The organism is Corynebacterium silvaticum, from assembly GCF_004382825.2.
Taxonomy (GTDB): Bacteria; Actinomycetota; Actinomycetes; order Mycobacteriales; family Mycobacteriaceae; genus Corynebacterium; species Corynebacterium silvaticum.
Genome location: NZ_SDQO02000001.1, coordinates 1 through 56171 on the forward strand (window position 1 = coordinate 1; position 56171 = coordinate 56171).

Genomic DNA, 56171 nt, shown 5'->3' on the forward strand with positions numbered 1-56171 from the left:
GGTGGTTATAGTGTCGGGGGTACGCCCGGTCCCTTTCCGAACCCGGAAGCTAAGCCCGATTGCGCTGATGGTACTGCACCTGGGAGGGTGTGGGAGAGTAGGTCGCCGCCAACCAAAAAATTTGATATGTAGGAAGAGAGTCTAGGTATGATGCCTTACCCCCTTGGGGGTGGGTGTGGTGCCTAGACTCTCTTCCCTTTTTTTACGCGTAAACAACCCCCAACAAACCAGGGGGCAAGGAAAGAAAGCGTAGGGAACACGTTACGGGGGTGGAAAAGAGAGAAAAAAAAGGGGGTAGCCGTGTGATGGGTGCGCACACTAGAGCTTCAAGGTTGAATAGACTTGTTACGCTTCTACGGATTTGATGTAGCAGCTTGGAAACAACCCAGATAGGAACTAGTTCTATATGTTTATCACCGACTCCAAGAGGCCAGCAGCTCGTGCAGTTGCTCTCACCAAGAGCTATGGGCAGGGGGAGACCATGGTCCGGGCCCTTGATGGCATCGACGTGGAATTCGCCACCAATGAATTCACCGCGATTATGGGGCCTTCTGGTTCCGGCAAATCTACGTTGATGCATTGCATGGCAGGCTTGGATTCTGTTACCTCGGGGTCGACATTCATTGGAGACACGGATCTTTCGCAGTTGAAAGATAAACAGATGACTGCGCTAAGGCGCGATCGCCTTGGATTTATCTTCCAATCTTTCAATCTGGTTCCTACGCTGACAGCAGCGGAAAATATTACGCTTCCGAGGGACATAGCGGGGCGTAAGGTCGACAAAGAGTGGTTTGAAGAGGTGACGCAGCGCCTTGGCTTGAACCAACGTCTCAACCACCGTCCGGCAGAATTATCAGGCGGTCAGCAGCAGCGCGTTGCGTGTGCTCGTGCCTTGGTGGTACAGTCAGAGATCATCTTTGGCGATGAGCCAACCGGAAACTTGGATTCCAATTCTTCAGCGGAAGTTTTGTCGATTCTACGTACTGCAGTAGATCAGGATGGACAGACAGTAGTCATAGTTACTCACGATCCGCGTGCTGCCTCTTACGCAGATCGGGTGGTTTTCCTTGCAGACGGTCGAATCGTGAAAGAACTGCGTGCCCCCTCGGCGGAGGAGATCTTGCAGACTATGGCTTCCATCGAGGAGCTGGCATAGATGGGACAGCATTCTGCTAAAGGCAGAGAGCCTTCATACTCGACTAGTACTCCTAGCAAAGACAGCTCTACTGCGATGCTTCGCGTGAGCATACGATCTGTTTTGGCTCATAAGGTTCGTCTGGCCCTGACACTGTTGGCTGTCGTTTTGGGTACCGCTTTTGTCTCCGGCTCTTTGATGTTTACTGCATCCTTGAGCAAATCATTTGATGCGGTGGTCGACGATAGCCTTGCTGGTATTGATGCTGTTGTCTCAGGTAAAGAAAAGCCGATTACTGTTGCGGAGATCGAACAGCTTCGAGCAGACAAAAATGTGAAAGCTGTAGACGTCAACGGATCTACCAACGTTGTTGTGGCGACGTCGGATCGCAAGGCTATTCAGACAGGAGCCGGGCGAGCTAGCGTCTCCATTTTCCATGGAGAAGGCAGCGCAAGTAACCGCCCGGTGAAAATCGCGGAGGGGACAGCCCCCAAGGACAACGCTGATGTAGTCATTGCGACAGGAACGGCTTCTGCACACAACATCAAGATCGGTGACTCCCTTCTGGTCATTGACGCGATGGGACAGCGTGAAGTCAAGGTTGTGGGAACGTATGAACCGGCTTCCTCCAATGCGCCTGGGCTAACCTTGTTGACGTCTGAAAACGGCTACCTTGCTAATTACACGCAAGGATCCGTGGGATCAGTGATTGCTAAAAGCGCCGGTATGTCTTCTGAAGACTTAGTGAAGTATCTGTCAGAGACCTATCCGCAGTACAAAGTGGATACTGGAAATGCCATAGCCGAACAAATTACCGGAGTCATTAAAAAGGCCCTGAGCTTTGTCAACTACTTCTTGGTGGCGTTTGGCCTTATTGCTCTTCTGGTAGGCACTTTTATCATCGCTAACACGTTCTCCATGATCGTTGCCCAGCGTTTAAAGGAATTTGCTCTTCTCCGAGCTTTGGGCGTGTCCAGAAAACAACTTACCCGCTCGGTTGTGTTTGAAGCCGTCATCATTGGTCTCGTGGGATCCATAATCGGAATCTTTGGAGGCATGGGGCTGGTCAAACTCATTCAGTTTGTGATGGCTAAGTTTGGCATGGAAATTCCCGCAGCCGGTTTGGGCCTTACCGTTACCTCGGTGCTCCTTCCATTGGCGCTGGGCACAATTGTCACTGTGGTGAGCGCCTGGGCGCCAGCTCGTCGCGCCGGTGCTGTACGGCCCGTGGAAGCCATGCGTTCTACAGAAACCGCCTCCGAGAGCTCTTTGAAAGTCCGCACTATTTTTGGCCTGGTCGGGATTATGCTGGGTATCGCTGCTGCTTTGGTGGGGATTTTCGCAGAAGATGCAGCCACTAAGACTCGGGCGATTTCCGTGGGCGTTGGCGCATTGTTTGTAATCGTTGGTGTGTTTGCTGCATCACCTGCGATGAGTATCCCCATCGTCGGGGCACTGGGACGTGTGCTGGGAGCCCTGTTCGGGGCCGTCGGCAAGCTATCGGCTACGAACGCTCGACGTAACCTTAAGCGGACTGCAACGACTGCGTTTGCGCTCACCTTGGGCGTTGCTCTTGTGACAACGATCGGCATGCTGTCGGCGACGATGAAGAGCAGCATTAGCGATCTCGTGGACAGCGAGGTCAAGGTAGAATTTATCTTGTCGGGGCCTCAGGGCGGACATTTCCCCGTGCCAGCTGAAGCGGAACAGAAAGTCCGTGAGGTCGAGGGTGTGGGCTCTGTGACATCGATGGGATTTGCGCCAGTCACATTGGGAACCGCGAAACTAGAAGCAGCCTCGCACCCGAGCGGAACGGCGTTGGTGAACGGAAAGATCGACGATGTGGTCAATGCCGAAGGGGTAGAGGGAAGCCTTGACCTTACAGCTGCTGATCGAGTGGTCGCTAAGAAGAGCTACTTGGAGGCTCAGAACTTAAAGGTTGGCGACCAAGTGCCGCTGCGCCTGGAAGACGGGACGGAGATCGCGCGTGTCACAATCGTGGGCAGTTTCTCCGAGAGCAAGATTTTGAATGACGTTATAGCTTCGAGCAAAACTATCGAGGGCAAGAACGTGCTCTCGACGACCTCAGTTTTGTTTGTGAACGGCAACGGAACCAAGACCACCGATGAGCTCCGCGACGGGCTTAATAAAGCCGTTGAGGATTTCCTTGTAGTACGTGTGCAAACGTCAAAAGAGTATGCGGGTGAGCAATCCTCGGCGGTCAGCCAGATGATGAATATCCTGTATGCGCTCCTCGGGCTTGCCGTGGTGATTGCGATCATCGGAATCATCAATACTCTTGCGCTGAACGTTATTGAACGCCGCCAGGAGATCGGCATGCTGCGGGCAGTGGGCACACAGCGTAGGCAGATTCGCACAATGATTTCTATTGAATCCGTGCAGATTGCTCTTTATGGTGCCGTGGTGGGTATCGTGATCGGCCTTGGACTGGGGTGGGCGTTCCTCAAGGTTCTCTCTTCCCAAGGACTAGACACAATCAGTATTCCTATCGCAGAGATCCTGTGGCTGCTTGTCGGCTCGGCAGTTGTCGGCGTGGTTGCCGCGCTGTGGCCAGCACGGCGTGCCGCCAAGACTCCGCCGTTGGACGCCATAGCGGACTAACTGTTCGCGTATAAAACCTCGGGTTCACTATCACGTGGGCCCGAGTTTTTTATAGGTGCATGATGAGGCTAGCGCTGCCAACACCAAGCGCACAGGTCACCGCCAGATATCCAAGAGCGGCTGCCCAGCGGCCTTGGACAATATCCGTTCCCAACTCTTTTGCCAGGGTCGACCATGTAACAGAGCGCCTGCGAGCCCGGTCCCCGCAAACACCATAAGTTCTTGGGGTAGTGTGCTCCGCCATAGCCAAGCGATCAATACACAAGCAGCAAGGTTGGCCGCCAAGGTTCCTCGGTAGGGCCCCAGTTTTCCTAACCAGAAACGGCAGAGACCCCGCCGCAAAATCCGCCGAGGACCACGGCTCCTAGCGCGTAGAGCGTCATGGGGCGAGTGGCCTTCTGCGCGTAAGGGTGTTGCCCAGGAGCCATCCCGCGATGCACCCGAAGACAGTAGCGAGGAAGACACCAGCCGCAGAAAATCCGCTGAGCTGAGGCGTTGCTAGGTAGAGCGCGAAGGCGGAGAAGCTAGTAAAGCCCCGAGAAATCCGGTTCCCCAGAAAGGGCGTGGGTGGAAATAACCCATGAGAGTTGCTCCCACGATATTGATGAGAACGATGGTGGCGGGGGCGTCGATAAGCGATACCTGACTGGTGATGAGGAAACGCGCAGCGGCTCCGAGAGCTGCGCCGCTTCCAACGACCACCGAGAGAGGGACTCTATCCATGAGTGCAAAGCCTACTCCGTCGATGGGAGGATTGATGTGTCACAAAAACTCACAAATCAGATGCGTCGGGCATCGAAAACCGCGAAGATAGAAGTGATACACACCGAGCGGACACTAAGGAGCATCATGGCGCATGAACGTGCAGGTCAGTTGGCCCAGCCCGAGGATCTTATTGATATTGCAGAAGTGGTGACTGCGTATTACACGCGTCATCCCGATGCAGATAACCCCGATCAGCAGGTATCTTTTGGAACGTCCGGCCATCGTGGTTCCTCTTTGGATACCGCGTTTAATGAGCAGCATATCCTCGCGATTACGCAGGCTATCGTGGAATATCGGCGGAGCAATAACATTGATGGCCCGCTCTTTATCGGACGTGACCCGCATGCGCTCAGCGAGCCGGCGATGACCTCCGCCCTTGAAATATTACTGGCCAACGATGTGACTGTGCTTGTCGATGACCGTGGCCGCTACACACCAACGCCCGCAGTGTCGCATGCGATTCTTACCTATAACGCGGGCGCCCAGGCACAGCGTGCCGAGACACAGCGTGCCGACGGAATCGTGATTACACCCTCCCATAATCCTCCACGAGACGGTGGTTTTAAGTACAACCCTCCTAACGGCGGACCTGCGGACACAGACGCCACAGATTGGATTGCTAACCGAGCGAATCAACTGCTCCGCGATGGCTTACGTGGAGTTCAGCGGACCTCAGTACAGGGTGTCCTCGATCCGCGAGCCCACGCATACAATTTCCTAGATTCTTATGTTGCAGATCTGCCAAACGTGGTCAATATCGCAGCCATAAGAGACTCCGGGTTGCATATCGGCGCGGACCCTATGGGCGGGGCATCCGTGGACTATTGGGGCGCGATAGCGGAGTACCACAAGCTCAATATGACAGTTACTAACCCGCTTGTTGATGCGACCTGGCGTTTTATGACCCTAGACACCGACGGAAAAATCCGAATGGACTGCTCCTCGCCCGACTCTATGGCCTCGCTGGTGAGCAACCGAGACAGGTTTGACATATCTACCGGCAACGACGCCGATGCAGACAGACACGGGATAGTCACCCCAGACGCCGGCCTGATGAACCCCAATCACTATCTGGCGGTAGCTATTGATTATCTGTTTACGCATCGCCCTCAGTGGTCTACCAACATTGCCGTGGGCAAGACGCTGGTCTCGTCTTCGATGATCGACCGAGTAGTCAACGGCCTGGATCGCAAGCTCATCGAGGTGCCCGTAGGCTTCAAGTGGTTTGTGCCTGGCCTTGTGGACGGCTCCGTGGGGTTCAGCGGCGAGGAATCCGCGGGGGCATCCTTTTTGCGTCACGACGCAACCGTGTGGTCTACAGACAAAGACGGACTTATCCTCAACCTCCTCGCCGCGGAAATAGCTGCGGTGACCGGGAAGAGCCCGTCGCAACGCTGTGCGGAACTGGCACAGACCTACGGTGCCCCTGTCTACGCGCGTATCGACGCTCCCGCCAACCGCGAACAAAAAGCAACGTTGAAAGGGCTTTCTCCAGAGGCCGTCGTGGCTACCGAGCTAGCGGGCGAAGCCATTACCGCGAAACTTACCCATGCACCCGGCAATGGCGCGGCACTTGGTGGGCTTAAAGTGACTACCGACAACGCCTGGTTTGCTGCGCGACCTTCAGGAACGGAACAGAAGTACAAAATTTATGCTGAGTCTTTCCTCGGAGAAGCGCACCTACAGCAGGTGCAAAGGGAGGCACAAGAGCTTGTAGATGGGATACTCCAAGCGTAAGGAACATGCTCGGGAGGCCTAGTGCTGGTGGCACAATGAACTCTTCCAGCACTTCCCTCCACCCTAAAGCTGCATTAGAGTTTAGGTTTGTGTCTGAAAATACGATGAGGCGTTCCAGAAAGACTATGGCGTTAGATGCCATGAGCTTCTTCGCGCGCTTCTTTATGGCTTATATCTGGATCTCGGCGGGTATCTCTAAAACAGGGTCGCATCTAGAGACAGCGCAATCGGTAAAAGCGTATGAAATTTTTAGCGATACGTGGGCTAACTGGATTTCCATGATCATCGGCCCGTTGGAGATCGCCGGCGGTGTGTTGCTGCTGCTAGGAATATTCCTACGCAAGGCAAGCTGGGTCTCCACCTTTGTCATGGTGTTGTTCATTGTTGGACTTTCCCAAGCGTGGGCCCGAGGACTCAGCATCGACTGTGGTTGTTTTGGTCCGCAGGCAATCACAGAAAACACCGCTGCTGATTACGCAAAAGTGATCGCTAGAGACATCGTCTTTGTCGTGCTGTCTCTTTGGACAGTGTACCGCCCCTTTAAAAAGTGGGCTCTATACGCATAAAAACATGATGTGTTGCGGGGAGTCTTCTCTACCTCCCCGAGACCACGTATTATGGCATCAATTGAGCCTGAAAGCTCATCACCCATGTTTCTTCCGTCTGCAAAGTACGTAGCTCGTGGGTGAGAACAACGACAAGAAACAAGGTTGTAAAAATAGTGAGTGGTGCATCCTCCGTGAAAAAGGTTAAAAACCCTACTGAGAAGTCCAATGGGTTCCTCTGGGCTATCCTGGCACTTCTGGTAGTGGTCATCGCTGTGGTCGCTTTTATTGTGATCCAAGGTCGAGGCGCTCAGGAAGATAAAATTGCAGATCGCGAACGTGAGTCAATCTCTTTCGGCGGTGCAGTAACGGACAACGCAATCCAGCTGAAAGCGGCAAACGCAAAGTCTGATGCCAAGAAGATTGATCTCTACGAGGATTACTCTTGCTCCCATTGCGCTGAGCTAGGAAAAGCAACAGACAAGCCGATGAAGGAAGCCATTGAAAAAGGCGAAATCGTGGTTAACCTGCGATTCCTTAACTTCCTCGATCGCGGAAACGAAGACGGCAGCTCCAGCAAAGGCGGAGCAGCTGCTCTAGCCATTGCTAACGCTGGTGAGTGGGAAGCCTACTGGAACTACCGCACGCTGCTCATGGAAGAGCAGAACAGCATCTACGGGCAGTGGAGCAACGACGACTTTGCCAACGCAGCCAAGAACGTCGGCGCATCCGATGGGGTAGTGCAGAAGATTCGTGAGGGCGCTGAAAAGCAGCACTTCCTTGACGCTGCTAAAGCCAATACCGACAAGCTAGAGAAGGACAGCGGAAAAGTTTCCTCACCGCGCGTCTTTATCGACGGCAAGGAAGTCACCGAAAGCATCAATACCTGGGTTACCAAGGCTACTTCCTAAGTACAGCTGAACGCATAAGACAGCGACGCCACCTTGTAGGGTCGCTGTCTTTTTATGGTATTTGTGCTGGTTGATGTGCGTGTACATCGGTGTTCGGTCCAGAATTTGGTAAATCCATCATCGATGACTACCATCTTGAACAGAAGAACGACGCGTACGCGCGAAGTTCACATCTGGGGCTATGGCGCAGCTGGTAGCGCACCACACTGGCAGTGTGGGGGTCACGGGTTCGAATCCCGTTAGCTCCACCAATAGGACGCTCATTTTGATACAAGATGGGCGTCCTTTTGTTTTCCTCGAATGGGCGGCGTTTTGGCTGGTATTTCTCAGTCCAACTAATGGGGAGCAGTTCAGTAAGCGGGGTTTTCGCGTATCAGAAGCGTTAACGCACGCAAAGCATGCAATAGGTGCGATTATCCAGAAAACGTCGTCTTTGACTAATCATTGGGTATGAATTAGGGCACGACTTAGAGTGTAAAGTATAGATAAGCAGCGTACGCAAATTCCCCAGTGGAAAATGCTAAGCCTTTTGCATGGGGTCTGACGGGTTGCTGCTCAGTACGAAATTAAGAGGAAAGAACAGGCGACATTGAAAAGTTCTTGGTGGGCAATCTTGTGACTAAGCTCATTTTCTATCAGAAGATCCCCGTTTTTTGATTTCGAAAAGTCGTAGCGGTTCAGGATGCTGATGATGGTCAGCGAAAGCGAACCTCGCTCGGTTATGTCGATGGTATATCACTCGCAAGAGGGGCAATGAAACAATTCTAATAACCAAGGTAAGGCTGACGGCTGACCTAATTTCGGGTATGATTCTGGTATGGTCCAAATTAGTCCAGTACCGCAAAGTGAACGTCCCACAGAAACGGCGGCCGGCCATTGGGTGTTAGCCCGTGCTGGCAAGAAAGTTCTACGTCCCGGTGGTTTGAAACTCACCACGCGCCTGCTCTCGCAAGCAGATATCCACGGAAGTAGGATTATCGAGTTTGCTCCAGGCTTGGGGCGAACCGCAAAGATTATCGTCGAGAGTGGAGTTGCGTCATATCTAGGCGTGGAGCAAGATCCCGATGCGGCTGCCAACGTTAAACAGGTCGTTACTCCGTATGGTGGAAAAGTAATTGATGCGCGAGCACAAGATACAGGCTTGCCTGCGGCTTCGGCTGATGTAGTGGTTGGTGAAGCTATGTTGACCATGCAGGGCGAGAAAGGCAAGAATGAAATCGTTGCCGAAGCATTCCGATTGATTTCTCCGGGCGGGTGCTACGCAATTCATGAGCTCGGCCTCGTTCCAAATAATATTGACTTGCAACTGGCTGACGCGCTGCGAAAGAACCTTGCCAAGTCAATTCGCGTCAATGCGCGTCCCTTAACCGAAAACGAATGGTGCGAGGTGCTTAAACGAGCCGGGTTTGCTATTGAGTGGGTAGGCTTCGAGCCGATGGCTTTGCTGTCGTTGCGCCGCAATCTCGCTGATGAGGGACTACTTGGGGTGGTTAGGATACTCAAAAATGTTATCCTCGATAAAGACTTGCGTCAGCGCGTTTTAGCGATGCGCTCCACCTTCAGCGAATACCAGAAGCAACTTACGGGCATCGCGATTATTGCGCGCAAACCCCAATAGCAAAAGACTGAAGAAAGAACACCAGAAATAATGAGCGAACGCAAACTTCTCCCAAACTCAATACTTGGTTTCATTGACAATCTCGCCGAACAGATCGAATATGCCGAAAACTCCACTGTGTCGAAAACGCTAATGCGTGCTGAAGGCGTTAATGTCGTACTGTTTTCTTTCGATGCTGGCGAAGAGCTCTCAGAGCACACTGCAGCCATGCCAGTTATCGTGCAGACCCTAGAAGGTGAACTTGAGATAACAGGCGACAATAAAACTGTCATCCTCAAACCAGGTGGGCTAGTCCACTTCACTACTAGGCTCCCGCACGCCGTGAAGGCACTGACTAAAGCCAAAATGGTGCTCTATATGCTCCGATAGAAAAGACTGAACACTGGCGAAAGCTTCCTTTAACCACGTAGAACTAAAGGAAGCTTTCGCCTCTGTTTGCTCAGTTTCAAACAGCTTGCAGTGCACGCGAGGAAACTGCCGAATGAAGATCTTACGGATTATGTTTCCGGAGGCTGGTTGCGGAGGTTGGTTGCGATAATGCCGCTTTGCATAGGTAAGAAGGATCGGCTGAGGACTTTGTTCGTAAACCAATGCATGAAAGCTAGGTTCATACACATGACGGCAACCGTGATGGTTGAAGCAACAGGTAGACTGATTGCTCCTTGGCTAGGGTGGGCGATGATAAGCCAAGCCATGATCGGTAGTTGCAACGGTGCGGACCATAGCCGCAGAGGAAAGCGCTTGATATAGGTGTACACCATCTGAGCGCAATGTATGACGAGGTGGATGGTGTAGGCGATCATTGCGGCTAAAACCCACACATCTTCGGCCCAGAGACAGATTACAATGAGCACAATAAGTTCTTCACTGGCAATAAAGACGGCCTGGGCCAAGGACATGCTTCGGCGTCCGGCTATACCTGGGAGCTGTGCTGAATTGCGGCGGAGCCACGGAACTAGCACGAAGAATTCCTCTATCTCGTGCCAGATGAAAAGAAACAAGAACGCAATAACGGTCCACTCCATTTGATTCTCCCTGCTTCTAATTCGTTCGCGAAGTCCATTCAAATCTACGGGTTGTGGGCAAAGAACGACGGCTACGCAAAGCTACGTCGCTAGAGAAGCGTTCTTCCCGGTAACCCCGCGCGGTCAGCCATTCCCGCATAACAGCCATTTGGCGCGCTTCCTGGGCGTTACGAATAATGGGGTCGGTCACAGCACCGCATCTACGATCTCCCACTACTACTGAGGCAAGCTCGACCTGTTTATGAGACGGTGGCGTTTTCGTCTCAACCCATTCGAAAAGGGTGTCGTCGAGCAACTCCATAATGATTGCAATAATCTGAGTCAGGCTCTGGCGGAGCGCTACATCAGACATCCGGGCAGGAGGTCGCCCTTGTTCTAGGGTGTTCACGAGAGATTTCGGAACATCGGCAAGACCAACTAGGCGGTCACGAGCGATGGGTGGCGCCGTGACCATCCGAAGTGTGCCGATGATCTGGGGATTCTCAATGATGTCCTGTGGAGTAAGCCGATTCATGTAATTAGTAGCTTCAAAGAGATGCTCGACTTCATCAATAACGGCAGAACGAGATCTACGGTAAGCCTCAGGTGCAGCTTCAAGGAACCATTCGTTGTACATCTTCACGGATTGGTAAACATCCTCTTTCCAGAGGTCAAATCTGTGCCGATTGATGTTGGGTGTGCTCATTTTAATTCCTTCTTTGCTAGGGTCACGATGTCAGATAGGTCACAGTTGAGCGCTTCGCAGATTCTCAAGAGGACGGTTGTGGTGACGTTCTCGTCTCGGCCAAGCTTGGCGATGGTCGCTCCCGAAAGTCCGGTCATCTTCCGGAGGTCCTGCTTTTGAAGCTCTCTATCAATAAGCAGTTTCCACAAGGGCTTGTAGCTCACTGTGAAGCTGTGGGGGTTTGTCATCGCTGTTCCTCTTCTGCAACGTCGTACACATCGTCTAGGTAGCCGTAGCGTCCCCGTGTCTTGCTCTTTGAAAACTCAATGACCGTTGTCGCCTCATTGAACTCGAGACCTTCGGTTCGGTCGGTGTTTTCCAGGATGATGATTTGTTGGTCTTTGGCTTGTTCGGCGAAGTACTCGAACAGCCCGGCCCGCATTGAGGTGTTTGGGGTGTTCTTGCCCTCGTCGAAGCCATGCAGGGGGGTGTCGATCAGGACGAAACCGGGCGCATGGGGCGAGCGGCGGTTCATGAACGCATGGAATGCGAGAACAACGACGGTGTTGAAGAAGGCGCAGTAGCCCTTGCCTTGTTCTTCGGCTTTGGCGTACCCCGCGATTTCGATGTCGAAGACTTGACGATTGAAGGCTGCGCTTTGGGCTCTCGGGAAGTGTGCCTGCTCCAGGATGTCTTGCATGGATCTGGTCATCGAGTAGTAGAAATCGCCGTCGAAGTATTCTAGCGGTTTGAATTTTTCGGCATCCGGGTCGCTGGCTTCATCGTCTCCATCCAGCGTCTTCTGGAAGCGAGACTCAAGCTCAGCCAGCTGCTCATGCTCAGCTTTGATTCGCTGCGCGGCGGCGAGTTGATCAATCTGGGTTTGGATGGCACGCGTGGCCGGGTCGAGGTTGCAGGTGAGCTGATTCAACAGCTGGACATGTGCTTGCTTGTTGTGCCCAAGGTCAGCGGCAAGGTCGGCTGCGATTTGGCGTAGGGGGTCGAGGTCATCCGTGGCCTCCTGCTTGAGGTGCTGGATACGAGCGATCTCAGTTTCGAAGGCTGCGATGTCCTCGTCAGTTGGTGGCGGAGTTGCGATTGTGCTGTGGCAGAACTGGCAGGTGTCGGGATGAGGGTGGGTCTGGTCGTGCCTCATGCCTTGGAGCTGAAGGTCGAGCCGGGCGATGTCCGCATCGTATTGCGTGATCAGGGTGCCGCGCTGCTCGACGGCTATTTCAAGTCCTTCAAGTTCTTGGGTCTGGTGACTGATTGTGGTGATCAACTCGCCGTCTTGGGTGAGGATGTGTTCCCGCTGGTTTTGCAGGTCTTCCAGCTGTGCCCTTAGCCCCGCCAGGTATGCCTCGATGGTTGCTCCCTCGGCTGCGGCCTGTTGTTCAGCGCGTTCCAGTTCGGCTTTGCGTGCCTGGATGATGTCGAGCTGCTGGTAGATGTAGCGTTCAACAGCCCTGCGGCGGGCGCGCTTGTCCGAAGCGCTCTCGCGGGATGTTGCCTCGTCGAAGTTTTCGTCTTGTGCCAGGACAAGCAGTGCCGACAGGTTTTGGGTCAGCGACTGAGCGCTAGAAGACTTCGGAAGAAGGATGGAGGGGTCAGGGCGGCCGATTTCGCTCTCGGGTACTAGGAGGGTGTGTTCAATCGCGTGCCAGGTGAAGCGCACCTTATTGAACGCCTCGTTGGTGATGACCTGACGACCTGGATTGATCCCTAACAGTCCGATCAAGAGATTGTTGACTGGCTGCTTGCTCTTGTTGTTGCGGGAGTACTTTCCCGACTCCACGTTGGGATCGGTCGAGGCCACCTCGATGCTTGATCCTCGCTTCGTGGAGCGCGACAGCGTCACCTCACCATCGGCTGTCACGAAGGTGACGGCTGCGGTCGTGTACCCGGTTTTATCGGTGAACGGAAGATCCTTGCCGCCACATGCGAAGGCGATCGTCTTCGCGATTCTGGTCTTGCTGGTGTTGGACGGGCCGACAATGCAGTTCAGACCGGGAGCAAGATCGATGATCGAAGCGGTGCTGTCATCTCTGGTGGCCTTGACCTGGCGAATCCAAAGCTTACCCATGCTGCATCACCTTCTTCTGAACCTGCACTACGACAACGTCGAGTCCGCGTGCCAGGAGTTGACCGATGGCCTGCCCGTATGCGTCCGCGTACGCACCGTCAAGGGATTGCGCGAAGCTCTGACCGGCAGGGGTGGAGCCAAACGTGATGCCGTTATCGCCGGTGGACGCCAGCCCGGTACGTACCAGCCGGGCAAGCCCGGCGTGGACGCGTCTGCGGCGGGCATCATATTCGGCCACCGCGTACGGGGTGCCGCCGTGAAGGCTCTTGTTCCCGAACCCGAACTGCTTCATGTAGGTCGCCGCGATATCGAGCGCTGTGGTCTCGTCAAGGCTCAATGAACGCGGCACCCGCGAGAGGCACATGGTGAGCCGGGTCGCTGTCTCCTCGGGTGTGTTGAACAGGCTAGTCGTCACGGCAGACCACCCAGTGCAGTTGATCATCGTTGACGAGCATGTGGCACATGCCCTTCTTGTGAGTTGCCCGCACCATCGACGGGAATTTCACAATGACCGAACCGTTCAACGCGAAGTCGGCTGCCTTGCTCAAGGTCGCGTTCATCCGCAGGTAGCCGTCGTCGTAGTCCGCCTCGCAGATTTCGACGACCCCGTCGAACAGGTCTTCCTTCATCGCAGAGAACTCCTGTTCTCCAGCGGGGATGAGATCCCGAAGGTTGCGGCGAACCCCTTCAGCATCCCAGAAATGCCCACGCTGCCTGGCGAACGCCTTCCGGTATCGATCGGGCAGGTCACTGAGATCGGCAACCGGAGTTCCCAGGTGCTCGGCGAGAGCGGCAAACATCTGTGTGGTGTAGCCGGATTCGAGTGCAGGATCGGGCGACTCGGGAACTTTCGGTGTGGGCTTCCATGGCAGCGAAGAAGACCCCAAATGAAGTTTGCCGCCGTTGATCCTGCCTTCGGCTAGCGGCAGGTTGGTGAACAAATCTGGTTGCTCCTGCGGGGCGGCACCGTCGGCGAGTAGATCCCGGTCGTTGCTGTTTGACCACAGGATCGCTTTCAGCCATTGCCCCACAGCGGACGGCACTTTCCCTACATCGTGCACATTGATGTTGGCCACCGTGAGCTGCTCTTGGAACGTAGCGAGGGCGTCGACGCCTATGGGGTCACAGAGTTCTTCAACTTTGCTGGTGTCCAGATGATTGTGGAAGTCCCGGGCTTTCCAATCGGGCAGTTTCCTGTCCCCGTTGAAAAACCGTACGAGGTCGGTCTCGTTGATCCCGGCCCACACTCCGACCGTGATCGACGTCTTTCCAGGTTCCCGCTTCTTCTCGTGCGCGGACGTTTCGACAAAGACGGTTTCCTTATCCATCACCGCGTCGAAGAAGTCCTTCATGAACCCCTTCTTTGTCCGGGCGACTCCCGACATGAAGGGTTGGACGGTTCGGCAGAAAGCGCCCAGCGCATAGCGAGGGTCTGCATTTGCTGCCATCTCGTCTCCTCTCCGTCTTCTGCAGTCTTGTCTCGTCTCGGGTGCCAGCGACTCGTTTTCCTATCGTGAAAACAGGTTTAGAAACCGAGTGCAGTCCTTGGGACGAAGATATGTCGATTCTACCTCGGCGTGCACGTTTCTAAACATCAAGTACACGAACGTGTCGCGAGGAGGTGAGAAGAGACATGGGAACCCGTAACACGAAGCAGACGTCTCGACCGGTCGCCAAGAAGGCGTCCGCACTGCTGCGCGACGGTCGCACCTCGGCCAAGACGAAGTCGGTCGCAGCCTCGGCGCTGGCTCAGGCCAAGCCGCGTAAGGGCAAGTAGCCCTCACGGCTGTCCTGCTGGCCAGACGTCAGTCGGCAGGACAGCCCAACCGCTGTGGCGGTCAGAGCCGTACCGGTCACCGGCCGGCCGCCCTTCCTCCTACACCCGCATGCGTTTTTCAACCGTATTCGGGAGACCTCCGTTGAGCGCTTGATGGGCACCACCTGTATCCGGGTTCACCCCGGGTCGGGTCGGTGCCCGTCACTGTTTCCGCTCAACACCACGGTCTCTCGCCGGTTGCCCTCAACGAGGTCTCCCTTCGCAAGAAGGGAAGCCCTCACGTGGCATTCAACAACCAATTCACTGTCCCGTACCTGACCCCCAGGGGCAACACCATCGACCTACCCGTCCCTGACCTGCCCGACAGCGAAGAACTGCGTGCCCAGCTGCGCGATCTGGCTTCGCGTCCGAAGTGGGCTTGCGCCTACCTCGACGACGTGTACGCCGAGTACCGCGAGCTGGACAATCGCCGCCGCTCCGACATCTCCGTCGACCAACCCGGCCACGGTGATGACGACGAGCGTGGCGGGCTGGGCGCGGATTACTTCGCCTCGGACGATCCGGACTTCACCGCGCAGGTCGAGGCCAACTTGGCGGTGGTCGAACTGCTGAGTCCGCTGACTGCGACGCAGCGCGAGTACATCGAGCTGCATGTGCTCCACGGCGACCGGTTCACCGAGATCGCCGCCGACAAGACCGGCGCAGGCCAGCTGACCAGTGCCGATGCGGTGCGTAAGGCCGTCTCGCGCGGTCTGGTCCAACTGCGCAAAACACTCACCGAGTCGTAGGCCGTCCGGTTTCGGTGCGTCCCATGCCTGACAGATGCAAGGCACTCCCTTCACTAGCCCGGTGATGGGGCGTACCACCACTCACATGGAAGGAAACCCGGATGTCCACCAAGCTCAAGATCAAGATCGCCAAGCATCCCAGCCCGGCTGCCGCACTCGCTGCAAAAGAAATCCGCCCCAGCAGGCGGATGCTGCGCGCGATCTTCGGCACCAGCCGACCCCAGCACCGCATGGCCGTGCTCCTGCCCGGCTCCGAAGCCTCCACCGTCGAGGTGCGTGTCGCCGACACCGACGACGACCTGATGGCGCTGGCCGACGCGGCAGGTGTCACCCGCGAGGGCGGTGATAACCGATGATCCCGGTGAGTGACGCGAACAGGTTCATTGGCGCGCTGAACCGGATCGCCGAAGGCGTCACCATGCTCGCCGCCGCAATTGAGGAGACCGCGTGGGAGGGGTTCGAGGATCACGCCGGGATGCTAGGTAGCCGTCCGATCGCCTCCGTCGGGCTCGCACAACCCGACCTGGAGCAGGCCGCCGCTGAGTACGAGGCCGCCCACCGACAGGCACCCGAACCGGCACCTGAGCCGGAGTCGGTGTCGCTGGCGCAGGTGCGTGGAGTGCTCGCCGACCTGTCCAGCCAAGGCATGACCGAGCAGGTGCGTGGGCTGATTGTCGCCACCGGCGCGGACAAGCTGTCGGCGGTTGACCCGGCGAAGTACGGGTGGCTGCTGGCCAAGGCGAAGGAGCTGTCCGATGCCTGACCAGCATGCGCTGCTCTCGGCGTCGGGTTCGCACCGGTGGCTCAACTGTCCACCCAGCGCCGTCCTGGAATCCCGCGAGCCGGATTCTCCGTCGGCGGCGGCCGAGCAGGGCATCGTCGCACACGCGCTGGCGGAGTGGAAGCTGCGGCGTTCCCTCCACCAAGCGCCGACCTTCAAACCCGAATCTGACTGGATCGACGACGAGATGGAGAACCTGACCGACGACTACGTCGCCTTCGTCCAGGAACACATCTCACTGGCACAGGAGACCTGTGGTGATCCGCAGGTGTTGATCGAGCAGCGCCTCGACTTCTCCCATGTGGTGCCGGGCGGTTTCGGTACCGGCGACTGTGTGATCATCGCCGAACCCAAGCTGCAGATTATCGATCTGAAGTACGGGCAGGGTGTCCTCGTCGAAGCCGAGCGCAACCCGCAGCTCATGCTCTACGCGCTCGGAGCCGTCCACGCTTTCGGGGACTTGTATGACATCACCGATGTTGCGGTGACGATCTACCAGCCCCGCCGAGGAAACGTCGACACCTGGGAAACCGACGTCGCTGACCTGCAGGCGTGGGCTGCGACCGAGGTCAAGCCGAAAGCCGAGTTGGCTGCGGCGGGCGGGGGCGAGTTCTGTCCCGGCTCGTGGTGCCAGTTCTGCCGCATCGCACCGACGTGCCGGGCACGTGCCGAGGTCAACTTGGCGCTCGCCCAGCGGGAGTTCGCCCCGCCCGCCGAGCTGACGGATGCGGAGATCGCGGACGTTCTCGCGAGGATTCCACAGCTCAAATCGTGGGCTGCGGATGTGGAGGCCTACGCGCTCTCGCAGGCGGTGAACCAGGGCAAGCACTGGGATGGTTTCAAGCTCGTCGCCGGACGGTCTGTCCGCAAATACACCGACGAGGGTGCCGTCGCTGAGGCGGCTCAGGCTGCCGGATACACCGACATCTACGACAAAAGGCTCATCACGCTCACTGCGATGGAACGCCTCATGGGCAAGAAGACCTTCAACGAGGTTCTCGGTGACCTCGTGGTCAAACCGGTCGGGAAGCCGACGCTCGTGCCCGACACCGATAAACGACCCGTGCTCGATATCCGCAGCGCCGAATCCGAATTCACGAAAACCAGTAACTAATAGAAAGAAGGACACTCATGTCAACTACGAATCCGACCCGTATCGTCACCGGCGAAGTCCGTCTCTCTTACGCCCATGTGTGGGAGCCGAACTCGATCCAGGGCAGCAAGCCCAAGTACTCCGTGTCGCTGATCATCCCGAAGACGGACAGGGCCACGATCACCGCGATCGAACGCGCGATCGACGCGGCCATTGACGCTGGGACGGCCAAGTTCGGGGGTAAGCGCCCGAACAAGGCTGCTCTGAAGCTGCCGCTGCGTGACGGGGATACCGAGCGTGACGACGAAGCTTACGCCAACAGCTACTTCGTCAACGCGAACTCGCTGACCCCGCCGCAGGTGGTGGACGAGAACGTCGCTCCGATCCTCGACCGTTCCGAGGTGTACTCGGGTTGCTATGCCCGAGTGTCACTCAGCTTCTATGCGTTCAACACGAACGGGAACAAGGGCATCGCCTGCGGGCTGGGCAACATCCAGAAGCTCCGCGACGGCGAATCCCTCGGAGGCGGACGTATCTCCGCTGAGTCCGACTTCGGCACCCCCGCCGCCGCCAGCGACGACTTCCTCAGCTAAGGAGTTCACCGTGATGAATGACTGCTTCATGGCGATCACGCTGGCGTACTGGCTGTACTTCCTGATCCCCATTGGGGTCGCGTTACTGCTGTCGTGGATCTCCGACAAGCGTGAAGAACGACGCTTCGCCAAGCTTCTCGAAGAAGAACGAGCACGCGTGAGGGACAGCGAGATCGCCCGCACTGAAACTGCACCCGAGTAAAACCATCACCTTGTGGAGGGGACTGCCGATCACGGTGGTTCCCTCCACACTCGTCATGAAAGGACTGCTCCATGCGCTCGCTCTACTGTGATCTCGAAACCTACAGCCCCGTCAACCTCGCCAAGTCCGGCGTGTACCCGTATGCCGCCGATCCTGAGTTCGAGCTGCTCCTGTTCGGATACTCAATCGACGGCGGCCCGGTGGAAGTCGTCGATCTCGCCAGTGGTGGTGGGCTGCCCGACGAGGTGCTCGCAGCATTGGTGGACCCGGGCGTGGTCAAGTGGGCGCATAACGCCGCCTTCGAGCGGGTCGCGCTCTCCGCGTGGCTGCAGCGTCATCACCCCGAGCTGTTGGCGGCCGGGTTTCTTGACCCGAGCCAGTGGCGCTGCACGATGGTGTGGTCGGCTTACCTCGGGTTGCCGATGAGCTTGGACGCGGTCGGTGCCGCGCTCGACCTTGACGTGCAGAAAGACAGCGCAGGCAAGAAACTGATTCGGCAGTTCTGCACACCCGCCACACCCAGCGTGTTGAACGGTGGCAGCACGAGGAACCTACCGGGCAGTGACCCGGATGGGTGGCAGGCGTTTGTGGAGTACAACCGGCGTGACGTCGAGGTCGAGCTTGCGATTCACGACCGGCTTTCCCTGTTTCCTATGCCTGACGCCGAGTGGGGCGCCTACGCCCTCGACCAGACCATCAACGACACCGGCATCCTGCTCGACCACACCCTCGCCGAAGCGGCCGTCGCCCTCGACGACCAACACCGTGCGGCGACGTTGGCGCGGGCGCGGGAGTTGACCGGGTTGGAGAATCCGAACTCGCCCATCCAGCTGAAAGACTGGCTCACCGATCACGGCTGCGAACTACCGTCCCTCGCAAAAACCGACGTCGAGGCCGCCCTCGACACCGCCACCGGCGTGGTGCGTGAAGTGCTGGAGCTGCGCGGCGATCTCGTAAAATCCTCGGTGAAGAAGTACCAGGCGATGCATAACGTTACAGGCACGGACGGTAGGGCACGCGGTCTGCTCCAGTTCTATGGAGCGGGACGCACCGGACGGTTCGCCGGACGCCTCGTCCAAGTCCAAAACCTGCCCCGTAACTACCTGCCCGACCTCGACCAAGCCCGCGCCCTCACCCGGCAGGGCAACCTCGACGCCCTTGAACTGCTCTACGACTCCGTGCCAGACACGCTGTCCCAGTTGATCCGGACAGCGTTCATCCCCAGTGCCGGGTGCCGATTCATCGTCGCCGACTACTCCGCGATTGAAGCCCGCGTCATCGCCTGGCTCGCCGGAGAACACACCACCCTCCAAGCCTTCGAGCAGGGCAAGGATCTGTATTGCGCGACCGCGAGCCGCATGTTCGGCGTCCCCGTCGAAAAACACGGCATCAACGCCGGGCTGCGGCAGAAGGGGAAAATCGCGGTTTTGGCTTGTATTGCCGAGGGGCAGCTCGTGCTCACTGACAGCGGTGAGGTTCCGATTCAGAATGTCACGCCAGCCATGCGGGTGTGGGACGGCACCCGGTGGGTGGCTCATGACGGCGTCATTGACAAAGGAGAAAAACATGTCATCACCTACGACGGTCTCACCGCCACTCCTGACCACCTCGTGTGGGTACAAGGGCAACCGGGGCCGATACCACTCGGGCAAGCTGCCGCCAGCGGCGCACGTCTCCTACAAACCGGAGATGGTCGGCACCCAATACGGGTGGGTGACAATTATCAACCCCCAGAAACGCTGGAGCCACAACTGGAACCACTGCTACGTGGAAACCCGCTGCACCAGCTGCGGAGCACAGCAATGGACGAGCCTCAGCAGTCTCGAACGCGGGATCTCCAAGGGCTGTCAACAGTGTTCGGAAAAAGACAAACCCCATATTCCCAGATGGTTAGACCGCAGGCTCACCGCAGCCAAGCAGCGTTGCACAAACCCATCCGATCCGCAATGGCCTTCCTACGGTGGGCGTGGCATCGAATTCCGGTTTTCCACCCCACTCGAGGCCGGAGTGTGGATTCTCGAGAACGTAGAAAACGTGCGCCCCGACTTGGAACTGGATCGCATCGACACCAACGGTCACTACGAAAAAGGCAACCTCAGGTTCGTGTCGAGAGCAGTCAACATTGCCAACCGTCGCAACACAGTGCTCACACGCTTCGAACAGCGCTACTGGCCCTACTCCCGAGTCGTCGTCACCCGCAAACTCTCGCAGGGCATGAGCCGGGAAGCGATCATCAACGATGCCCGCAAAGCCGTGGCCGCCAAACGCAAAGCCTGGCCATTGATTCAGGCACGACTCGAGTTTATGACCTACTCAATGCCGGAGAACATCATCGTTACACCGTATCGGGACGCCTCGTCCACAACTGCGGCTACGGCGGCTCCGTCGGCGCATTAAAAGCCATGGGTGCCCTACGGATGGGGCTGGTCGAGCACGAACTCAAACCCATCGTCGACGCCTGGCGGGCAGCCAACCCGCACATCGTGCGACTCTGGGCGGATGTCGAGCAGGCCGCGATTGATGCGATCACCACCCGACAACCTATCCAGCTGGGCAACCTTGGCTTCACTGCCGAGTCCGGCATCTTGTTCATCACCCTGCCCTCTGGTAGGCGGCTGGCCTACGTGAAGCCCCAGCTGGGTGAGAACCGGTGGGGCGGCACCTCCATCACCTACAGCGGTGTCACGACCGGACGCAAGTGGGGGCGGCTGGAGACCTACGGCGGGAAACTCGTCGAGAACATCGTCCAAGCAGTCGCTCGTGACCTCCTCGTCCACGCCATGACACTCGTCGCTCAGGCTGGGCACAAGATTGTCATGCACGTCCACGACGAAATCGTCATCGACGAACCCGAGGACTCCGGCTTCACCATCGCCGATGCCTGCCAGCTCATGACGACCCCACCCGACTGGGCAGCAGGACTGCCACTCGACGCCGACGGGTACGAATGCGACTACTACCGCAAGGATTAACGGTGGTGGAGAGCTAGTTGTTGGCGGTGAGTAGCTTTGGCGCCATTTCGCCGTAGCGGGCTGGGGTTGCGATGCCTGCGGCGAGCAGGGCATTCGTGGCAAGGATTGGCTCGACTCGGTTGGCGAGCCAATCCTTCTGGAGTCCCGTCTTGGTGGCGACTTGGTCAAGTGCGACGAAGATCTTGTAGATCGAGTGATCGTTGAATTGGCGGTGGTCTCGTTTAGCTCGTCGGGCGATGTTGGGGAGGAGCCCTGGACGGTCGAGAACAGCGTGGTTCCAGAGTTTGGCGCAGTGGGCGTTGCGGTTGCGTAGGTAGACGAATGACCGGACTTGGCTTGGCAGCGTGGTGGGGGAAACGTTCATCGATGCTGCCATGTCGTGCAGTACTCCGGACGTGCCTGAAGCCTCGATGAGTCTGGACAGGCTTCCAAATGAGAAGGCCTCTACCGCTACCCAGATGGGCATGCGCGCATAGGCCTCAATGCTGTAAGCCCTACCGGTTTTGATCTCATCGCGGTAGTGAGACACGAAGGTCTCTTTGCTTCGATCCAGATTCGACAGTGCATGCTCTTCGACACGTTCATCATCAGGATTAGGAGATTGAGTGAACCCGTCACCTCGAGCGAACGCTCCGATCGCTCCGACACGCTGGGCGTAGTAGTGAGCAAACCGGGTCCTGAGGAGAACTTCGATCGGGTGGAGGACCTCGTCACAGACTACAATTAGGTCCTGTTCGGCTTCGTAGAGTCGCTGGATCACATCAAAGGATGAACCGTCTAAGAAGCAGTTGTTGCCCGCCATAGGGTCGATTTGCCAGTAACGGAAATATCCCGAGAGACGGTAGTAGTTCACGCGAGATAGGAACTCGGCTGCTGACGCGGTGTCAGTGACGGTCAAACCGCGTGCTTGAAGCAGTTCGACTTGTTCATCGTAACTGAGCCAGCGCTTGACCATGAGCTTCCTAGAAAATGAAAGGCCCCGGTCATTTGTGCATTGACCCTTGCGGGACTAGAGGCCTGACCGGGGATCTATCACCTCCTACGGTACGTCAACGTGGCCGTCTGGTCAACGTCACGTGCCGAAGTCGGCGTCTCCACACCAGAGATCCAACCAACTCTCGACCGGGGTCGAGGCGAGCTGAACGACCATCCCCAAGCTAGTCAGGTTCATGCCGGAACTCCAGCGGCGTGGATCGTGTCAAGGCTGCCGCAGCGCTTCTCCTGGTGCCCTCTGACCCGTCCGGATTCGCCGGCCCTCGGGGGCGTATGGGCGAGAGCCTTCCTCACGCCGTGTCCGGTTTCGGTGCCTGCCGTGCCTGACAGGTGAGAGCCTGGCGCAACCCGCGCCACCTGTTTGTCTACCCGGCTCTCAGAAAAGGAGCTGGTCATGGCTACCGGACTACAAGCGTTCACCAACCACGAGTTCGGCACGATCCGAACCATCACCTCCGGCGGGCAGGTGTTGTTCTGCGGACGGGATGTGGCCACCGCCCTCGGCTACGCCAACCCGAGCAAGGCACTCCAAGATCATTGCAAGGGGGTTCCGTTTCGTTACCCCCTTGAGACGCCTGGTGGCATCCAGCAGGTCAGGTTCATCAGCGAAGGTGACCTGTATCGGCTGATCGTCTCCTCCAAGTTGCCCGCCGCCGAACAGTTCGAGGCGTGGGTGTTCGACGAGGTGTTGCCGTCGATCCGCCGTCACGGCGTGTACGCCATTGACGAGCTGCTCAATGATGATGAGTTCTTGGAGCGGGCGATCGTCACGATCCGAGCAGAGCGTGCGAAGCGGCTCGCCGCCGAACAAGCCCTGCTGGAGGCGGCACCGAAGGTGTCCTATTACGACGTGGTGCTGGCATCGCCGTCGTTGATCACCACCACCGAGATCGCCAAGGACTACGGATTGAGCGCGAAGAAGCTGAACCAGATTCTGCGCGAGGAGCAGGTGCAGTTCCACCAGTCCGGCCGCTGGTTCCTTTACGCCAAGTTTGCTGAGCAGGGCTACACCCAGTCAAAGACGCACGAGTACGACGAGGGCAAGACCCGCACCCACATGTACTGGACGCAGAAGGGACGCCTGTTCATCTATGACCTGTTGAAAAACACCCGCAGGCTGCTGCCGGTAATCGAGCGTGAAGGCGAGGACGCCAGATGACCACCACCGCGCTTCTCGATAGCGGAATCCCGACCAAGAACATCGAAGGATACCCTGACCCCACCTGCTACAAGGCACTGAAAGCGATCCAGCGCGCCGAGTACGGGTACCGACCGCTGGTGTACATCTGCTCCCCGTACTGCGGCGATGTGGAAGCCAACCTCAAGCTTGCCCGCCGCTTCAGCGCGTTCGCTGTCTCCGCGCGGCAAATTCCGTTGGCCCCGCACCTGCACTACCCGCAGTTCATGGACGACACCGACCCGGATGCCCGTGAGCTGGCCATGTTCTTTAACCGCATCCTGCTGTCGAAATGCGAACAGCTGTGGGCATACATCGGCCGGGTCAGCGCGGGGATGCGTGCCGAAATCGATTGGGCTCACCAGATGGATATTCCGGTCCGGTTCTTCGGCGCTGACTTTCAGGAGGTGCACCCCGCATGACGCCATTCACCCTGTGTGCCGCCACCAGCAGCGGCAACCCACACAACAACCACTACCCGAACCACCACCACATCACCGACCAGACGGGACTAGGGCAGGTGACCCAGCTGGATCATGTCGCCGCCACCTACACCGGCGACCGGCGCTCCTCTGCGAGCTTCATCTCCTCAGACTGTGTCGTCATGGACATCGACAACGACCACACCGACAACCCCGCCGACTGGATCACATCGGAGACCCTCGGCGAGCTCATGGCGGGTGTGGTGTTCATGACCGCCACCAGCCGCAACAACCAGAAGCCGAAGGGCGCACTGTCGGCCAGGCCGCGCTTCCACGTCTACTTCCCAATCACCGAGGTCACGGACGCCGACACCTATGCGGGGTTGAAGCGCCGCCTGGCGGCCAGGTTCGGTTTCTTTGATCAGCAGGCGTTGGATGCCGGCAGGTTCATCTACGGCACCACCAACCCCGAAACCACCATCCACAACGGCAACCAGCTGCTCGACGCGTGGCTGGATGAGGCCGACGAGATTGACGTGTTCGCCGCGTTCGACGCTTCCACGCAGGTGATCGGGGAAGGCTCCCGCAACGCCACCCTCTCCCGCTTCGCCGGACGCGTCCTGATCCGTTACGGGCAGACCGCCCAAGCTCGTGACCTGTTCGACCGGAAAGCGTCCCTGTGCGAACCGCCCCTCGGGGATCACGAGTTGGAGTCGATCTGGGGCTCGGCGTGCAGGTTCGCCGCCAAGGTTGAGGCGCAGCCGGGGTATCTGTCGCCGGAAGCCTACGCGGAGCTGACGAGCCTGAAGCCAGATGATCTCACCGATGTGGGGCAGGCGACGATCCTGGCTGGCGAGTACGCGGGACGGATCTGCTATTCGCCGGCGACCGCGTGGATGGCCTACGAGAACGGGGTGTGGGAAGAAAACGAACCCAAAGTCCAGCACGTCGTCCAAGAACTCACCACCCGCCAACTCGAACAGGCTCAGACCGAACTCGACCAGGTGACCGAGCGTGCCGGGGAACTCGGGGTGACCGCGATGTTGGTGGCGATGAGCAAGACCAAGGCGCTGGCGGCGTTTAGCCGAGAGCAGGCGCGGGCCTACCACCAGATGGTCGCAGTGCAGGAGTGGATGAAGTTCATCTACAAATGCCGCTCAGACCGCACCATCCTCGCCGTCATGCGCCAAGCCCGCCCATTGGCGCTCATCGACCCGCACGTGCTCGATGCCGACCCCTACCTGCTCAACACCCCCTCGGCGACGTTCGACCTACGCGACGGCACAGCCCGTGACCACGACCCAGGCGACATGCTCACCAAACAAACCGCCGTCGACCCCACCGATCAAGGCCAGCAGATGTGGCTCGACGCGCTCAACGTCACTTTCGGCGGCGACGCGGAGTTGATCGGGTACGTGCAACGAGTCTGCGGCCTGGCCGCGATCGGGAAAGTACTGATTGAGGCGTTGATCATTGCCTACGGCGACGGTAACAACGGCAAATCCACGTTCTGGAACACCATCGCCCGCGTCCTAGGCTCGTACTCGGAGACCATCTCGGCTGAGGTGCTCATCGCGGGCAAGAAGAACAACGCCAAACACGAAATGGCCGAAACCCGCGCCCGACGCCTCCTCATCGCTGGCGAGAACGACGAAGGTGTGCGCCTGTCGACCTCGACGACGAAACAACTCGCCTCGACCGACAAGATCGCCGCCGAGAAGAAGTACAAGGACCCCTTCTCGTTCACCCCCTCGCACACGCTCGTGCTCTACACCAACCACCTACCGCGTGTGGGTGCGATGGACACCGGCATCTGGCGCAGGCTCATGGTGATCCCGTTCGAACAAACCATCAAACCGGACAAGGACATCAAGAACTACGCCGACCACCTGTTCGAGCACGCCGGTGGCGCAGTCCTCGCCTGGATCATGGACGGCGCGAAGCTGATCCACGCCGAGGACTACCGGCTCACCCCACCCGCCCAAGTGGTGGAGGCGTCAGAGGCGTACCGGGCGGCCAACGACTGGTTCGCCCACTTCCTCGACGAACGCTGCGAAACCGGCGACGGCCTGTCGGAGAAGTCCGGGGAACTCTACGCCCGCTACCGGGCGTGGGCAATCGGTCGAGGAGATTACGCCCGGTCAACCACCGACTTCGCCGCAGCACTGGAGAAAGCCGGCCACACGAAACACCGCACCAACCAAGGCGTGCGCGTGGTCGGGCTGCGCCTGAAAACCGAATTCGAACTCTGAAAGGACACCCCACGATGACATCCCGCACCCCATCAACCACAACCGCTAACGACGCGATAGTCGTCAGCGGTTACCGGCCGAAGGATCGTGGTTGGTTGAACCATTACTACCGTCTGTACCCGTCCTCACCAGCGTTTTTGCGGTGACCGCCCGCCGGGCGTGCTGGTCGTGTTAGTCGCCCCTGGACTTCTCTATAGGGCCTTAAAAGTACAAACCAATATAGAAAGTTAAGGGCAGACCGTCACGACCAGCACACCCCTTGAAATCTCAAGGAGTGACCATGAACGAACACCACATCGAACAAGCACTGAAGCGTGCGGTTGAGGATGACGGGGGTCTGTGCTGGAAGCTTGTCTGCCCTGGAACCACGGGCGTACCTGACCGGCTATGCCTGATGGGAGGCCAGGTCGTCTTCGTCGAAGTCAAAGCACCCGGCAAGAAGCCCCGGCCGATCCAACGCCGCCGGATGAGCCAACTGGCCGCCCACGGCTTCACCGCGCTGGTCGTTGACTCGACCGACGGCATCAAGGAGGTGCTTGATGCGCTACCGGCCGCATAACTACCAGCAGACCGCCACGCGGTTCATCCTCGACCACCACGAAGCGGCGATCCTCCTGGGCATGGGACTCGGCAAGAGTGTCATCACCCTGACGGCAATCTGGCAGCTGCTGCTCGACTACTTCACCGTCTCCCGCGTCCTTGTCGTCGCACCACTGCGCGTCGCCCGCGACACCTGGCCAGCCGAAGTAGCCAAGTGGGACCACCTCCAAGGTCTATCGGTGGCGGTCGCGGTCGGCACAAAGCAGGATCGGCTCGACGCGCTGGCCAAGTCGGCGATGATGACCGTCATCAACCGGGAAAACATCCCCTGGCTCGTCAGACAGTACGGCGATAGCTGGCCGTTCGACATGGTCGTCATCGACGAACTCTCCAGCTTCAAGAACCACCGTGCGAAGCGGTTCACGGCGTTGGTGAAAATGCGCCCACACGTGAAGCGCTGGGTCGGCCTGACCGGCACCCCCGCCTCCAACGGGCTCATGGACATCTGGGCGCAATTCCGGCTCCTCGACGGCGGCCAACGCCTCGGCAGATTCATCACCCGCTACCGCGACAAGTGGTTCCTGCCGGATAAGCGCAACGGAATGCAGGTGTTCACGTACAAGCCGAGGGCAGGCGCTGAGGAGGAAATCTACGACGCTATCGCCGACATGACGTTGTCAATGCGCACCACCGACCACCTCACGCTGCCTGATCTGACGGTGACGACCACGCCCGTGGTGCTCGGAGCCGGAGAACGAGCTGTGTATGAGCAGCTCAAGGCCGACCTGGTGGTTGATCTGGATGGGCAGGTGGTGGATGCGGCGAACGCAGCCGCGCTGTCGGGCAAGCTGCTGCAGCTCGCCTCGGGTGCGATCTACGACGAGCACGGCGATACGGTCGAGGTGCATGGGGCGAAACTCGATGCCCTCGAAGACATCATCGAGGCCGCCAACGGCCAAACCGTCCTCGTCGCCTACTGGTACCGACACGACCGCGAACGCATCCAGCGTCGCTTCCCACAAGTCCGCGAACTGAAGACGTCGGCGGACATCGAGGCGTGGAACCGGGGCGACATCCCGCTTGGCCTGATCCACCCCGCTTCCGCTGGGCACGGACTGAATCTGCAGTCCGGTGGCCACTTGCTCGTGTGGTTCTCGCTGACCTGGAGCTTGGAGCTGTATCAGCAGACCAACGCCCGGCTGTATCGACAAGGACAGGCCGAGCCTGTCACCATCACCCACCTCACCGCCACCGGCACCCTCGACCAAGCCGTCCTCAAGGCGCTGGAGACGAAGGACATGACCCAGGCCGCATTGATCGACGCGGTCGCCACCGAACTCACAACCATAAGCAGGAAGGAGTCGTCATGCATGTGATGACCAAATACCTCGACACCCGCAAAGCAGCCATCAGCGCATTGCAGGACTTCGCCGTGATGGAGCAGATCATCGACACCACCGACGAGCAGATCAAGACCGCCTACGACGACGTCACCACCCCAGCCTCATCGAAACTCGACGGGATGCCCCGCCACACGGATCTGCACGCTGGGGAGATACGGGTGGCGGTCACGTTGGATCGGATCGACATCTACCGTGCCCGCTACGCCCAGGCGCGTGAGTACATGGCGTGGTTCCTGCCCGCCTGGCAGCTGCTCACCGACGACGACAGGTTCGTGCTCGAAGCATTCTTCCTCGGCGACGGTACCCAGGATGAGGCGGTGCAGACGGTGTGTGACCACTTCTACGTGGAGCGCACCAGCGCCCACCAGAAGAAGTCTCGGGCGCTCGCCCGGCTGGCGTCGGCGCTGTATGGGCAGGCCGCGTGAACCTAGCCGCCAAAAGGTGTCAAGAACTGCGGATGCATTTAGGGTTTCGGGCCTGCAATGATGTAGGTGGTTGAAAAGTAGGAAAAGCCCCAGGGCAAGCCCGGTCATCGGCTGGGTGCCTTGGGGCTTTGCCGTGTCCGGGAAAGGGGTGCGTGATGCCGGTCAAGCCTGCCCGTCCGTGTTCCCAGCCCGGCTGCCCGAACCTCACCCACGCCCGCTTCTGCGAAGCCCACGCCAAGGCAGAGGACGAGCGCTACCGCAAGTGGCAGCGTGACCCGAAGATCAACCGACGTTATGGGGCCCGCTGGCGCAAGATTCGTACCGCCTACATCACCGCCCACCCCTTGTGCGAGGACTGCCTCGCAGCTGGCCGGTACACCCCGGCGCAGGAAGTCCACCACGTCATCCCGTTGGAGCACGGCGGCACCCACGACACCAGCAACCTCCGGGCGCTGTGTAAGCCGTGCCACTCCCGCCAGTCGGCGCTCGACGGCGACCGGTGGAGGCAGACCCCGAGGGTCTACACCTACTGAAATCTGTGCCACGTCGCGCCACGTCGCGCCGAGGTTGAGAAACCTCAAAGATGCCCACCTCAGTGCTGATCGGCAGACACGGGGGAACCTGGCGGCGCTGGCGAGGGGGTTGGGGTCTCTCTATCTCTACGACGCTCGGACAGGTCAGCGGGCGGGGCCAACCGTGCACAAAGTTACCGAATCAAACAGGGTATTGACCCCGAGTTTCCGTTTTCATCTCTTGCGCCAAGGAGCGTGAGGGTCATTGAAAGTATCGACTACAAGCTGGCACCAAAGGGTTGCTGCATTGATGGCAAGGTCAGCGTGGCGTTTGTAGAGGCCGGTGCGTGCCGTAGAGGGGCCATGCCCAGTGCCGTGTGAGTTTCTTAGCTCATTAAGACTAAGAACGATATTGGTAGCTCCGCCGAGGATCCTTTTAACGGATTGTGTGGAATCGATTCCTTTGGTACGTGCGCCCGGTGAGAGTCCCAGTGCTTCATTTACGGCTTTGATCAAGTCTGGGAAATCGCTGACTGGTGAAACCTCTGGGTTAAGTTCTCGCAGGATTGCCTTTGCAGTTGCTTCAACCAATTCTTTGGATGCCCCGATAACTGCTGGCGCATCCCCTTGCGTGTTGCGTAACCTTTCTAGTTGCTCATGTACTCCGCTTGGATCTGTAAGCCGGGAGGTGTCGATCGTAATAGGAGCTGAGTAGTTAGCTGGTGGCGTCACTTTGCCGTTATCAGAAACTTCCCATCCGTCGTAGCCCATGAGTCTTACGAATTTAGACCAGGTTTTTGAGTCGTGAAGTATTTCCCCAGGAACGAATGATTCGAGGAGGGTTTCCATTGCTCTTGCAAGTCGGATCGATGTCTCGGCGCTGGACCAGTCTAATCCGGCAAGGAACGACTCGGCAGTAGCCCGACGCTCGCTGGAATCCTGGGATTGGAAATTCGGCTTAGGCTGGAAACCTTCATCACGGAAAGCGCCCTCGATCGTCCTGACGGTTGAGGACGTAAGCATCTGCCGGAAAACTGTAAGTGTCCGTTGACTAATTTCGCCCGACGCCATGTATCTACCTCCAATGGCAAGGCTACTTCTTGTTTTGTGGGTTTGAAAGGAATACATGCCATGGCCAAAGACGGAACCAACCGTGGTGGACGTCGCGTCCGGGCGGGCGCGAAGCCTGATGCGTTGAACGAGAAACTCGCCGCAGGACGCCCCGCCACCCGGCTCACCGCGCCGACCGATTTTGATGTGTTTGATCTGGATGGCACCGACATCGGTGACGGCGCGGTACTTGCGGGCGAGCCGATGCCCGAACCGGATGAGTACCTGAGCGCTGAGCAGCGCGACGGGAAACCGCTCGGCGCTGACTTGGTCTATCGGGAGACGTGGGAGTGGTTGGACGCCCGGGGCTGTACCGAGTTCGTCTCGAAGCGGCTGATTGAGCAGTATGCGCAGGCGTTCGCGCGCTATGTGCAGTGTGAGCAGGCGATTTCGAAGTTCGGTCTGCTGGGTAAGCACCCGACCACTGGGGCTGCGATCGCTAGCCCTTTTGTGGCGATGTCGCAGTCCTTTGGGAAGCAGGCCAACGTGTACTGGTACGAGATTTTCGACATCGTGCGCGCCACCTGCACCACCGATTATTCCGGCACCGCGCCCGGTGACCAGGTCATGGAGCAGCTGCTGAAAGCCCGCTCCTGACATCTTTCGATTTCTTCTTGGCCTGCCCTGACGAGGGTGGGCCTTCTTCATGTTTCACAGCTTCTCGGAAGGAGCCCCTGTGTCTGTTTGGACTGCTGAATCTGTGTGTATTGGTCACCCTGACAAGCTGTGTGACCTGATCGCCGACACCATCCTGGACGACATCCTCGCCGTCGACCCGAAGGCTCGGGTGGCAGTGGAGGTGATGGCTACAGGTCGCCGTATTATCGTGACCGGTGAGGTGACCACCACCGCCAAACCCCGGCTTCGCGCTTCCACGCGGGTGGCGCTGCGTCGGGCGGGTTATGACCCGAACCGGTTCATCGTGTTTGTGTGGGTGCGTTCCCAGTCGCCGGACATCAGTGCGGGCGTGACCACTTCGCTGGAGGCCCGCACCGGCAACACTGGGGAGAGCTCCGTGCTGGGTGCAGGTGACCAGGGCACTGTCTACGGCTATGCCTTCAGCGAGACCCCTGAGCGGCTGCCGCTGCCGCTCGTGCTCGCGCATGACATTTGCCGCAGGATCGATACCGCCCGCACTCAGGGGACGGTCACGGGGATTCATTCGGACGGTAAAGCACAGGTCAGCGTGATCTATGACGAGATCGGTATCCCGGTTGGGATCGACACCGTGGTCGTCTCGGTTCAACACGACGAAGACAAATCGCTGGACGTGCTCGAGCGCGAAATCAACGCGCTGGTCATTGCTCCGGCGATCGACGAGCACCTGCCAGGTGCCGCACCTACCCACATCTTGGTGAATCCATCGGGACGGTTCGTCACCGGCGGTCCCACCGCTGACACCGGGCTGACCGGACGCAAGCTCATGGTCGACACCTATGGCGGGCTCGGTCCGCATGGCGGCGGCGCGTTCTCAGGTAAAGACCCCTCCAAGGTCGACCGGACGGGCGCGTACATGGCGCGGCTAATCGCCAGGACAATCGTCGACGCAGGCCTGGCCGAGGAATGCCACGTGAGTATCTCCTATGCGATTGGGAAGGCCGATCCGGTCGCGTTCCACGTCGACACGTTCGGCTCTGGCCAGCACCCCGACTGGCTGCTCACCAACGCCGCCCGGGCAGTATTCCCGCTACGCCCGGCAGCGATGATCGACGCGCTCGGACTGCGAGCCCCGGTCTTCGCGGGGCTAGCTACCTACGGCCACATGGGCCGTGCTGGCCATCCGTGGGAGAACACGGTTTCGTTCGTCAACCAGCTTCTTGAGGAGGTGAGGGTTTATGCTGATCAAGCAGTTACCGATTGGTGATTTGAAGCCTGCGGACTACAACCCCCGTAAAGACCTGAAGCCCGGGGATGCGGACTACGAAAAACTCAAGCGGTCGTTGACGGAGTTCGGCTATGTCGAGCCGGTGATCTACAACGCCACCACCGGCCGCGTTGTCGGCGGCCACCAGCGCCTAAAAGTCCTCGCAGACCTCGGCCATGATGCTGTTGATTGCGTGGTCGTTGAGCTTGACGAGACCCGCGAAAAAGCTCTCAACGTTGCGCTGAACAAGATCAGCGGCGAGTGGGACGAGGACAAACTCGCCTGGTTGATCGCTGACCTGGATGCCAGTGATTTTGATGTTGAGCTCACCGGCTTCGACGACACCGAAATCCAGGCGATGATCGGCTCCCTCGACGACGGCGACATCGAAGACGACGATTATGACCTGACCGCCGCTCTCGAAGCGGCAAGTTTCGTCGAGCGTGGAGACATCTGGGCTGTCGGCAGGCATCGGCTGGTGTGCGGAGACGCCACAAACCCCGACGATGTTGCAACGTTGATGGATGGCAAGAGTGCCAACCTGGTGCTGACTGACCCGCCTTACAATGTCGCCTTCGAATCATCCGATGGTCTGAAGATCAAGGGCGACAAGCAGTCGGACTCGGCGTTTTTCGAGTTCCTGCTGGCCGCGTTCACCAACATGAGCGCTGTGTTGGAGAAGGGTGGGTCGGCGTATGTGTTCCACGCCGATACCGAAGGGCTGAACTTCCGCAAAGCGTTTACCGAAGCCGGGTTCAAGCTGTCGGGTTGTTGTATCTGGGTGAAGGACTCGTTGGTGCTCGGGCGGAGCCCGTATCAGTGGCAGCACGAGCCGGTGTTGTTCGGTTGGAAGCAGGGCGGTAAGCACAAGTGGTTCGCTGACCGGAAGCAAACCACTATCTGGCGGTTTGATAAGCCTCGGCGTAATGCCGACCATCCAACCAGCAAGCCGTTGGATTTGTTGGCCTACCCGATCCGTAACTCCACCCAGGCCAATGCGGTCGTGCTCGACTTGTTCGCAGGGTCCGGCTCCACGTTGATGGCAGCCGAAGAAACTGACCGCATCTGCTACTGCATGGAGCTGGATGAGAAGTACGCCTCGGTGATTTTGCGCCGGTACGCCGAAGCCACGGGTGATGCCGCCGAGATCACCTGCCAGCGCGACGGCGAGCAGCTGGCGTATCTGAATGTGGTGAAGGACGTGGACCGGGCCAGCGACTAAACCTCTCGAAATTGGTGATTGATGAGGGCGAATACCGCTGGATAAGTGTTCAAACGTATGGCTGTATGTACATGACCAAACCGCACCCCAAGCCCTTGGGGAATCGAGCGAAAGGACTGGTCATGAGCGAACTCCATCTGGAAATCACTGAACTCATCGAAGCAGGAATCAACGTCCACAACACCCACGACACCCTCCGTGAGGCGAGGGTGCGCGGCTATCGGCTGGTCGTGCGCGTGATCGAGTACGACCCGAACAGTTTCCTCCAGTTCGTGGCCTCGTGGTTCGGCGAGGAGGTGGCAGCATGACCGCCATCGAGTTCGAGCCGCAGACGGCGGGCAGGAAGAGACTCGCCACAGCTATCGCCGCCCATCTGGGCGTGGACGCGGCCTATGCGGGTACGCCCACGTTTGCCTACCGTATCGGCGAGGCCACCCTCGACAGGGACTGGACCCTGCACCTTCCAGACGGCACTGATGCTGAGGCTGTCGTAGAGGCTGCCTGGCGTGCGGGCTTCACGGCGGCAGACGCGGGGGATGTGGGGTTGACGGTGACGATGCCCACCACCGGCTGGAGTGAGCGCACACGCGCCAACCTCGAAGCCCTGCTCGCCTCCAAAGGCACGTTGATCGCCCGCGCCCTAGACATCCCCGCCACCCCGGTCGAATTCGAGGGTGACGTCGTGGCCTTCCCATGGTTTGCCACCATGCCCAGCCAGGACGTCCGCGAGGCGGTGATTCAGTTGATTGTCGCCCTGTGTGAGCGGGCCGAAACCGCCACGAGGACGAGCAGCAAGCCACCAGCGGGCGGCAACGATAAGTACACGATGCGCTGCTTCCTGCTCGCCCTGGGGCTCATCGGCCCCGAATACAAGAAACTCCGCCAAATCCTGCTCGCAGGACTTGACGGGGACGCTGCCTGGCGCACACCCAAACCAGCGAAAAACCTGGCCATAACTGGGCGGAAAAATTCTTGAAAAATAGTGGCTGACTAGGGCAAATATGATTGGATATATGCCGACACCTATGGCTGTATATACATACCGAAACAACAACGGGAAAGACAAAGGACAAGCAGCCATGAACAGCCAGATCAAGACCATCAAGCAGATCGCTAAAGAGCACAAGGTGTTGGGGCATGCGATGAGCTTCGGCGACTGGGTGATCGCCACCAACCGGATCTGGAACGACGAGCGCGCCGCCTACGATCATTTCGCCACCCTCTACAAGCGCACCGACACCGACCACGCAGTCCACATGACCGACTCCGAGGAGGCGTTCCTCGACGAAGGCCACGCCACCGCCTGGGCCATCGGCATGGCCGCCACCTACGACGACGACCAAGCCAGCCGCTAAACCTTACGCTGGGTCACCGCAACCGGAGCGCAAGAGTATAGCCCCGGCTGTGGCACGCGGCAAGCAGGCAGCGCCGGTGTGCCTATGGGCGAGCCGCCAGCCAAGAGATATAGATCTCTGGTTTTGCCTTAAGAATGAGCCGATTACGACTGGATATGGTGGCGGGTCTATGGCTGTATGTACATACGCAAATAACCACAGCGACAGGGGGAAACAGCCATGACAACGACGATGAGCCGCGAGGACCTCAACCAGCTTTTGACCACGATCACCAGCGAGCGTTTCGATTACATTCCCACCCTTGACCAGCGGCTCTCCGACGAGCTCGACTTCCACGAGGTCAGCGTCTGGGGCCTGCGCCAGATCCTGACCCAAGCCTTCGAAGCAGGCCTCAAGGCCGGAAACAACGGCATCACCACCATCACCGACTAGACCCAGCCTGCCCCGACCACACCGGCCGGGGCCGCGCTCTCAGCCTAACCAGCCCCCGAGTGGGGCTTTTCTTATGCCCTAGGAAGGAGCCCACCCACCATGGCCGCAAGTTACACGCCAACCCGGTTCATGGCAGAGGGCTCCACCTATGACAAGCGTAAAGCCGACTTCGCGGTCGCGTTCATCCAAGCCCTGCGCCATACGAAGGGCCGCTGGGCCGGTAAACCCTTCAAACTCCTGGACTGGCAGGAGACGATCGTGCGGGACTTGTTCGGCGTGGTCAAGCCCGACGGGTATCGGCAGTTCACCACCGCCTACGTCGAAATCCCCAAGAAACAAGGCAAGAGCGAGCTCGCCGCTGCGGTGGCCTTGCTGCTCACGTGTGGGGATGGTGAGCAGGCTGCCGAGGTTTATGGGTGTGCGGCTGACCGGCAGCAAGCCAGCATTGTGTTCGAAGTCGCCGCCGATATGGTGCGCCAATCACCAGCCCTATCCAAACGCGTGAAGATTCTCTCGAGCCAGAAGCGCATCATCTACAAGCCCACCAACTCCTTCTACCAGGTCCTCTCCGCTGAGGCGTATTCGAAGCACGGCTTCAACATCTCCGGCGTGGTGTTCGACGAGCTGCATACCCAACCGAACCGAGCCTTGTTTGATGTCATGACCAAGGGATCGGGTGATGCGCGCACGCAGCCGCTGTATTTCCTGATCACCACCGCCGGAACCGACACGCACTCGATCTGCTACGAGCAACACCAAAAAGCCCAAGACCTCCTCGCGGGTAAAAAGCATGACCCGACGTTCTACCCGGTGATCTACGGCGCGGATGCGGATGATGATTGGACTGACGAGGCCGTCTGGGCGAAAGCCAACCCGAGCCTTGGGGTGACGGTGCCCGTGGAGAAGGTACGTGCGGCGTGTAATTCTGCTCGGCAGAATCCGGCTGAGGAGAACACGTTTAGGCAGCTGCGCCTTAACCAGTGGGTGAAGCAGTCGGTGCGGTGGATGCCGATGCACGTGTGGAACCAGAACAACGCTCCGGTTGACTTGGCGGAGTTGGAGGGGCGTCCGTGTTATGGCGGGCTCGATTTGGCCTCGACGACGGATATTACGGCGTTCGTGCTCGTATTTCCGCCTTACGGGTCGGATGAGAAGTACCGGGTCGCGCCGTGGTTCTGGATACCCGAAGACAACCTGCCACTCCGGGTCGCGCGGGATCACGTGCCCTACGACCTGTGGCACACCCAAGGCTTCCTGGAGACCACGGAAGGCAACGTCGTCCACTACGCGCATATTGAGCACCACATCGAACAGCTCGGCACCCGGTTTGATATCAGGGAGATCGCGTTCGACCGCTGGGGTGCGGTCCAAATGAGCCAAAACCTCGAAGGTATGGGCTTCACTGTTGTGCCGTTCGGGCAAGGCTTCAAAGACATGAGCCCACCCTCCAAAGAGCTGATGAAACTCGCACTCGAAGGACGCCTCGCACACGGTGGGCAACCTGTTCTGGGGTGGATGGTGGATAACATTCACATCCGCACCGACCCGGCAGGCAACATCAAACCCGACAAGCAAAAGTCCACCGAGAAAATCGACGGCGTGGTCGCCACCATCATGGCCTTAGACCGCGCCATCCGAGGCGGCAGCCGGGCAACGGGGGCGTCGGTGTACGACTCGCGTGGGTTACTTGTGTTCTAGTGGCATCGGGATAAGGCAGTTCTTTCCAGTTTTTAATGATGGGTTTTTGTTTGGGTGAGGCGGGAAGTCAGGGACTCGGCCACCTTGGCCGTATTTCAGGCGCCATAGCCGACCTGCGATACTCTCGCCGCCATTCAGTAGAGGTTTGACGAACTCGAAGAACCAATCTTGTCCGTCTTGGACCCATAGCTTTTTCTCTGGGTTGCCCCACGCGCAGATAATCCGAATGTCCGTGTTGGAATTCTCGTTGGCTGATAACACTGAGGTAAGAATTGTACGGAACAGGCATTTTAGGCATGGTCCAGTCCAGTTGTTCACCAAAGCCTGAACCTCTGAGCTTTCTGTTTCAATGATCGGTACTAGGTTAATGAGGGTGAGGCGTTTGGTGTTTGCAAGAGCGGCACTTTCAAGCCACCTTAGAACAATGGTTGCGGTCTCATCTGTCTCGGGCATGTGACCGGGCGGGGTATGACGTTTTTTTCGTCCGGAAAATGCTCGTGCCTTTGAAGGATTCATCCCGATCACGATGACATGTTCGCCGTCATTTCTATGTGGAAGTTTGTGCGTTAGTAGCAGGCGGAGCTGGTTGGGTTTTGAAGGGTCGAGCGATGCTGGTTCTACTTCGATTTTCGGGGTTGAGTCATTTGTAACACGAGCGAAAACGGAATGTCCTATGAGCTTTTCCCCGTCATCAATCGCAGAGTCATTTCCCGGATCTTTGGTGCGCAGCGCTTTGTCTAAGACTGATACCCATTCACTATCTCCCATGACGCAATTGTCGTCCTGTTAAGAGGAAAATGCTATGAGAATTCTTGACTGGCTGCGCGGCACATCCCGCCATGCGACCAATCAACAGCTGTCTGGTCAGTATTCGTTCTTGTTTGGCCCCACCACAGCTGGGCGGACGGTGACCGAACGCAGCGCTATGCAGATGACCGCCGTGTATTCGTGTGTGCGGATTTTGGCTGAGGCGATCGCGGGGCTGCCGTTGCATGTCTACCGCACTGGGTCGGATGGGTCGAAGGTGAAAGCTACTGATCATGGCTTGTACCGCTTGTTGCATGATGAGCCGAATCCGGAGATGACGAGCTTCGTGTTCCGCGAGACGTTGATGACCCATCTGTTGTTGTGGGGTAACGCTTATGCGCAGGTGTTGCGGAACGGGCGTGATGAGGTGATCGGGCTGTATCCGTTGATGCCGAACCGCATGAGCGTTGGCAGGGATGAGACGGGACGCTTGTATTACGAGTACCAGAGGTCATCGGATGAGCCTGCTGGTCGGTGGGAACGCGTCCGGCTCACACCGGCCGATGTGCTGCATATTCCGGGTTTGGGGTTCGATGGGCTGGTTGGGTATAGCCCGATTGCGATGGCGAAGAACGCTATCGGTATGGCTATGGCTACCGAAGACTACGGCGCGAGTTTCTTTGCTAATGGTGCTGCTCCTGGTGGGGTGTTGGAGCATCCTGGCACGATCAAAGACCCCTCCCGCGTGCGTGAATCCTGGCAGGCCACGTTTGGTGGTGCGCGGAACTCGAACAAGGTGGCTGTGTTGGAGGAGGGCATGAAATACACGCCCATCTCCGTGTCGCCTGAGCAGGCGCAGTTTTTGGAGACTCGGAAGTTTCAGATCAACGAGATCGCCCGCATCTTCCGCATCCCACCCCACATGATCGGCGACCTCGACAAATCAAGCTTCTCAAATATTGAGCAGCAGTCGTTGGAGTTTGTGAAGTACACGTTGGATCCGTGGGTGATCCGCTGGGAGCAAGCCATCAACAAAACCCTGCTGTCCGCGCGAGAGAAGCCGGGCGTGTTTGTGAAGTTCAACGTCGAAGGCTTGTTGCGCGGGGATTACGTGTCTCGGATGAATGGGTATGCGGTCGCCCGGCAGAACGGGTGGATGTCCGCCAACGACATCCGCGCCTTAGAGAACCTCGACCGCATCAGCACAGAGGAGGGTGGGGATCTGTATCTCGTGAACGGCAACATGCTCCCGCTTGCCATGGCGGGCGCATACGCGTCCGTACAACCCGCCAGTGAGGAGACGCCGCCAGGTCTACCGCGACCGGAGGGCGATCCGCCGACTGGCGGGCATGTACCTGAACAAACATTTGAAAGGAGGAGCCGGTGAGACGGTTCTGGAACTGGGAGCCTGCTGCTCCCACAAGTGAAAACCCGGCGGGTAGCGATACCAGCCGGGTTTTGCATATTAACGGCGTGGTTGCCGAGGAGTCCTGGTTTGAGGACGACATCACCCCAGCCCTGTTCGCGTCCGAGCTGAACGCAGGCAGTGGGGATGTGACGGTGTGGATCAACTCCCCGGGTGGGGATGTGGTTGCTGCCGCGCAGATCTACAACATGCTCATCGACTACCCAGGCCACGTCCGCGTCTGTATCGACGGGATCGCAGCCTCAGCAGCGAGCGTGATTGCGATGGCCGGTTCCACGGTTGCCATGTCGCCGGTGTCGATGTTGATGATCCACAACCCCGCCACGCTCGCGATCGGGGACGCGGACGAGCTGGGTCGGGCGATCGACATGCTCGCCGCCGTCAAAGACAGCATCATTAACGCCTATGAGTTGAAGACTGGCATGTCGCGGGCGAAGCTCGCCAAGCTCATGGATGCTGAGACCTGGATGGACGCGAAAGCTGCCATCTCGATGGGGTTCGCTGACGAGTACCTCACCCGCAACGCCAAGCCCGCCAACCCCGACGAAGACGATCCTGACGAGGACGACGATCGCGACGAAGAGTCAGACGTCGACGAGCCGGATGAGGATGGTTTGCCGCCGGGTAAGCCTAAGAAGATCGGCAATGTCACCCCGCTACGCGCTTCTGCTGGCGGGGTTGTCTATTCCCGCAAGCCTGCTGAGAAGCGTCTCGTTGCCCACCTTACCGATCAGCGCCCGCCCACGACGCCGCCCGTCAACCCGCCGTCTGCCGCGCCTGTGGGGCGGCGGGTGGTTGACCTGTATGCCGCCCTAACTAATCAAGCCCACTAACCCTCAAAGGAGAACACTTTCATGTCCACGATGACGATTTCTGACCTGCGCACCAAGCGTGCCGAGACCTGGGAGAAGGCGAAGGCCTTCCTCGACGAGCGCCGCGATGCCACCACCGGCTGCCTGTCCGCCGAGGACGACCAGACCTACGCCCGCATGGAAGCCGATATCGACAAGCTCACCAACGAGATCGCTCGGGCTGAGCGTGCCCAACGCCTCGACGCTGACCTCGCCAGGGCGACGCATGCTCCGCTCACCTCGATGCCCGGCCAAACCGGCGAGACCGAACCAGCCAAGACCGGCCGCGCCACAGCCTCGTATAGCCGGGCGTTTTGGGATGCGATGCGCCTGAACGCCTCACCCCTCGAGGTCCGCAACGCCCTGAGCGAGGGCGTCGACACCGAGGGTGGCTATTTGGTGCCGGACGAGTTTGAACGCACGCTTGTCCAGTCGCTGGCTGACCAGAACGTCATGCGAGGCTTGGCGAAGGTTATTCAAACCACCTCGGGGGATCGGAAGATCCCTGTCGTCTCCACTCACGGCACCGCAGGCTGGCTTGATGAGGGCAAGCCCTACACCGAGTCCGACGAAGTCTTCTCCCAGGTGACGCTGTCGGCGTTTAAGCTCGGCACTTTCCTCAAGATCAGCGAGGAACTGCTCAATGACGCAGCCTTCGACGTCGAGGCATATTTGGCCTCGGAGTTTGCACGCCGGATCGGCGCGGCAGAGGAGGAAGCCTTCCTCGTCGGCACAGGCACGGGCCAGCCCACCGGCATCTTCGCCCCGGCCGGGGGCGGGGAGAAGGTGGTCACCACCGCGAAGGCCACCGACATCAGCGCGGACGAGCTGATCGACCTGCACTACGGCCTGCGTGCCCCGTATCGCAAGAACGCGGTATGGCTGATGAACGACGCCACCGTCAAGACAGTGCGCAAGCTCAAGGACGGTAACGGCCAATACCTATGGCAACCCGCCCTCACCGCAGGAGCGCCAGACCTGATCTTGGGTAAGCCGGTGCACACGTCGGCGTTCGTGCCCGAAATCAAGGCGAGCGCGAAGACGGTGGCGTTCGGTGACCTTGGTTATTACTGGATCGCTGACCGGCAAGGCCGCTCCTTCAAACGGTTGAACGAACTGTTTGCCACGAGCGGTCAGGTCGGGTTCCTCGCCTCGCAGCGCTTGGACGGCAAGCTCGTCCTGCCCGAGGCGGTGAAGGTGTTGACCCAGAAGGCCACCGCCTAAACACTGACCCGTTGACCGTTGAGAGAGGAGGTGGCAGCCCCGATGGCCACACCAACACCGACCGCTGAACTAGTTGAGCTCGTGAAGGCGAATCTGATTCTCGCTCACGACGAAGACGACGCCCTGATCGGCTCGCTGGTGGGGGCTGCCACCTCCTATGCCGTCGCCTACCAACACCTACCCGACTCCTACTATGAGGATCATCCGATGTCGGGGACGACACGGCAGGCGATCGTCTTGTTGGCGACGCATTTCTATGAGTAACGTGACGGCTCCACCGCAGGGTTCTGGGCGGACAAGCCTGAAGCGGCAAAGGCAGTGTGGAACGCCGTCAACAATCTGCTCCGACTCGACCGCGAATGGAAGGTATAAGAAGCCATGGCTGGTATTGGTTCCATGCGCGAGCACATCGACTTGATCGTGCCGGTGGTGGTGCGGGATAAGGCCGGGTTCACCACCACTAATGATCGGATCGTGGCTACGGTGCGGGCGTATCGGGAGACCCGGCACGCCACGGCTGCGTGGGTGAACCGCGCTGCCTATACGAACGCCACCGTCCTGTTCCGCATCCGCACCATGCCCGGACTCGACGTCACCGAGGCGATGGAGATCGCCACTCACGATGGCCGGTTTGTGATTGACACGGTCGAAGTGATCGGCCGCTATGTCGAAATCCTCGCCCACCAATCTGTTCCTGAAGGGGAGCTAAACCATGGCTAAAGCTCAGATCAAGTTACCAACCGCGTTCATTGATTCCCTCGATGCCGCCTCGGCTCTGCTCGATGCAGCCGCCGACGAGGTACTCAACGCCGGTGCTGACGTGGTCGAACCCCGTCTGCGGGCCAACCTCACTGTCACGATCGGCAAGGGGGTGACGCCGTCACGCTCCACCGGGCAACTCCTTGGCGCGCTCGGCACGACGGCTGTGCGGGTGAATTCGCGGGGTGAGCACAACTTGAAGATCGGGTTCGCTGAAAACCGCCGGGATGGCAGGTCGAATGCGCTGATCGCGAACGTGCTCGAATACGGCCGCTCCAACCAGCCCGCAAGGCCCTTTCTGGCACCCACCCGATCCCAAACCCGCCGACCAGCGACGGAGGCGATGAAGCAGGCACTGACTGCGCGGATGAACCAGGTAGCACCATGACCCCACTGTTGGAACGACTCACTGCAGTTGCCGACGGCCTCAGGGTGCCGATCGCGGTCGGCCTCTACACGGCCACACCCGTGCCGGACACCTATCTCGTCGCCACACCATTGGCTGACCTGTTTGACATGTTCGCCGACAATCAGCCCGGCGTCGAGGTCGAAGAAGTACGCCTCAGCCTGTTCACGAAAGGCAACTACCTAGCTGAGCGTGACCGCCTCACTGCCGCGCTACTCGAAGCCGGTTTGGTTATCACGGCGCGCCGCTATGTCGGCTACGAGCCCGACACCGGTTTTCATCACTACGGCGTTGATCTCGCCGCCCACAACCCCTACAACATTCTGGAAGGATTTTAGCCCCATGGCCACGATTGGATTAGACAAGCTCTACTACGCCACCATCACCGAAGACCCCGCCACCGGCGAGGAAACCTACTCCAAGCCCACCCAGCTCGCAAAAGCAATCTCCGCCGAACTGAGCGTTGAGTTGGCTGAGGCGATCCTATATGCCGATGACGGCGCATCGGAGATCGTCAAAGAATTCAAGTCCGGCACCCTCACCCTCGGTGTCGACGACCTCGGTGCGGACGCGGCCGCTGCTTTGACTGGCGCGAGCGTGGATGCGAACGGGGTGCTCGTGTCGACCTCGGAGGACAACACGACGCCGGTGGCGATCGGGTTCCGCGCCGCCCGCTCGAACGGGAAATACCAGTATTTCTGGCTGTACCGGGTCAAGTTCGCCCTCCCCACGACAACGCTTGCGACGAAGGCCGATTCGATTACGTTCTCGACGCCGACAGTGGAGGGCACGATCCTGCGACGCAACAAGCCCGATGCCAAGGGGAGGCATCCGTGGAAGGCTGAAGTCACCGAAGGCGCACCCGGCGTCAAGCCAGAGACCATCACCGGCTGGTACACCGCCGTCTACGAACCCACCACCACGACCGCTAGCGCGCCCCAGGAAGGAGAGCCGCGATGACAACTAAGACGAAGAAGACCGACTCCGATGATGCGGTCGTGGTGATTGGTGGCCAGCCCTACGAGCTGATCCTCACCACGCGTGCGACCCGTGAGATCGCTGCCCGCTATGGCGGGCTGGAAAACCTCGGCGAAGCCTTAGAGTCCAGTGAGGACTTCGCCCACACCCTTGGTGAGGTGATCTGGCTGATCACCCTCTTGGCGAACCAATCCGTCGCGATCCACAACCTCCAACACCCCGACGACCCCAGGAGCGAGCTGACGGTGGAGGCAGTCGAGTTATTGACCGTCCCCGCTGATCTGGCTGACTATCGGGGTGCGATCGCTGCCGCATTGCAGCACGGCACGAGGCGTGCGATCGAGACTGTTTCAGTCCCAAAAGACCCGGCGAAGGACGCATAACCACCAGCACCGAGGCCACCTTCACCAGGCTGACCTACATCGGCCTGGCACACCTGAACCTCATCCAGACTGAGGTGGAGCTCATGGTGTTCGGGCGGCTGTTGGATCTGGTGGATTGCTGGCTGATTGAGACCGGCAGGGCTAAGCCGGCTCGCACGTGGTTTATTGATGACGTGATTCCGGACGGGGTTTAAAAGCCATCTGGGGTGAAAATGTCTTCTATCTTGCAATTAAAGGTTTTCGCGATAGTGAATGCTAAGGGCAGGGAGGGGTCGAAGCGACCTTTTTCGATGGAGATCACGGTTTGACGGCTGACTCCGAGTAGTTCGGCGAGTTTTTCTTGTGACAAGCCGGCCTGTTTGCGGAGCGTGACGAGATTGTTTTTCACGACTCACCTATGCTTCGCCCACAAATAGGAAACCCCGTAGATCAGGAATTCGAACACGACTATTCCCGCCAACACGAATGAGACGACCCCTGATGTTACCGCTGCGCCGATGCCTGCGGCCGCGACGGTGATCAGGAAAGTGTTCGTGGCTGCGAGCGAGTGCCAATGATGCTCCACGGCTTGTTCTGGATGAGCCGTCGCGCCCGGCAGGCTCGAGCGGTCAACGATTAAGACCCATACCAAGCCGATGAGTGGGCCGGCCAAACAGGCCGCGAGAATCATCACGGCCACCCACCGATATTCGCCAGGCGGATTGGACACCACCCTGAACACGGCAGTACCTATCGCAAGCAGCATCCCGACGACCACCGCAGGAACGGCTGCCTTGACTCTCGTTCCCCGCACATACCCCCACGCCGGTTGCTTGGCAGTTACATCTTCCATAACAGGCTCCATTCTCCCAATCTATTCTAACGCCCACCATCCTAATGTCAAAGACACTTTACGTCAAGTGGGTTTGACATTATTTGTGAAAGGACCCCGCCCATGGCTGATAGCTCGTTTGGTTTGAAGATTGGGTTGGAGGGTGAGCGGGAGTTTAAGCGCGCGATCACCGAGATCAACCGCGAGATGCGGGTGCTCGGTTCGGAGATGAAGCTCGCGGCGTCGGCGTTTGCGAAGAACGAGACTTCGGTTGGGTCGTTGACGGCGAAGAACCAGGTGCTGGCTAAGGAGATCGACGCGCAGCGGCAGAAGGTGGAGACGTTGCGGGCGGCGTTGGATAATGCGGCTTTCTCGTTTGGGGAGAACGATTCCCGGACGAAGAATTGGCAGATCCAGCTCAACAACGCCCAGGCCACGTTGAATGGGCTGGAGGCTGAGCTTGAGGACAATAACGACGCGCTCAAGCAGTTCGGCTCGCAGGCTGATGGTGCTGGTGATGACGCGAAGGATGCGGCGAACCAGACTGGCAGGCTCGAGGATGCTGTCGATGATCTTGGCGGCGAGCTGGATGATACGTCGGGTAAGACCAGGATCTTCGGTGACGTTCTGAAAGCCAATCTGGCTTCTGAGGCGATTATCGCCGGGGTGAAGGGCATCGTGAACGCGGTCGCTGGGGTGGCTAGAGGGTTTGCTGGAGCGATGAAAGATGGCGTGGAGTACAACGCTCGTATGGAGCAATACACCACCAGTTTCACTACGATGCTTGGCGACCAAGCCAAAGCCCAACAGTTGGTGAATGATCTAAAGCGTGAGGCGGCTAGGACTCCGTTCGGGATGGAGGACTTGGCCAAGAACACCCAAACGTTGATGGCCTTCGGTATGTCCGCCGAGGAAGCACAGCTCCGGTTGGGTCAACTTGGCGATATTTCTCAAGGTGATGCGGTGAAGCTCGAGTCGCTCACGCTCGCGTTTGCGCAAATGTCGTCGACGGGCAAGCTCACCGGGCAAGACCTGAATCAGATGATTAACGCTGGTTTCAACCCGCTCGAGGAGATTTCGCGCAAGACGGGTAAGAGCATTGGTGAGTTGAAGGAGGAGATGGGTAAGGGCGCTATTTCGGCTGAGATGGTGGCGGACGCGTTCGCCAGTGCTACTGCTGAGGGTGGAAGGTTTTATGGGGCGATGGATGCCCAGTCTCAGACTTTTTCCGGCCAGCTCGCGACTTTAGAGGACGGGGTTGCGAACTTGAAAGGCGTGCTCGCTGGTGGCTTGTCACAGGCGTTGGCGGGCACGGTGTTGCCTATGGTCAACGGCTGGGTCGATGAGTTAACGGCTGCGTTCGAGGAAGGCGGCGCGCCTGCTCTGATCGAGACGTTCGGGCAGATTCTGCAAGAAGCCCTGGCGTTTATCGCAGAACAACTCCCTGCCGTGATCGAGACCGGCATGTCGATCCTGACTGCTCTGATTGAGGGCATCATCGAAGTTTTGCCGTCTTTGGCTGAGACTGCCGTGCAGTTGGTGACTGCCTTGTTGGAAGCGATCATTGAAGCGTTGCCGTTGTTGCTGGATGCGGCGTTGCAGGTCATCGCCACACTGGCCACAGGTATCGGCGAGGCTTTGCCGGAGTTGATCCCGGCGGCTATTGAGATGCTGACCGCGCTCGTTCAAGGACTGATCGATAATCTGCCGATGCTGTTAGATGCGGCGTTGCAGCTGATCACCGGGCTGACGCAGGGGCTACTGGAAGCCTTGCCGGTGTTGATTGAGGCGTTACCGCAGATCGTGACGGGGATCGTGGAGTTCCTGATCGGGGCGATCCCGCAACTGATCGAAACCGGCATCACACTACTGACGTCGTTGGTGGGGGCGTTGCCGGAGATTATTACCGCGATTGTGACCGTGTTGCCGCAGATCATCACCGGCATCACCACCACACTCTTAGCGGCCTTGCCGCAGTTGGTGCAGGCAGGCGTGCAGCTGTTGACGGCATTAATCCAGAACCTACCCACGATTATTTCCACGATTGTGGCCGCCCTGCCACAAATCATTTCGGCTATCGTGTCGGCGATTGGTGGCGCGATTCCACAACTCGTCCAAGCAGGCGTCCAGTTGTTCACCGCGTTAATCCAGAACCTACCCCAGATTATTTCGACGATTGTGGCTGCGGTTCCGCAAATCATCACAGGGATTGTGAACGCGGTCGGCCAAGGCGTGGGTCAGATGGCTTCTGCCGGGGTTGATCTGGTACGAGGCTTGTGGAACGGCATCCAGTCGTTGGCTGGCTGGTTGTGGGATCAGGTAGCAGGGTGGTGTAGTGATATTTGGGATGGGATTACCGGATTCTTCGGTATCAACTCACCATCGAAAGAAATGGCCTGGGTTGGTGACATGCTCACACGAGGACTAGCAGGTGGCATCACCACCACTGGTCAGCGTGCTATTACCGCCGCCCAAGATGTCGCCAAAGACACCCTAGGCGCGATGAACACCCTCACTGAGGGTATCACTGTGCCCATCGCCACGGATATTGAGCCGGTGCGTGTCCCTGAAATCGATCTTGCGCCGGTGTCTGTGAACGCTCAACATTCCACGCAACCTGATGGTACGAACGATCGAGTGGACGTGGCGGGGATTATTGACCACACTGCCCGGCGATTGCTGGAGAGCCTAGATATCAAGGTCGTGCTCAACGACGGGACGCTGGTCGGTAAACTCGCGCCGGGGCTGAACCGGCAACTCGCGCGCCTGAGTAGTCATCAGGGTGTGTTGGTGGGAGGAGGGGTCTAATGCGCGCCTTCACCCTAGACCACACCACCACGTCCGCTTCGCTCGGGCTACGCTTCACCGGCCCAGTAGAAATCCCAGCCGCCCAGCGGGTTGTCGAGGACATCGACGTACAAGGCCGGGCAGGGACACTGACCCGGCTGGGCGGCTGGCACGACACCGTCATGACCCTGCCACTGGCGGTGAACCTCACCGGGGGTGTGGATGCTTATCAGCGGGCGGCACTGGCTTTGAGTAACGCTAGCGTGATTGGTTTGTCGGGTGATCCGGGCGTGTTCCGCCACATTAAGCACGCCACGATCTCGCCGCTGCGCCGCGAGCTAGCTTCATGGGGCATGTTTGAAGCCGAACTGACTTGCGCGCCATTCACCTACCTCAACATCGGGCTGGTCAAGCACACGCTGACCGTTTCGGGCACGATCACCAACCCCGGCCTACTCGACTCTGCGCCGGTCGTCACCGTGTATGGCACCGGCATGCTGACGCTCACGATCAACGGCACCCCGTATCGGATGTCGTCGCCGTCCGGTCAGGTCACATTGGACTCGGCGCGCCTGGTGGCGCATGTGGCGGGCCGGGTCCAAACCGATGCGCTCACCGGCGACTTCCCACGCTTGGTGCCGGGGGTGAACAGGTTCGTTCTCGGCACAGGCATCTCGTCAATCGAGGTCACCGGAAACTGGCGCAACCCCTAACCACCGCTGACGTTCGTCACCTATCTGCCCGCGATCACTAGTCGCGGGCTTGCGTTTTTCTGGGAAAGGATCTGCCTGCCATGTTGACTGTTCACGACCGCAGCTCAATCGATTTCACCGCGACCGGGCTGGGCGTCCTCGACCCGCACGTGGTGGAGGCGCGTGTGGTGGAAGAACTCGGCGGCCAATACGCCCTGAGCCTCGTCTATCCGGCCGACGGGCCACTCGCCAAGCACCTCGTCTTGGAAGCACTGATTGCTGCGCCGGTACCAGGCGTTGCTGCGCGGCAGGGGTTTCGCATCCATGAGGTCTCCACCACCCTCGACGGCTTGTTGCAGGTGACGGCGTTTCATGTGTTCTACGATCTGGCGGGTAATTTCATCGCCGACACCTACGTGGTGAACAAAACCGCGAAGGCGGCGCTCGACCAGCTGCTCGCAGCAGCAGCCACGCCGCACCGGTTTACCGCCACCAGCTCCGATACTGCCACCAGGGCCTCTGCGCGGGTGGTGCGGATGCCGCTCGCAGCGGCAATCATGGACACTGGCGAGGACAACACGTTCGCGTCCCGCTGGGCTGGCGAGATCACCCGGGATAACTGGCACATCCACCACGTTCTACGGCGGGGCGCTGACCGTGGCGTGGTGATTCGGGATCGCAAAAACCTTACCGGCTACGAATCCGTTATCGACCTCACCAGCGTGGTCACCCGGATTGTGCCGGTTGGGTATGACGGGATCACCCTGCCAGAACTCTATGTCGACTCACCCAGGCTGGCGTCGTTCGTGACGCCGCGCATCCGTGTCATGCGTTATCCGGATATTAAGGCGATCACAGACCCCGAGCGGCCGCGCGAGGATGAAGTGCCCCTTGACCAGGCACACGCTCTGCTGCGCCAAGCAGCACAAGCCGAATTCTCGAGTCATCATGTGGATGAGCCCGCTGGATCATATTCGGTGTCGTTTGTGGAGCTCGCCTCCACAGAGGAATACTCGGATTTCGCGCAGTTAGAGACGGTGCTGCTCGGCGACACCGTGACCGTCCGCCACACAGATCTCGGGGTTGCATTGACCGCACGGGTCGTGGCCTACGACTACGACCCACTAGCCAAGAGCTATGTGTCGGTGGAGCTCGGGTCAGTCGCCGCCACATTTACCTCGGTGACCCGCACCATCTCCTCAGCAGTTCAGGCTGCTGAGGCGGCGAGCGATCTGGCCGGTGTGGCACTCGCTAGTGCGGATGGGAAAACCACGAACCACTACGGATCCACTCAGCCCACCCAGGCTCGGCTGGGTGATACGTGGTTCAAAACCAACGGGGAAACCACCGAGATTTGGATCTACCAGGTCACTGACACCGGCCAGCCCGGCTGGGTCGCACTTGCCACAGACCTCAACCACGCCCAAGTCACCGCTGAACTCGCAGCAGCCAGAGCCGAAGTGGAGGCAGCCCAAGTGGCTGCTGAGGATGCGCAGGCCGCTGCTAACGCAGTCGCCGTGCGTATGAGTGCGGCTGAGAGCGAGATTGGGCTTGCACGCCAAGCCGCCACGGATGCTGCCACCACAGCAGGCCAGGTCGACCAGGCCACCACCGCGATCACCCAACGTCTCACTGATGCGGAGGGCGAACTTACGCAAACGGCGAGTGCTGTTAGCGATCTTGACACCCGCCTGATGGAAACCACGAGCATTGCTCAAAGCGCGGCGTCTGAGCTTGCGTCCGTGGATGCGCGTTTGGATGGGATCGATCAACAGGTCACTGCTGTAGCGGCTGATGCTCAGGCGGCGCACAACGCTGCCGTGGATGCTGCCATACAAGCCTCGCAGGCTTCGGTAGAGGCGGCGCGCGTGGCAGGGATCGCGGACGGGAAAGCCGACGTCCTCATCCAACCCGTCGTCCCAGCCACAGAGTTGCAGAAGCCTTCGACCTTGTGGATCGATACCACAGCGGGCGCGAATACGCCCAAGCGCTGGAACGGCACCACCTGGGTGGCAGTCACCGACAAGGCCGCGATCGATGCCGCAACGAAAGCAACGACCGCCACCAATGCTGCTTCTGTTGCGCAGCAGCGTGCTGATGCTGCCTACACCCTGGCCGACAGCAAGCCGTCGGATGCCCGGGTACAGGAGCTGGCTGATGCGGCTGAGCAGGCGGCGATCGTGGCGGCTGCGGCTGATGCGCAAGCCAAAGCCGACCAAGCCACAGCCGACGCCCTCGCTGGTGCCGCAACAGATGCCCAAACCCGGGCGGATGCTGCGAAAGCGCAGGCGATCGCTGCCGCTAGCCAGGACGCTGCCACGAAGGCTGCCCAAGCGTTAGCGGACGCGAAGGCCGCGTTGAATGTGACGTTGGCGCAGGCGCGTAGTGAGATTACGACTGAGATTGAGAACTCGGCCAACGGGAAGAACACCATCACCCTGTCTACGGGAAGCCCCACGGGTGTGGGGTCTCGGGTTGGGGATACGTGGTGGCGGCGTGCAGGTTCGGTGATTATCGGGCAGTGGTCGTGGGACGGGTCGAGGTGGCTGGCCACGAGACTTCGCCACGAAGTGATCGCCTCCGTTGACGTCAACGCGCTGCTGGTGTCGGGCTCGGCGCGAATGAACCAGGCGGTCGTGGCGAAGATTATTGGTGACGCGGCGTATTTTGGGACGCTGGCTGCTCACCGAGTTGTTGTCGGTGACGGGACGAACTTGTGGTCAGATCAAGACCTGACGTACAGATATGCAGGGTGGGATAATAGCCCGCCGGGTAGGTTGTCCAGGGTTGCCACGGGCCAATATAACGCGCAGTACTATCCACACACGGACATTCTGGTGAAACCCGGTGAACAGTACCGGGTCACTTTCGAGTTCTCCCGGTCAGATCCCAGCCAAGGGGTCGGTATCGCCTACCGGCGTCACTTTACCGCCACTGATTCGTGGCCGAACAGCGGCACGATCGCTCACGCCAAACCCGGCGACACGACGGTGACGAGCATGCTCATCACCGTCGCGGACGGAGTGGATGTGTTGCGGTTTGGGCTGGTCACCGATGCGCACACCACGCCCGGGGCGCGCGTGGAACTATGGAATATCCAGATACGTCGACTGACCTCGGCAACGATGATCGAAGACGGCGCAATCACCACTGACAAGATCGCCGCTAATACGATCACCACCACACACCTGCAAGCAGGAGCGGTCACCTCCGACAAACTCACCATCGCCAACGGTTTCATCACCAACGCGATGATCGCCAACGCCGCCATCGCGGATGCGAAAATCGCCTCGCTGTCGGCCTCGAAGATCACCACCGGCTATCTGGCCGCTGCCAGGATCCAAGCCGGATCCATCACGAGCGACAAACTCGTCATCGCCAACGGGTTTATTACGAACGCGATGATCGCTAACGCTGCAATCACGGACGCGAAAATCAGTTCACTGTCGGCCTCGAAAATCACCACCGGCACGCTGAGCGCGAACCGGATCGCGGCCAGATCGATCACGAGCGACAAACTCACCATCGCGAGCGGTTTCATCACCAACGCGATGATCGCCGATGCGGCGATTACGGATGCGAAGATCGCCGGGCTGGATGCGGGCAAGATCACTACCGGCACGTTGAGCGCTGCCCGTATTGGGGCGCGGTCAATCACTGCCGACAAGCTTGCCACGAACGCGATCCAAGTCGGGCTCGCCGGATGGACTAGCTCGATTAGGATCTCGCCGACTCAGATCGCCTGGTACAGCGGTTCGTCGTTGGAGGAGAAGATTACTAGTGCGGGGATGCAGTTTTGGTACGGGACTCGCTACATCGGAGAAATGGCGCGCCGCCAAAAGAAAGACACCGCCGACGTGCAGGGCATCGTCTCCCAGCTTGCTTACCGGGGTGACTATGTGGCCTGGGCGTACCAGACCACCTCGACCGGGGACTACTACACGTGCCTCACACTCGATCCGAAAGGCCGGTTCTACGGGCGGGCCGGGATCCACCTGGGTGCCGATCTGCGGATGAACGGCTACAAGGTCTACACCTCCGACACTCGCTACATCTCCTTCGTTGACACCAACTACACGGGCAAAGGCACGTTCGCGTCGATCTCATCATCGAACGGACTGACCAAGATTGGGTTTCACACCTATGACCTGCTTATCACAACCAACGGGTCGTATTACAACATGTCCCGCGTGTTCGACCGGCTCAAAGACCTCATGGCACGGGTCAATGAACTCATCCGCCGCCTCAACTACGGCTGGATCGTCTCTATCTCCGGGTCCGGGTCGAACATCACCTGGTCGAACTACGACAACACCGGCCTATCAACCATGTCCACCACCATCTCCTAATGAAAGGACCACCCATGCGACTGTTGATTCCTAACCGGCACCTTGCCTCGATTGCCACGCTCCTGGAGGGCATGGTGTTGAAGCCTGCCCGGTCGAGGGCGCGCTCCAAACTTCTCGACCTGGTGGAAGATGCACAGATGAGGTTCGGGAAAGACGAATACGACCTCGTCACCCACCACGCCACCCTCGATGGTGAGGGTAAGCCGATCATTGGTGAGGACGGCACCTTCCAACTCGCGCAGGGCACCGATACGAGGGAGTTCCTCCGCCTGCGCGACGAACTCCTCGACTCCCTGGCGGAGGTGGAGGGTCCGACCTACGCCACCCACCTGCCCGATATCACACGCTTACTCACTGAGTATGACGAGCCGCTATCTGGGCAGGCCGCTGCCGCTTACAGCGTCCTGTTCGACGCTGTGGAGGCCGCCCAAGAAGCCGAGCCAAACGTGAAGGAGACCGGCGATGAGTGAGACCCCACCAGAAGACGTGCCCTGGGAGGAGACCGTAGTGCATCCGATCGAAGTCATGCCACCTGATCTCACACCGGTGGAACCAGCCCCGCCGCCTGATGAAGTACTCGGTGAGGTCGGCCCAACAACGCACTCGTTTGATTTGACCGAGCCAATCCTCGATGTGCTAACCAGCCCGACGCTTTAGAACTCCCTGGCTCGATGACATAGCCCGCATCCCGTTTGGGGTGCGGGTCTTTTCATGCCCACCAACGTAAAGGAACACATTCATGTCTGTGAAAGCCATCTGGGTGGCGATCCAAACCGGCCTGGCCGGGGTCGGGGCCGCGATCGCCGCCTTCCTCGGAGGCCTTGACGGCCTCATCTACGCACTTCTGGCCTTCGTCATCGCCGACTATGTGACCGGCGTGCTGGCCGCCATCAGTGAGCGGCGCGTGTCGTCTGCGATCGGTTTTAAAGGGATCAGCCGAAAAATCGTGATCTTTGCCCTCATCGGGCTGGCCCACCTACTCGACGTCCACATCATCGGCACCCCTGGCGTGCTGCGCACAGCCACCATCCTGTTCTACCTATCCAACGAAGGCATCTCCCTGGTCGAAAACGCCACCCGCCTCGGCCTACCCATCCCCGCCCAAATGCGCGGGGCGCTCGACGTGATCGCCAACCGCGAGGCCCAACGTCCCCCACTCACAACCACACCATCCACTACCGACTCTGTGAAGGAGAACGAACAATGAAGAACTGGAACACGCTCGAGGCCGACGACAACCGGATCCTCGCCAAACATTACACCGCCGGACGCGGCGGGCGGAAGATCGACAAGGTCATCATCCACCACAACGCAGGCAACCTCACCATCCCCGGCATCTGGGACGTGTGGCAAACCCGCCAAGCCTCCGCCCACTACCAAGTCGACTCTCAAGGCCGTATCGGCCAGCTCGTGTGGGACTCTGATACGGCCTGGCACGCAGGAAACTGGGCCGCCAACACCACCTCCATCGGCATCGAACACGCCGACATCTCAAGCAACCCCTGGCGCATCAGTGATGCCTGCTTGGAGGAAGGCGCGCATCTGACCGCAGCCGTGTGCAAGTACTACGGCCTCGGCCGACCCCAGTGGGGAAAGAACGTCTTCGGGCACAAACACTTCTCACCAACCGAATGCCCAGCCTCACTGGCCGGTACTCAGCATGCTGCATATATGGCGCGAGCCCAGTACTGGTACGACCAGATGACCGGCACCACGCCGACACCCAAACCGCAACCCACGCCAACACCAGCAGCAAATATTGATGCGTTGGCTGATGCGGTCATCCGTGGCGACTACGGCAATGGCAACGAACGCAAGCGTCGCCTCGGAGCCAATTACGCAGCCGTGCAAAAGCGGGTGAACGAGAAACTCGCCGGTGGTAGCCCCTCCAAGCCCTCCGCCAATATCGATGCGCTGGCTGATTCGGTGATTCGCGGGGACTACGGCAATGGTGACGAACGCCGCCGCAGGCTCGGTGAGAATTATGTGGCAGTGCAGGCGCGTGTGAATCAGAAACTCGGCTACTAACCCCAACCAGCGATCTGCTGACTACATGGCCCCGCTGCTGCCCTTCGTGGTGGTGGCGGGGCCTTTTTCGTTTTCCTGGCCAAGGGGGAGTGGGTGGTTATAAATCGGTGTGGCTCGAAGCCCTGTCAGTAGAGATCTACTGATGAGGAGAGTGCCGTGGCGAGTGAGATTACCCGTGAGCAAGTGATGGAGCTACGCCGCCGAGGCGCATCGTATGGGCAGATCGCCACCAGTTTGGGCATGTCACGCAACACGGTGAAGTCAATCTGCCGCAGAGCCGACATCACCACCGCCCCGGCAGTCGAGTCTGAGCCTGCAAAGGTATGCGAACAGTGCAACGGCCATATCGAGCCAGCGGTAGCAGGGCAAAGGTTCTGCTGCGATGCGTGCCGCCTGGCGTGGTGGCATGCCCACCCGGAGCGGCTCAACCGGCAAGCGATCTACACCTTCACCTGCGCCGCCTGCGGTGAGAGTTTCGATGCCTACGGAAACAAGCACCGCAAGTACTGCTCCCACCCGTGCTATATCCGCCACCGCTTCAACACCCGAGGCGGCAGACCATGACGAGCGACATCTTCGATGCCGAAGTCGACCTCACCCGCCAGGTCGCCTTCATCGATCAACTTGCTCAGGCCGGTGCGCTCACCGAACAGGAAGCGAACACCGTTCTCGCCCGAATCGCAGACGAGTCGGCAGCTGTGGTGGGGGCGCTGATTGTGCGGGTTCGACTGGATAAAACCCGGGTTTAGAGCGTACATGGATACAACCAGAACCCCTAGCCAACAAAGGAAAACGAAGGGCGAAAGGAGATTGATGCACGTGGGTGAGATGAGGGTGATCCCAGCAAAACTAGCCCGGCCACAGCGGCTGAAGGTTGCAGCCTATGCGCGGGTGTCCACCGAACACGAACGGCAACTGTCGTCTATCGCCGCCCAAGTCTCGCACTACTCCCGCCTCATTCAATCCACCCCTGGTTGGGACTATGCGGGTGTGTTCATCGACGAAGGCATCACCGGCACCTCCACCAAACACCGCGACGGATTCAACGACCTCATGGACACTGCCCGGGCAGGCGGCATCGATGTGATTTTGACGAAGTCGATCTCCCGGCTTGCCCGCAACACCGTTGACCTGCTCGAGACTGTGCGTGAACTGAAAGCCCTGGGTGTGGCGGTGCGGTTCGAACGTGAACAGATCGACACCGCCACCGCTGACGGTGAACTCCTGCTCACCCTGTTGGCATCGTTTGCACAGGAAGAATCCCGATCCATGTCAAAGAACGTCAAATGGGGGATCAGGAAGAAATACGCCGACGGATTCATGCACTCGCGCCAACCCTACGGCTACCAATACGTGGGTAGTGACTTGGTCGTCATCGAGGCCGAAGCCGAGATCATCAGAAGGATATTCACGGAGTTCCTTGCAGGCATCTCACCCGAAGCCACAGCCGCCCAGCTGAATGCTGAAGGGATCACGCCCAGGCGCGGAGCCAAGTTTCGTGGGAAGACGATCCGTAAATGGCTCGAAAACGAAATCTACACCGGCCGCGTGATTCTGCAAAAGTACTATCGGCCAAAAGTGTCAGAATCGAACTGTCATACCAACACTGGCGAGCTGCCACGCTACCTCGTCGAGGAATCCCACCTGGCGATCATCGACCAAGCCACGTTCGATGCCGTCCAAGCCGAGTTTGCCCGGCGCAGACATCTTGGACGTGGAGCCACACCCTCAGGTGGAACTACCGGGCTCACATCTCGGATCGAATGCTCTGTCTGTGGCAGGTTCTATCACCGTCGCACCAAGAAACGCCGCGCGTCGACATACAAGTTCTGGTGGTGCGAAACCGCCACCAAAGGCAAAGGCAACCCCTGCCGGGCATCCCAAATCCGAGAAACACACCTCACCAGGGTCTGTGCCAGCGTGCTCGGCCTCGACGACTGGGACGACGAGCACGCGCTCACGCACCTGACAAAGATCGTCGTCAACGCCGACCGCACACTCACCATCCACACCA

The 56171-nt window shown here is 59.0% G+C and carries 61 protein-coding genes, 1 tRNA gene, 1 rRNA gene and 1 pseudogene (1 of these 64 running past the window's edge); 51 read left to right on the forward strand and 13 right to left on the reverse strand.

Going from position 1 to position 56171, the window contains the following annotated elements; translation table 11 throughout:
• The 3 genes from rrf to ET810_RS00015 form a co-directional block, all read left to right on the forward strand.
• Positions 1–114 (forward strand): 5S ribosomal RNA (gene rrf / locus ET810_RS00005); the annotation flags it as partial.
• Between the two features lie 292 nt (positions 115–406).
• A complete protein-coding gene (locus ET810_RS00010) occupies positions 407–1156 on the forward strand; it encodes an ABC transporter ATP-binding protein (RefSeq protein WP_134316311.1) in 750 nt (249 codons plus the stop codon).
• Complete coding sequence (locus ET810_RS00015) at positions 1157–3757, forward strand: ABC transporter permease (protein ID WP_134316312.1); 2601 nt, start codon at positions 1157–1159, stop codon at positions 3755–3757.
• 379 nt (positions 3758–4136) lie between these two features.
• Here ET810_RS00015 and ET810_RS00025 read toward each other — a convergent pair.
• Positions 4137–4480, reverse strand: a pseudogene (locus tag ET810_RS00025) (fluoride efflux transporter family protein).
• Between the two features lie 126 nt (positions 4481–4606).
• Here ET810_RS00025 and pgm point away from each other — a divergent pair.
• From pgm to ET810_RS00055, 6 genes are all read left to right on the forward strand, one after another.
• Positions 4607–6259: a phosphoglucomutase (alpha-D-glucose-1,6-bisphosphate-dependent) gene (gene pgm / locus ET810_RS00030; protein WP_087454459.1), complete on the forward strand. Its 1653-nt coding sequence runs from the start codon at positions 4607–4609 to the stop codon at positions 6257–6259.
• Positions 6260–6363: 104 nt separating this feature from the next.
• Positions 6364–6825 (forward strand): DoxX family protein, encoded by a 462-nt coding sequence (locus ET810_RS00035; RefSeq protein ID WP_087454929.1) that lies wholly within the window; start codon positions 6364–6366, stop codon positions 6823–6825.
• 155 nt (positions 6826–6980) lie between these two features.
• Positions 6981–7715: a DsbA family protein gene (locus ET810_RS00040; RefSeq protein WP_087454458.1), complete on the forward strand. Its 735-nt coding sequence runs from the start codon at positions 6981–6983 to the stop codon at positions 7713–7715.
• A gap of 175 nt (positions 7716–7890) precedes the next feature.
• A tRNA-Ala gene (locus tag ET810_RS00045) sits at positions 7891–7966 on the forward strand.
• Positions 7967–8532: 566 nt separating this feature from the next.
• Positions 8533–9333 carry a methyltransferase domain-containing protein gene (locus ET810_RS00050; RefSeq protein WP_087453544.1) on the forward strand — a complete coding sequence of 267 codons (801 nt, stop codon included), beginning with the start codon at positions 8533–8535 and terminating at the stop codon, positions 9331–9333.
• A gap of 30 nt (positions 9334–9363) precedes the next feature.
• The gene (locus ET810_RS00055) at positions 9364–9702 is read left to right on the forward strand and encodes a cupin domain-containing protein (RefSeq protein ID WP_087453545.1); all 339 of its coding nucleotides are present in this window, start codon (positions 9364–9366) and stop codon (positions 9700–9702) included.
• 128 nt (positions 9703–9830) lie between these two features.
• On the opposite strand, the gene ET810_RS00060 is transcribed toward ET810_RS00055, so the two are convergent.
• The 6 genes from ET810_RS00060 to ET810_RS00085 are packed head-to-tail and all read right to left on the reverse strand — an operon-like array spanning position 9831 to position 14553.
• Positions 9831–10358 (reverse strand): HXXEE domain-containing protein, encoded by a 528-nt coding sequence (locus ET810_RS00060; RefSeq protein WP_087453546.1) that lies wholly within the window; start codon positions 10356–10358, stop codon positions 9831–9833.
• 16 nt (positions 10359–10374) lie between these two features.
• Positions 10375–11043 (reverse strand): XamI family restriction endonuclease, encoded by a 669-nt coding sequence (locus ET810_RS00065; RefSeq protein WP_087453547.1) that lies wholly within the window; start codon positions 11041–11043, stop codon positions 10375–10377.
• The gene (locus ET810_RS00070) at positions 11040–11270 is read right to left on the reverse strand and encodes a helix-turn-helix domain-containing protein (protein ID WP_134316313.1); all 231 of its coding nucleotides are present in this window, start codon (positions 11268–11270) and stop codon (positions 11040–11042) included. Before ET810_RS00070 ends, ET810_RS00065 begins: the two co-directional genes overlap by 4 nt.
• Positions 11267–13105, reverse strand: coding sequence for an AAA family ATPase (locus ET810_RS00075; RefSeq protein ID WP_134316314.1), 1839 nt, complete (start codon positions 13103–13105; stop codon positions 11267–11269). The genes ET810_RS00070 and ET810_RS00075 overlap by 4 nt, the downstream gene beginning before the upstream one ends.
• On the reverse strand, positions 13098–13520 hold the full coding sequence (locus ET810_RS00080; RefSeq protein ID WP_134316315.1) for an ABC-three component system middle component 2: 423 nt from the start codon (positions 13518–13520) through the stop codon (positions 13098–13100). Before ET810_RS00080 ends, ET810_RS00075 begins: the two co-directional genes overlap by 8 nt.
• Positions 13510–14553 carry an ABC-three component system protein gene (locus ET810_RS00085; protein ID WP_134316316.1) on the reverse strand — a complete coding sequence of 348 codons (1044 nt, stop codon included), beginning with the start codon at positions 14551–14553 and terminating at the stop codon, positions 13510–13512. Before ET810_RS00085 ends, ET810_RS00080 begins: the two co-directional genes overlap by 11 nt.
• A 185-nt stretch (positions 14554–14738) precedes the next feature.
• On the opposite strand from ET810_RS00085, the gene ET810_RS11895 reads away from it, so the two are divergent.
• The 8 genes from ET810_RS11895 (at position 14739) to ET810_RS12180 (ending at position 21311) form a co-directional block, all read left to right on the forward strand.
• Positions 14739–14882 carry a hypothetical protein gene (locus ET810_RS11895; RefSeq protein ID WP_166741061.1) on the forward strand — a complete coding sequence of 48 codons (144 nt, stop codon included), beginning with the start codon at positions 14739–14741 and terminating at the stop codon, positions 14880–14882.
• 281 nt (positions 14883–15163) lie between these two features.
• Positions 15164–15670, forward strand: a complete 507-nt coding sequence (locus tag ET810_RS00090) for an RNA polymerase sigma factor (RefSeq protein WP_134316317.1) — start codon at positions 15164–15166, stop codon at positions 15668–15670.
• A gap of 101 nt (positions 15671–15771) precedes the next feature.
• Complete coding sequence (locus tag ET810_RS00095; protein WP_134316318.1) at positions 15772–16026, forward strand: hypothetical protein; 255 nt, start codon at positions 15772–15774, stop codon at positions 16024–16026.
• The gene (locus ET810_RS00100; protein WP_216605491.1) at positions 16023–16433 is read left to right on the forward strand and encodes a hypothetical protein; all 411 of its coding nucleotides are present in this window, start codon (positions 16023–16025) and stop codon (positions 16431–16433) included. Before ET810_RS00095 ends, ET810_RS00100 begins: the two co-directional genes overlap by 4 nt.
• Positions 16426–17565, forward strand: coding sequence for a DUF2800 domain-containing protein (locus tag ET810_RS00105; protein ID WP_134316319.1), 1140 nt, complete (start codon positions 16426–16428; stop codon positions 17563–17565). Before ET810_RS00100 ends, ET810_RS00105 begins: the two co-directional genes overlap by 8 nt.
• Before the next feature lie 17 nt (positions 17566–17582).
• On the forward strand, positions 17583–18137 hold the full coding sequence (locus ET810_RS00110; protein WP_134316320.1) for a DUF2815 family protein: 555 nt from the start codon (positions 17583–17585) through the stop codon (positions 18135–18137).
• A gap of 13 nt (positions 18138–18150) precedes the next feature.
• Complete coding sequence (locus ET810_RS00115; RefSeq protein ID WP_134316321.1) at positions 18151–18339, forward strand: hypothetical protein; 189 nt, start codon at positions 18151–18153, stop codon at positions 18337–18339.
• A 71-nt stretch (positions 18340–18410) separates the two neighbouring features.
• Entirely contained in the window at positions 18411–21311 is a 2901-nt protein-coding gene (locus tag ET810_RS12180; RefSeq protein WP_134316322.1) for a DNA polymerase, read from the forward strand.
• A gap of 13 nt (positions 21312–21324) precedes the next feature.
• Here the strand turns inward: ET810_RS12180 and ET810_RS00125 are convergent, their stop codons facing one another.
• Both ET810_RS00125 and ET810_RS00130 read right to left on the reverse strand, forming a co-directional pair.
• Complete coding sequence (locus ET810_RS00125; protein WP_134316323.1) at positions 21325–22266, reverse strand: Abi family protein; 942 nt, start codon at positions 22264–22266, stop codon at positions 21325–21327.
• 212 nt (positions 22267–22478) lie between these two features.
• Positions 22479–22700: a hypothetical protein gene (locus ET810_RS00130; RefSeq protein ID WP_134316324.1), complete on the reverse strand. Its 222-nt coding sequence runs from the start codon at positions 22698–22700 to the stop codon at positions 22479–22481.
• On the opposite strand from ET810_RS00130, the gene ET810_RS00135 reads away from it, so the two are divergent.
• The 7 genes from ET810_RS00135 to ET810_RS00165 all read left to right on the forward strand — a co-directional run bounded on the left by ET810_RS00135 (position 22699) and on the right by ET810_RS00165 (position 29056).
• Positions 22699–23463, forward strand: coding sequence for a phage antirepressor (locus ET810_RS00135; protein ID WP_134316325.1), 765 nt, complete (start codon positions 22699–22701; stop codon positions 23461–23463). The genes ET810_RS00130 and ET810_RS00135 overlap by 2 nt on opposite strands.
• Positions 23460–23903 (forward strand): DUF7768 domain-containing protein, encoded by a 444-nt coding sequence (locus tag ET810_RS00140; RefSeq protein ID WP_134316326.1) that lies wholly within the window; start codon positions 23460–23462, stop codon positions 23901–23903. The genes ET810_RS00135 and ET810_RS00140 overlap by 4 nt, the downstream gene beginning before the upstream one ends.
• Positions 23900–26155 (forward strand): phage/plasmid primase, P4 family, encoded by a 2256-nt coding sequence (locus ET810_RS00145; protein WP_134316327.1) that lies wholly within the window; start codon positions 23900–23902, stop codon positions 26153–26155. Before ET810_RS00140 ends, ET810_RS00145 begins: the two co-directional genes overlap by 4 nt.
• 280 nt (positions 26156–26435) lie before the next feature.
• Positions 26436–26714, forward strand: coding sequence for a VRR-NUC domain-containing protein (locus ET810_RS00150; RefSeq protein WP_134316328.1), 279 nt, complete (start codon positions 26436–26438; stop codon positions 26712–26714).
• Entirely contained in the window at positions 26695–28071 is a 1377-nt protein-coding gene (locus ET810_RS00155) for a DEAD/DEAH box helicase (protein ID WP_134316329.1), read from the forward strand. Before ET810_RS00150 ends, ET810_RS00155 begins: the two co-directional genes overlap by 20 nt.
• Positions 28071–28523, forward strand: coding sequence for a hypothetical protein (locus ET810_RS00160; RefSeq protein ID WP_232251709.1), 453 nt, complete (start codon positions 28071–28073; stop codon positions 28521–28523). Before ET810_RS00155 ends, ET810_RS00160 begins: the two co-directional genes overlap by 1 nt.
• A 155-nt stretch (positions 28524–28678) precedes the next feature.
• A complete protein-coding gene (locus ET810_RS00165; RefSeq protein ID WP_134316331.1) occupies positions 28679–29056 on the forward strand; it encodes an HNH endonuclease in 378 nt (125 codons plus the stop codon).
• Between the two features lie 213 nt (positions 29057–29269).
• Here ET810_RS00165 and ET810_RS00170 read toward each other — a convergent pair whose 3' ends face one another.
• Positions 29270–30058, reverse strand: a complete 789-nt coding sequence (locus ET810_RS00170; protein WP_166741060.1) for an abortive infection family protein — start codon at positions 30056–30058, stop codon at positions 29270–29272.
• Between the two features lie 108 nt (positions 30059–30166).
• Here ET810_RS00170 and ET810_RS00175 point away from each other — a divergent pair, with 108 nt between their 5' ends.
• The 8 genes from ET810_RS00175 (at position 30167) to ET810_RS00210 (ending at position 36716) form a co-directional block, all read left to right on the forward strand.
• The gene (locus ET810_RS00175) at positions 30167–30742 is read left to right on the forward strand and encodes a P27 family phage terminase small subunit (RefSeq protein WP_134316333.1); all 576 of its coding nucleotides are present in this window, start codon (positions 30167–30169) and stop codon (positions 30740–30742) included.
• 79 nt (positions 30743–30821) lie between these two features.
• A complete protein-coding gene (gene metK, locus ET810_RS00180; RefSeq protein WP_225870272.1) occupies positions 30822–32009 on the forward strand; it encodes a methionine adenosyltransferase in 1188 nt (395 codons plus the stop codon).
• Positions 31981–33231: a site-specific DNA-methyltransferase gene (locus ET810_RS00185; RefSeq protein ID WP_134316335.1), complete on the forward strand. Its 1251-nt coding sequence runs from the start codon at positions 31981–31983 to the stop codon at positions 33229–33231. The genes metK and ET810_RS00185 overlap by 29 nt, the downstream gene beginning before the upstream one ends.
• 122 nt (positions 33232–33353) lie before the next feature.
• The gene (locus tag ET810_RS00190; protein WP_134316336.1) at positions 33354–33539 is read left to right on the forward strand and encodes a cell division protein; all 186 of its coding nucleotides are present in this window, start codon (positions 33354–33356) and stop codon (positions 33537–33539) included.
• Positions 33536–34207 (forward strand): hypothetical protein, encoded by a 672-nt coding sequence (locus ET810_RS00195; RefSeq protein WP_134316337.1) that lies wholly within the window; start codon positions 33536–33538, stop codon positions 34205–34207. Before ET810_RS00190 ends, ET810_RS00195 begins: the two co-directional genes overlap by 4 nt.
• 103 nt (positions 34208–34310) lie before the next feature.
• A complete protein-coding gene (locus tag ET810_RS00200; RefSeq protein ID WP_166741059.1) occupies positions 34311–34586 on the forward strand; it encodes an Nmad4 family putative nucleotide modification protein in 276 nt (91 codons plus the stop codon).
• Positions 34587–34805: 219 nt separating this feature from the next.
• Positions 34806–35018 (forward strand): DUF6900 domain-containing protein, encoded by a 213-nt coding sequence (locus ET810_RS00205; RefSeq protein ID WP_197913461.1) that lies wholly within the window; start codon positions 34806–34808, stop codon positions 35016–35018.
• A 99-nt stretch (positions 35019–35117) separates the two neighbouring features.
• A complete protein-coding gene (locus ET810_RS00210; RefSeq protein WP_134316338.1) occupies positions 35118–36716 on the forward strand; it encodes a terminase large subunit in 1599 nt (532 codons plus the stop codon).
• Here ET810_RS00210 and ET810_RS00215 read toward each other — a convergent pair.
• A complete protein-coding gene (locus tag ET810_RS00215; protein WP_134316339.1) occupies positions 36702–37484 on the reverse strand; it encodes a DUF1643 domain-containing protein in 783 nt (260 codons plus the stop codon). The two genes, ET810_RS00210 and ET810_RS00215, sit on opposite strands and share 15 nt — an antisense overlap.
• A 34-nt stretch (positions 37485–37518) precedes the next feature.
• Here ET810_RS00215 and ET810_RS00220 point away from each other — a divergent pair, with 34 nt between their 5' ends.
• The 9 genes from ET810_RS00220 to ET810_RS00260 all read left to right on the forward strand — a co-directional run bounded on the left by ET810_RS00220 (position 37519) and on the right by ET810_RS00260 (position 43490).
• Positions 37519–38850 carry a phage portal protein gene (locus ET810_RS00220; RefSeq protein WP_225870496.1) on the forward strand — a complete coding sequence of 444 codons (1332 nt, stop codon included), beginning with the start codon at positions 37519–37521 and terminating at the stop codon, positions 38848–38850.
• Entirely contained in the window at positions 38847–39722 is an 876-nt protein-coding gene (locus ET810_RS00225) for a head maturation protease, ClpP-related (RefSeq protein ID WP_134316340.1), read from the forward strand. The genes ET810_RS00220 and ET810_RS00225 overlap by 4 nt, the downstream gene beginning before the upstream one ends.
• A gap of 21 nt (positions 39723–39743) precedes the next feature.
• Entirely contained in the window at positions 39744–40964 is a 1221-nt protein-coding gene (locus tag ET810_RS00230; protein ID WP_134316341.1) for a phage major capsid protein, read from the forward strand.
• 42 nt (positions 40965–41006) lie between these two features.
• Complete coding sequence (locus tag ET810_RS00235) at positions 41007–41228, forward strand: head-tail connector protein (protein ID WP_225870274.1); 222 nt, start codon at positions 41007–41009, stop codon at positions 41226–41228.
• Between the two features lie 114 nt (positions 41229–41342).
• Complete coding sequence (locus tag ET810_RS00240; protein ID WP_134316342.1) at positions 41343–41684, forward strand: phage head completion protein; 342 nt, start codon at positions 41343–41345, stop codon at positions 41682–41684.
• Entirely contained in the window at positions 41677–42111 is a 435-nt protein-coding gene (locus ET810_RS00245) for an HK97-gp10 family putative phage morphogenesis protein (RefSeq protein WP_134316343.1), read from the forward strand. The genes ET810_RS00240 and ET810_RS00245 overlap by 8 nt, the downstream gene beginning before the upstream one ends.
• Complete coding sequence (locus ET810_RS00250) at positions 42108–42467, forward strand: hypothetical protein (protein WP_134316344.1); 360 nt, start codon at positions 42108–42110, stop codon at positions 42465–42467. Before ET810_RS00245 ends, ET810_RS00250 begins: the two co-directional genes overlap by 4 nt.
• A gap of 4 nt (positions 42468–42471) precedes the next feature.
• Positions 42472–43089 (forward strand): major tail protein, encoded by a 618-nt coding sequence (locus ET810_RS00255; RefSeq protein ID WP_134316345.1) that lies wholly within the window; start codon positions 42472–42474, stop codon positions 43087–43089.
• Entirely contained in the window at positions 43086–43490 is a 405-nt protein-coding gene (locus ET810_RS00260) for a hypothetical protein (RefSeq protein ID WP_134316346.1), read from the forward strand. Before ET810_RS00255 ends, ET810_RS00260 begins: the two co-directional genes overlap by 4 nt.
• Positions 43491–43680: 190 nt before the next feature.
• Here the strand turns inward: ET810_RS00260 and ET810_RS00265 are convergent, their stop codons facing one another.
• Together ET810_RS00265 and ET810_RS00270 are read right to left on the reverse strand one after the other, a co-directional pair.
• Positions 43681–43878, reverse strand: a complete 198-nt coding sequence (locus ET810_RS00265) for a helix-turn-helix transcriptional regulator (RefSeq protein ID WP_134316347.1) — start codon at positions 43876–43878, stop codon at positions 43681–43683.
• A gap of 3 nt (positions 43879–43881) precedes the next feature.
• Entirely contained in the window at positions 43882–44322 is a 441-nt protein-coding gene (locus tag ET810_RS00270; protein WP_197913460.1) for a hypothetical protein, read from the reverse strand.
• Between the two features lie 102 nt (positions 44323–44424).
• Here ET810_RS00270 and ET810_RS00275 point away from each other — a divergent pair, with 102 nt between their 5' ends.
• From ET810_RS00275 to ET810_RS00325, 10 genes are all read left to right on the forward strand, one after another.
• On the forward strand, positions 44425–47109 hold the full coding sequence (locus ET810_RS00275; RefSeq protein WP_134316349.1) for a phage tail protein: 2685 nt from the start codon (positions 44425–44427) through the stop codon (positions 47107–47109).
• Complete coding sequence (locus ET810_RS00280; RefSeq protein ID WP_134316350.1) at positions 47109–47801, forward strand: hypothetical protein; 693 nt, start codon at positions 47109–47111, stop codon at positions 47799–47801. Before ET810_RS00275 ends, ET810_RS00280 begins: the two co-directional genes overlap by 1 nt.
• A gap of 80 nt (positions 47802–47881) precedes the next feature.
• Positions 47882–52129, forward strand: coding sequence for a phage tail spike protein (locus ET810_RS12185; RefSeq protein ID WP_225870275.1), 4248 nt, complete (start codon positions 47882–47884; stop codon positions 52127–52129).
• Positions 52129–52599 (forward strand): DUF1617 family protein, encoded by a 471-nt coding sequence (locus ET810_RS00295; protein WP_225870276.1) that lies wholly within the window; start codon positions 52129–52131, stop codon positions 52597–52599. Before ET810_RS12185 ends, ET810_RS00295 begins: the two co-directional genes overlap by 1 nt.
• The gene (locus tag ET810_RS00300) at positions 52592–52786 is read left to right on the forward strand and encodes a hypothetical protein (protein ID WP_134316351.1); all 195 of its coding nucleotides are present in this window, start codon (positions 52592–52594) and stop codon (positions 52784–52786) included. Before ET810_RS00295 ends, ET810_RS00300 begins: the two co-directional genes overlap by 8 nt.
• A gap of 82 nt (positions 52787–52868) precedes the next feature.
• Complete coding sequence (locus ET810_RS00305) at positions 52869–53336, forward strand: phage holin family protein (RefSeq protein WP_134316352.1); 468 nt, start codon at positions 52869–52871, stop codon at positions 53334–53336.
• On the forward strand, positions 53333–54157 hold the full coding sequence (locus ET810_RS00310; protein ID WP_134316353.1) for an N-acetylmuramoyl-L-alanine amidase: 825 nt from the start codon (positions 53333–53335) through the stop codon (positions 54155–54157). The genes ET810_RS00305 and ET810_RS00310 overlap by 4 nt, the downstream gene beginning before the upstream one ends.
• A 156-nt stretch (positions 54158–54313) precedes the next feature.
• Positions 54314–54721, forward strand: coding sequence for a helix-turn-helix domain-containing protein (locus ET810_RS00315; RefSeq protein WP_025296037.1), 408 nt, complete (start codon positions 54314–54316; stop codon positions 54719–54721).
• On the forward strand, positions 54718–54906 hold the full coding sequence (locus ET810_RS00320) for a hypothetical protein (protein WP_197913459.1): 189 nt from the start codon (positions 54718–54720) through the stop codon (positions 54904–54906). Before ET810_RS00315 ends, ET810_RS00320 begins: the two co-directional genes overlap by 4 nt.
• Before the next feature lie 79 nt (positions 54907–54985).
• A protein-coding gene (locus tag ET810_RS00325; RefSeq protein WP_134316363.1) for a recombinase family protein crosses the window boundary here: on the forward strand, positions 54986–56171 show its 5' portion. 53 nt of this gene lie beyond the right edge of the window; the window shows 1186 of its 1239 coding nt (coding positions 1–1186); its start codon is at positions 54986–54988; the stop codon falls past the right edge of the window.

Bases quoted from the DNA above. Each gene is read 5' to 3' on its own strand.
- ET810_RS00195 (WP_134316337.1), top strand. From the start codon at position 33,536: ATGACCGCCATCGAGTTCGAGCCGCAGACGGCGGGCAGGAAGAGACTC.
- ET810_RS00085 (WP_134316316.1), bottom strand. From the start codon at position 14,553: ATGGCAGCAAATGCAGACCCTCGCTATGCGCTGGGCGCTTTCTGCCGA.
- ET810_RS00230 (WP_134316341.1), top strand. From the start codon at position 39,744: ATGTCCACGATGACGATTTCTGACCTGCGCACCAAGCGTGCCGAGACC.
- ET810_RS00095 (WP_134316318.1), top strand. From the start codon at position 15,772: ATGTCCACCAAGCTCAAGATCAAGATCGCCAAGCATCCCAGCCCGGCT.
- ET810_RS00240 (WP_134316342.1), top strand. From the start codon at position 41,343: ATGGCTGGTATTGGTTCCATGCGCGAGCACATCGACTTGATCGTGCCG.
- ET810_RS00280 (WP_134316350.1), top strand. From the start codon at position 47,109: ATGCGCGCCTTCACCCTAGACCACACCACCACGTCCGCTTCGCTCGGG.
- ET810_RS00050 (WP_087453544.1), top strand. From the start codon at position 8,533: ATGGTCCAAATTAGTCCAGTACCGCAAAGTGAACGTCCCACAGAAACG.
- ET810_RS00155 (WP_134316329.1), top strand. From the start codon at position 26,695: ATGCGCTACCGGCCGCATAACTACCAGCAGACCGCCACGCGGTTCATC.
- ET810_RS00310 (WP_134316353.1), top strand. From the start codon at position 53,333: ATGAAGAACTGGAACACGCTCGAGGCCGACGACAACCGGATCCTCGCC.
- ET810_RS00035 (WP_087454929.1), top strand. From the start codon at position 6,364: ATGAGGCGTTCCAGAAAGACTATGGCGTTAGATGCCATGAGCTTCTTC.
- ET810_RS00065 (WP_087453547.1), bottom strand. From the start codon at position 11,043: ATGAGCACACCCAACATCAATCGGCACAGATTTGACCTCTGGAAAGAG.
- ET810_RS00140 (WP_134316326.1), top strand. From the start codon at position 23,460: ATGACCACCACCGCGCTTCTCGATAGCGGAATCCCGACCAAGAACATC.
- ET810_RS00215 (WP_134316339.1), bottom strand. From the start codon at position 37,484: ATGGGAGATAGTGAATGGGTATCAGTCTTAGACAAAGCGCTGCGCACC.
- ET810_RS00300 (WP_134316351.1), top strand. From the start codon at position 52,592: ATGAGTGAGACCCCACCAGAAGACGTGCCCTGGGAGGAGACCGTAGTG.
- ET810_RS00220 (WP_225870496.1), top strand. From the start codon at position 37,519: ATGAGAATTCTTGACTGGCTGCGCGGCACATCCCGCCATGCGACCAAT.
- ET810_RS00010 (WP_134316311.1), top strand. From the start codon at position 407: ATGTTTATCACCGACTCCAAGAGGCCAGCAGCTCGTGCAGTTGCTCTC.
- ET810_RS12185 (WP_225870275.1), top strand. From the start codon at position 47,882: ATGTTGACTGTTCACGACCGCAGCTCAATCGATTTCACCGCGACCGGG.
- ET810_RS00175 (WP_134316333.1), top strand. From the start codon at position 30,167: ATGGCCAAAGACGGAACCAACCGTGGTGGACGTCGCGTCCGGGCGGGC.
- ET810_RS00320 (WP_197913459.1), top strand. From the start codon at position 54,718: ATGACGAGCGACATCTTCGATGCCGAAGTCGACCTCACCCGCCAGGTC.
- ET810_RS00270 (WP_197913460.1), bottom strand. From the start codon at position 44,322: ATGGAAGATGTAACTGCCAAGCAACCGGCGTGGGGGTATGTGCGGGGA.
- ET810_RS00115 (WP_134316321.1), top strand. From the start codon at position 18,151: ATGAATGACTGCTTCATGGCGATCACGCTGGCGTACTGGCTGTACTTC.
- ET810_RS00130 (WP_134316324.1), bottom strand. From the start codon at position 22,700: ATGACCAGCTCCTTTTCTGAGAGCCGGGTAGACAAACAGGTGGCGCGG.
- ET810_RS12180 (WP_134316322.1), top strand. From the start codon at position 18,411: ATGCGCTCGCTCTACTGTGATCTCGAAACCTACAGCCCCGTCAACCTC.
- ET810_RS00055 (WP_087453545.1), top strand. From the start codon at position 9,364: ATGAGCGAACGCAAACTTCTCCCAAACTCAATACTTGGTTTCATTGAC.
- ET810_RS00135 (WP_134316325.1), top strand. From the start codon at position 22,699: ATGGCTACCGGACTACAAGCGTTCACCAACCACGAGTTCGGCACGATC.
- ET810_RS00210 (WP_134316338.1), top strand. From the start codon at position 35,118: ATGGCCGCAAGTTACACGCCAACCCGGTTCATGGCAGAGGGCTCCACC.
- ET810_RS00200 (WP_166741059.1), top strand. From the start codon at position 34,311: ATGAACAGCCAGATCAAGACCATCAAGCAGATCGCTAAAGAGCACAAG.
- ET810_RS00165 (WP_134316331.1), top strand. From the start codon at position 28,679: ATGCCGGTCAAGCCTGCCCGTCCGTGTTCCCAGCCCGGCTGCCCGAAC.
- ET810_RS00150 (WP_134316328.1), top strand. From the start codon at position 26,436: ATGAACGAACACCACATCGAACAAGCACTGAAGCGTGCGGTTGAGGAT.
- ET810_RS00070 (WP_134316313.1), bottom strand. From the start codon at position 11,270: ATGACAAACCCCCACAGCTTCACAGTGAGCTACAAGCCCTTGTGGAAA.
- ET810_RS00160 (WP_232251709.1), top strand. From the start codon at position 28,071: ATGACCAAATACCTCGACACCCGCAAAGCAGCCATCAGCGCATTGCAG.
- ET810_RS00190 (WP_134316336.1), top strand. From the start codon at position 33,354: ATGAGCGAACTCCATCTGGAAATCACTGAACTCATCGAAGCAGGAATC.
- ET810_RS00260 (WP_134316346.1), top strand. From the start codon at position 43,086: ATGACAACTAAGACGAAGAAGACCGACTCCGATGATGCGGTCGTGGTG.
- pgm (WP_087454459.1), top strand. From the start codon at position 4,607: ATGGCGCATGAACGTGCAGGTCAGTTGGCCCAGCCCGAGGATCTTATT.
- ET810_RS00275 (WP_134316349.1), top strand. From the start codon at position 44,425: ATGGCTGATAGCTCGTTTGGTTTGAAGATTGGGTTGGAGGGTGAGCGG.
- ET810_RS00015 (WP_134316312.1), top strand. From the start codon at position 1,157: ATGGGACAGCATTCTGCTAAAGGCAGAGAGCCTTCATACTCGACTAGT.
- ET810_RS00060 (WP_087453546.1), bottom strand. From the start codon at position 10,358: ATGGAGTGGACCGTTATTGCGTTCTTGTTTCTTTTCATCTGGCACGAG.
- ET810_RS00170 (WP_166741060.1), bottom strand. From the start codon at position 30,058: ATGCTTACGTCCTCAACCGTCAGGACGATCGAGGGCGCTTTCCGTGAT.
- ET810_RS00255 (WP_134316345.1), top strand. From the start codon at position 42,472: ATGGCCACGATTGGATTAGACAAGCTCTACTACGCCACCATCACCGAA.
- ET810_RS00145 (WP_134316327.1), top strand. From the start codon at position 23,900: ATGACGCCATTCACCCTGTGTGCCGCCACCAGCAGCGGCAACCCACAC.
- ET810_RS00205 (WP_197913461.1), top strand. From the start codon at position 34,806: ATGACAACGACGATGAGCCGCGAGGACCTCAACCAGCTTTTGACCACG.
- ET810_RS00245 (WP_134316343.1), top strand. From the start codon at position 41,677: ATGGCTAAAGCTCAGATCAAGTTACCAACCGCGTTCATTGATTCCCTC.
- ET810_RS00125 (WP_134316323.1), bottom strand. From the start codon at position 22,266: ATGGTCAAGCGCTGGCTCAGTTACGATGAACAAGTCGAACTGCTTCAA.
- ET810_RS00305 (WP_134316352.1), top strand. From the start codon at position 52,869: ATGTCTGTGAAAGCCATCTGGGTGGCGATCCAAACCGGCCTGGCCGGG.
- ET810_RS11895 (WP_166741061.1), top strand. From the start codon at position 14,739: ATGGGAACCCGTAACACGAAGCAGACGTCTCGACCGGTCGCCAAGAAG.
- ET810_RS00100 (WP_216605491.1), top strand. From the start codon at position 16,023: ATGATCCCGGTGAGTGACGCGAACAGGTTCATTGGCGCGCTGAACCGG.
- ET810_RS00075 (WP_134316314.1), bottom strand. From the start codon at position 13,105: ATGGGTAAGCTTTGGATTCGCCAGGTCAAGGCCACCAGAGATGACAGC.
- ET810_RS00295 (WP_225870276.1), top strand. From the start codon at position 52,129: ATGAAAGGACCACCCATGCGACTGTTGATTCCTAACCGGCACCTTGCC.
- ET810_RS00250 (WP_134316344.1), top strand. From the start codon at position 42,108: ATGACCCCACTGTTGGAACGACTCACTGCAGTTGCCGACGGCCTCAGG.
- ET810_RS00235 (WP_225870274.1), top strand. From the start codon at position 41,007: ATGGCCACACCAACACCGACCGCTGAACTAGTTGAGCTCGTGAAGGCG.
- ET810_RS00110 (WP_134316320.1), top strand. From the start codon at position 17,583: ATGTCAACTACGAATCCGACCCGTATCGTCACCGGCGAAGTCCGTCTC.
- ET810_RS00185 (WP_134316335.1), top strand. From the start codon at position 31,981: ATGCTGATCAAGCAGTTACCGATTGGTGATTTGAAGCCTGCGGACTAC.
- ET810_RS00105 (WP_134316319.1), top strand. From the start codon at position 16,426: ATGCCTGACCAGCATGCGCTGCTCTCGGCGTCGGGTTCGCACCGGTGG.